Here is a 56,160-nt window from a genome sequence, read left to right as displayed (position 1 = left end):
GATGCGTCACTACCCCGTGTGGTGCGTGCCCTTCCGGCGGACGCGCGACTACGAATGGCTGACGCCCCGGTGGTGGTCCGGGATGAAGGACCCTCTGTTCCTGGACCTGGCCGTGTACGGCATGAAGCAGCCGCCGGGACGCAACGTCTACAAGGAGCTGGAGGACGAGCTCCAGCGCGTCAACGGCACCAAGACGCTCATCTCCTACAACTACTATGACGAGGAGACCTTCTGGAGCATCTGGAACCGCGAGACGTACCAGGCCGTGAAGCAGCGCACGGACCCGGACAACCTCTTCCGGGACCTGTATGTGAAGACGTGCAAGGCGGCGCTCGGCCTTTGAGTCATCGCGGGTTGGATGGCCTTCAGCCGATCTCCGTGCGCAGGTTCAGCGGACCGGCGGGGACGCCCACGTCGTGGAGCGCGGGGTCGTCCTTCTCCGTCTGCCAGGCGTTGGCCTCCGTCACCGTCTTGCCGGTCGCCTCGTTGGTGATGGACATCTTGCCGTTGTGGCCCGCGGGGGAAATCTGGCTGGTGTCGAAGCCGCTCCAGCCGGTGCCGGAGTTCGCGAACGTGGCCTCGCCCCAGGTCTGACCGGAGTTCGCGCCGGGCTTCGCCGTGCCGTCCTTGGACGCGCACCACGCCACGCTGGTGTTGCTGTCGAACGCCACCACCTGCGACTGGCCGGGCTGGAGCGTGAACGTCTTGGGCGTGCTCTTGTCGAAGTTCTGTCCGTCGTTCGGGTTGCCGTTCTCGCCCGTCTTGTTCCAGAGCGTGAGGGTCTGAGGCTCGTTCGTCTTGTTGGTGAAGGTGTTGGTGTACTTGAACTGGCCCTTCTGGCTCTCGTCGATGAGCTGCATGTTGCTGTTGTAGGGCGACCCGACGTTGTTCTTCGCGAGCCACGGCGCGTTCGCGGGCGCGGGCTCCGTGGATCCGGCGGACGGCGGGCCGAAGCCGGGGCCCGCGTCGCTGTTGTACGTGGGGTGCGCCGGAGCGTCCGCGCTGGAGGCCGGAGCCGCGCCCTCTGCCGTGGGAGCCGCCTGCTGCGCCGGGGCCGCACCGCCCACGCCGCCCACCGCGGACGCGGCACCCTCCGCGCCCTGGCCCAGCGCCGCGGGCGACTGCGTCTGGAGCATCTTCACCAACTGCGTGAGCTGGGCCACGACCTCCGACAGTTGCTTCTGGAAGTCCCCGGAGGCGCCACCCAGCCGGCTCGGGCCCGCCTCGAAGGAGTCGGCCATGAACATCCGGCGCAGGTCGTTCCGGGGCTGCTGCGCCGAGGCGCCCACCCCACCCTGAGCCGGAGCGGCCGCCGGCTTGAGCTGGGAGATGCTCGAGGAGGGCTGGAAGAAGGACGCGCGGTTCAGGGAGGAGATGGACATGCCGTGACGCAAAAGCAGGACACATGCCAACCCCCATCCGCCGTGAAATCAGTCACTTCGGCCGAGCGCTCCCCGCCCGGCGCGATGACGCCATTCACCATCTGATGACCCGAGTCACCAGGGGGCTTCAGCCGGCGTGGGCCGCGAAGACGTCCCGCAGGCCCGCGATGAGCGCGTCGCCGGGATACGGCTCGCCCAGCGGCCCCAGCGCGTCGCGCAGCGCTCCAAAGAGCGCGTGGACGTGCCGGGGCTTGTCGCCGTCCCAGTCCAGGTGCCGGGCGATCTCCTGGCTCCGCGCCCGGAACTTCTCCAGCGTCTCTTCGTAGGGCGCCGCCACGGGGATGGTGATGCGCAAGAGCAGCGCCAGCAGCGCGAGCACCTCCGCGAAGTCATGGCGGTCCGCCTTCGCGTCGTAGAAGGACTCCAGGCGCAGGGTCTCCGGGCGGAACCAGTAGCCGACATAGGCCGCCGCGCTCTCCCGGCTGCGCTCCACGTCCACCTGGAGCTGGGCGTGCAGCGCCGGATCCACCTGCGTCACCAGCGAACGGAGGACCGTGGCCTGGCTCAAGGTCGCGCTGTCGAAGCGGCGCGCCGGCAGCGTGCGCAGCGGCGTTCCCTCGAAGGTGAGCACCTCCAGCTTCGGCAGCCGCGTGAGGACCTCCGGGAAGTCGAACATGAGCTGGACCTGCCGCCAGCTCCCGAAGGCCCGCCGGACGGAGGCGTACGGGTTGTTGACCAGGTTCACCCGCCGCAGCTCGACGCATCCGGACAGCGACTCCGGCAGCCGCCAGAGACAGTTGGCCTCCAGGTCCAGGACCCGCAGCTTCGTCAGCGAGCCCACGGACTCCGGCAGCTCCAACAGGCCGTTGCCGCGCAGGTCCAGCTCGCGCAGCTCCGTGAGCTGTCCCAGCGCCTCCGGGAGCGCGCGGAGGTTGTTGCGGCGGAGGTTGAGCTTCTCCAGCTTGCGGAACAGGAAGAGCTCCTCCGGCAGGGACGTGAGCCCCTTGTCCTCCAGCGACAGGCTCTTGACCTTGTCGGGCTCCGCGAGCTTCTTCGCGACGAGCTGACGGAACGCCTCCCGGATGCTGGTGAACGCGTCGCGGGCGATGGGCTTGCCCGCCGCGAGCCGGGCGCGTGCCTTGTCCAGGTCGACGCGGCCGTCCGCCACCACCGCCGGCACGAAGACGCCCTTCGCGTCATAGGGGTCGCGCACGTCCTCCACCCCACCGGCCACCGCGAACACCTTCGAGTCCTGGCCCAGGTAGCGGTGCGCATCCACGGCACCCACCACCGTGAAGGCGTAATGCGAAGCCAGGGTGCGGGCCTTGAGGTTGCCGCCCACGAAGACGCTGCCGTGGTTGTAGACCGCCACCAGGTCCTCGGTCGTCACGTCGCCGGTGACGTGGAGCCGCGCGCCGCCCATGGCGATGCGCTTCGCGACGAGGTTGCCGTGCACCTGGAGGAACGGGCCGAAGTCGTTCTCCCAGTTGAGCACGCAGCCTTCGACGGTGAGGTCGCCTCGCACGATGAGGCCGGTGAACGGAGGCGCGTCCTCGTCATCCTGCGCGAAGAGGCCCTGGCGGAAGTCCAGCCCCAGGTCGTGGGGGATGACGACACTCCCGGTGAGGACGAGCACGCGGTCCGAGTCCTCCTCGCCATTGCCAGGGACCTTCACCTCGTCGCGAACCTGCGCCCAGGTGAACGTCTCGAAGGGCAGGTCGCTGGAGGGGGACGGCTTCTTCTTCATGGCCCACCCTCTACTCCATCCGGACGGAGGCTGGCAGGACCATCCGTGCGCGCTCCCGGACCCGCTGGAAAGCGGAATCCCCATCGCCCCTCTGTTCGCGGCCCCCCGCGTCCTGCGAATCTTCGCCGGCGCGACCGGGGTCGTGAAGCAGCTCGTCGCCCGGTCCCTGTAGCCCCCTCCCTTCTCACAAGGAGGCTCCCCGTGAGCCAGGAAGCATTCATCTTCGACGCCGTCCGTACCCCTCGCGGCAAGGGCAAGAAGGGCGCCCTGCACGGCACCAAGCCGGTGTCGCTGCTCGTCGGCCTGGTGGACGCGCTCAAGCAGCGCCACCCGACCCTGGACCCGAAGTACATCGACGACGTGGTGCTGGGCGTCGTGTCCCCCGTGGGCGACCAGGGCGCGGACATCGCGCGCACGCTGGTGCTGGCCGCGGGCCTGCCGGACACCACCGGCGGCGTGCAGCTCAACCGCTTCTGCGCCTCCGGCCTGACGGCGGTGAACCTGGCCGCGCAGCAGGTGCGCTCCGGCTGGGAGCACCTGGTCATCGCGGGCGGCGTGGAGAGCATGTCCCGCGTCCCCATGGGCTCCGACGGCGGCGCGTGGGCCATGGACCCCGCCACCAACTACGACACCTACTTCGTGCCGCAGGGCATCTCCGCGGACCTCATCGCGACCATGGAGGGCTTCACCCGCGAGGACGTGGACCGCTACGCCGTGCGCTCGCAGGAGCGCGCCGCCCACGCGTGGAAGCACGGCTACTTCCAGAAGTCCGTCGTCCCCGTGGTGGACCAGAACGGGCTCACCATCCTGGACCGCGACGAGCACATGCGCCCGGACTCCACCGTGGCCTCGCTGGGCCAGTTGAGCGCGTCCTTCACGACCATGGGGGAGATGGGCGGCTTCGACGCGGTGGCGCTCCAGAAGTACCACGCGGTGGAGCGCATCCACCACGTGCACACGCCGGGCAACTCCTCCGGCATCGTGGACGGCGCGGCGCTGGTGCTCGTGGGCTCGGAGAAGGTGGGCAAGACGCTGGGCCTCACGCCTCGCGCGCGCATCGCCGCCGTGGCCACGTCCGGCGCGGAGCCCACCATCATGCTCACCGGCCCGCTGCCGGCCACCCGCAAGCTGCTGGACATCGCCGGCCTGTCGGTGAAGGACATCGACCTCTTCGAGCTCAACGAGGCCTTCGCCTCCGTGGTCCTCAAGTACCAGAAGGACCTGGACATCCCGGACGACAAGCTCAACGTCAACGGCGGCGCCATCGCCATGGGGCACCCGCTGGGCGCCACCGGCGCCATGATCCTTGGAACCGTGGTGGATGAGCTGGAGCGGCGCAACGCGCGCCGCGCGGTCGTCACCCTGTGCGTCGGCGGCGGGATGGGTGTGGCCACCCTCGTCGAGCGCGTCTGAACCCTCCCTCCCCTCTCAAAGACCTTCGAGCGAACCCATGAGCGAACAGAACACCCTGCGCTGGGAACAGGACGCGGACGGCATCGTCGTCTTGACGATGGACGACCCCTCCCAGTCCGCCAACACCATGAACGCCGCCTACGTGAAGTCCATGCGCGCGGCGGTGGACCGGCTGGTGAAGGAGAAGGCCTCCATCACCGGCGTCGTCATCACCTCCGCGAAGAAGACCTTCTTCGCGGGCGGCGACCTGAACGACCTGCGCAACGTGAAGAAGAGCGAGGCGAAGCAGGTCTTCGACCTGGGCCAGGAGATCAAGGCGCAACTGCGCGCGCTGGAGACCCTGGGCAAGCCCGTGGTCGCGGCCATCAACGGCGCGGCGCTGGGCGGCGGGCTGGAGATTGCCCTCGCGTGCCACCGCCGCATCATCGCGGACGTGAAGGGCGCGCAGGTGGGCCTGCCGGAGGTGACGCTGGGCCTCTTGCCCGGCGGCGGCGGCGTGGTCCGCACGGTGCGCATGCTGGGCATCACGGACGCGCTGATGAAGGTGCTGCTCCAGGGCCAGCGCTACCGCCCGCAGGAGGCGAAGGAGCTGGGGCTGGTGCATGAGGTGGTGCCGTCCGTGGACGCGCTCCTGCCCGCGGCGAAGGCGTGGGTGAAGGCGAACCCGACGGCGCAGCAGCCGTGGGACCAGAAGGGCTACAAGATTCCCGGCGGCACGCCGTCCCACCCGGCGTTCGCGGCGAACCTGCCCGCCTTCCCCGCCAACCTGCGCAAGCAGCTCAAGGGCACCAACATGCCCGCGCCGCGCGCCATCATGGCCGTCGCGGTGGAGAGCACGCAGGTGGACGTGGACACCGCGTTCACCATCGAGTCGCGCTACTTCACGGAGCTCGTCGTCGGTCAGGTCGCGAAGAACATGATCCAGGCGTTCTTCTTCGACATGCAGCACATCAACTCCGGCGGCGGCCGTCCCAAGGGCTTCCCGCAGCACACCGCGAAGAAGGTGGGCGTGCTGGGCGCGGGCATGATGGGCGCGGGCATCGCCTACGTGTGCGCCAAGGCCGGCATCGACGTGGTGCTCAAGGACGTGACGCTCGCCGCGGCGGAGAAGGGCAAGGGCTACTCCGTCAAGCTGGTGGAGAAGGCCGTCTCCAAGGGCTCCGTCACGAAGGAGAAGGGCGACGCGCTCCTGGCGCGCATCACCCCGGCGGAGGACCCGGCCGCGCTCGCGGGCTGCGACCTGGTCATCGAAGCGGTGTTCGAGGACGTGAAGCTCAAGCACAAGGTCTTCCAGGAGATTCAAGGCGTGGTGGCCCCGGACGCGGTGCTGGCGTCCAACACCTCCACCCTGCCCATCACCCTGCTCGCGGAGGGCGTGGCGCGGCCGCCGGACTTCGTCGGCATGCACTTCTTCTCCCCCGTGGACAAGATGCCGCTGCTGGAGCTCATCGCCGGGAAGCAGACGAGCGACGCGACGCTGGCGAAGGCCATCGACATCGCGGTGCAGATTGGCAAGACGCCCATCGTCGTCAATGACAGCCGGGGCTTCTTCACCAGCCGCGTGATTGGCACGTTCCTCAACGAGGCCATCGCCATGGTGGGCGAGGGCATCGCGCCCGCGTCCATCGAGCAGGCGGGACTCCAGGCGGGCTACCCCGCCGCCCCGCTCCAGTTGGTGGACGAATTGACGCTGACGCTGCCCCGGAAGATCCGCCAGGAGACGAAGGCGGCCATGGAGGCCGCGGGCCAGCCGTGGGTGGACCACGGCAGCTACGCGGTGATGGACGCGATGGTCGACCAGCACGGGCGCAAGGGCCGCTCCACGGGCGGCGGGTTCTACGACTACGCGGACGGCAAGCGGACGAACCTCTGGCCGGGGCTGACGCAGCACTACACGAAGCCCGGCTACACCATCCCCTTCGAGGACATGAAGGAGCGGATGCTCTTCGCGGAGGCCATCGACACGGTGCGCTGCTTCGACGAGGGCGTGCTGCGCTCCACCGCGGACGCGAACGTGGGCTCCATCCTGGGCATCGGCTTCCCGCCGTGGACGGGCGGCGTGGTGCAGTACATCAACGGCTACGAAGGCCCGTCCGGCACGGGGCCGCGAGGCTTCGTCATCCGCGCGCGCCAGTTGGCGGAGCGCTACGGGAAGCACTTCCTGCCGCCCGCGTCGCTGGTCGCCAAGGCTGAGCGGGGAGAGCTGCTCGAGTAGCCCCGCCGCCCCACGCAGGGCGCGGAGGGTCCGGAACGTTTGGGTTCCGGGCCCTTGAGTGCTCGTTGACGTTGGCGTCTTGGGTCAGAGCATGCCCGGTGCCGCCTTGGCCTGCGTCTTGGCGAAGATTTCACGCAGGCGGGTGGCGACCTTGGGCATCACGTCCTCGAAGGCCATCTCGGTGGACTGCCGCAGGGCCTCCTGCCCCGCGGCGGCCCCACCCAGCCACGCCGAGGCCGCCTTGCTCTTCTGGGACTCGCCCTCGATGAGGTCACTCACCTGGACGGCGTCCTGGCTCCCCCGGGAGCGCACCGTCAGCTTCAACTGCGACACGAAGCCACCGCCGTTGACGTCGAAGTACTGGATCTCCGGGACGATGAGCACGTCCGCGTCACCCATGTCCTCGGGGCCGGAGGCCTCCTGGACGGACTGGAAGACGGTGCCCATCATCTGCGGGAAGCTGCGCGTGAGCCCTTCGCCAATGGCGATGTTCCAGGTGTGTCCGGCGCCCAGGACGAAGTAGCTGTCCGAGTCGATGCGTGCCTTCTGCTCGGGGGAGATGAAGTAGCGCGCGCGGAGCGCCAGGGGCGTCCCCGCGTTGGACATGGGCGCGGGGCTCGGCCGCACCTGATGGGTACAGCCGACGAACGCGAGCAGCGCGAACAAAGGCAGAACAAGATTTCTGGGCATGGCGGCTTCATAGCCCACTCCTCCCTTCCCTCCCAATCCCAGGCCGGAAACGGAAAGCCCGGGAGCGTTCACGTGTCTGGGATTTCATTGGGATGAGAATGAAAGCCCCCTCTTCGCGGAGCAGCGCGCGGGCGGCGTCCTCCGGCATCCGAGCCTGGGAGCGCTGGCGGGCCGGGATGGCGGTACGGCCGGGAGGCTGGAGCCGCACACGGCCCGTGCACATTCATTCCCCATGCTGGCACTTCGTCAATGTGGACTCGGGTGGCTGGCGTTGTCCGTGGCCTGGCCGGTGTACGCGGCGGAGCCCGTGGTCTGGGGCGAAGGGATGATGGTGAAGGTCCGCCCCGACGACACCGCGCCAGGAAATAGCACCGAGGTACGACTCACTGCCGCGCGCAATGAGTTCGTCTCCTTCCAGGTGGCGTTGCACGGCGGGGACACGGGCCTGAAGGGCGTGCGCGCCCGCCTGCCCGGGTTGGAGGGGCCCGCGACGCTGACGGGGCCGGACGTCACCCTGTACCGGCAGGCCTACCTCACCACGCGGCAGCCCTCCGAGCCCGGGCAGCCGGTGGGGCGGTGGCCGGACGGGCTGGTGCCGGACACGGACGAGATCGCCGGTGAGCCGCGCAACGCCTTCCCCTTCGACGTGCCCGCGCGCGAGGCGCGAGCCGTCTGGGTGGACGTGCACGTGCCGCCGGACGCGCCGCCCGGCGAATACACGGGCACGGTGACGGTGGAGGCGGAGGGCGGCTTCCAGCGGCAGGTGACCGCGAAGCTAACGGTGGTGGCGGCGATGATGCCGGGCACGTCGTCGCTGGCCTCCGCGTTTCCGCTGTCACCCGCGCAGGTGTGCCTCGCGCACCTGGGCCGGGCCGACTGCTCCTACGCGGAGCTGCAGCCGTTGCTCGTGCGCTACCAGCAACTGTCGCTGGAGCACCGCATCACGCAGCCCCGGCTCTTCCTGGGCGGGTCCGGGCCCCAGGCATGGAGCGGGTTCGACGCGACGTGGGGGCCCAGCCTGGATGGCACCGCGCCCACGCGGCTGTCCGGCGCGCGGATGACGAGCGTGGAATACACGGGCCCGCTCACCGCGGGCGGCCTGGCGGATTTCACCGCGCACATGCGCGAGCGCGGCTGGTTGGACCGGGCCTATGCGCTGATCGGCGATGAGCCGCCCGTCTGGATCACCTACGAGCAGGTGCAGGCCGCCGGGGCGCTGGTGCGGCAGGCCGCGCCCGGCCTGCGCACCATGCTCACGTCGAACGCCAACCAGTTGAAGCCCACCGGCCTGGAGTCCCTGGTGGACATCATGGTGCCGATGGTAAACCACCTGGAGGGCACGGACCCCGGCTTCGTGGGCGACCAGACCTCGACGTACGTGGAGTTCCTCTCGCGGCCCGGAACGGCGCTGTGGATGTATCAGAGCTGCGCGGTCCACGGCTGCGCGCCCGGCGTCACCGTGCCGCAGAACCAGCCGGGGTCGGGCTGGCCGTCGTACATGGTGGACCGCCCCTCGGCGAAGGCCCGCGCGATGGAGTGGCTGTCCTTCCTCTTCGGCTGCAAGGGCGAGCTGTACTACGAGACCGCGGGCATGCTCCCCACGGCGTGGACGGACCAGTACCACTTCGATGGCAACGGGGACGGGACGCTGTTCTACCCGGGCACGCCCACGGCCATTGGCGGGCTGACGCACGTGCCGGTGGCCTCCGTGCGCCTGAAGCTCATCCGCCAGGGCATGCAGGACTATGAATGGCTCAAGGCCGTGAGTGACGCGGGGGACCCGGCCTTCGCGCGCCAGGTGGCGCGAGAGCTGCTGCCCAACGCATGGCAGGTGCCGGACGACGGCGCCGCGTTCGATGCGGCGCGGCTGCGGCTCATCCAGCGCTACCAGGAGCTGACCCTGGGCAATCCCTCCGCGCCGCGCATGGGCGGGGAGCCGGTCACCATGCCGCTGGAGCCGCAGGACCCAGGCGGTCCGGGAGACTCGGGCGGGCAAGGCAACGCGGGCGGCTGCGGCGCGGCCCCAGGCGTCTCCGCGGCGGGAGCGCTGCTCTGGGCGGCCTGGGCGCTGGGCCGGAAACGCCGGCGGAGGGAGTGACACCCGCTCACGGGGTCCCGGTTAGACTCCGGGCATGAACCTCATCCGTGGCCTCTCCCTCTTCGCGGCCGCCCTGTCCCTGCTGTCCGGCTGCGCGACGCTCGATACATCCAACATGTCGCCGTACTGCCGCGACCAGTACGACGCCTGTCTCGACGGCTGCCAGCCGCGCGGCCGGCCCGCCTCGCGTCAGCCGCCGGACTCCGTGCAGGGACACGCGGAGCGGCTCACCCCCGATACCCAGACGCCGGCCTGCACCGACTCCTGCAAGCAGCAGGCGAAGACCTGCTCCTGAGCCCATGGCCCCGGAGCGCTACGAGACGCTGGACGGCTCCACGCCGGACGTCACCCCGCTGGCGGCGGAGGTCGGGCTCAAGCAACCGTTGAGCGCCTTCACCCTGCTGGAGGGAGGCGACGTCTTCGAGTCGCGCGCGGGCCGTCCCCCCGCGGAAGGCCCCGCGCGCGCCCGCGCCTATGTGAGCGCGAAGCTGGAGCTCAAGCCGTACGGCGCCCCGGCGGCGCAGGTGAAGCGGGTGCAGGAGGAGCTCATCCGGCAGCTCTCCGGGAACCTCCAGCTCATCGCCCGCATGGAGGCCGCGAGGCCCCTGACGCTGGAGCTGATTCCCCCCGGGCACACGCTGGCGAAGTACGGCTATCCCCGGGCCGTGTCGCCCCAGGCCGCGGGCCTGTTCTGGGACCATCCGGACTGGCCCCGGGCACGCATCGCGCTGCGGCAGGACCGGCTGGAGTCGGAGCAGTACCTCGTCTTCCACGAGATGGCGCACGCCATCCAGGGGCTGGCCTTCACCCAGAAGGAGAGCGAGCTCATCTACCGCACGATGCTCCGCACGTACCGCAGCCGCGCGGCGGTGGACGAGGTCTTCGCCATCTACAGCGAGCGCGAGTTCGTCACCGGAGTCTCCGCCCACGACCTGCGAGCCCCCGGCGTGTACGGCATGGCCCGCCAGCGGTGGAACGAGGAGCACCTGTTCACCCGCTTCGTGCGAAACCTCTACTTCCCCTACAAACCCCTCGCGGGCGGCACGGCGGGAATGACTCCGTCCAGCTTCGGTTGAGGCTGTCTCCCGGGTGCACGGCGCCGCCGGGCTCGCGAGGCATGCGCTCGGATTGAAGCCCGATTCCGGCGCATGGTAGGAGGGGGCGAGCCGGTCGCCTCGACGGAACTTCATGGACTCCCCCGGTGCTGAGCGGCCTCGTCCGCGGTTGACGCGAATCATCGCGGGCACGCTCCTGCTCCTCCTCGCGACGTCCGTCCTCCTGCTCATCGCGGTCGTGACCGCGCTCCACCACCTCGACCACCCCTGGCTGAAGCCGCACGTCGTCTCGCGGGTGGAAGCGGCCTCGGGCGTGCGGCTGGACTACCAGACGGCGCGGATCGACGTGCTCTCCGGGCTGCGGCTGGAAGGCCTGGTGGTGCGGACCCCGCCGCCGTTCCAGGACGTCGCGCCCGAGCTCCTGCGCGTCGGCACGCTGGAGGCCGCGTGGTCGTTCGGGGCCCTGGTGAAGGGACCGGTCCGGGTGGAGCGGGTCGCGGTGCGCGACGCGACCCTCGTCCTGGTGGCGGATGAAAAGGGGACCACGTCGCTCACGAACCTCACCGGACCGCCGGAGCCCGAACCGGTGGAGGAAGCGTCCCCCGGGACCTCCCGGCAGGTCGCGGACCTCTTCGCCTCCCCGTTCCCCGTCTCGAGCATCGGGCTGTCGAACGTGTCGCTGACGTATGTCCGCGTCCAGGGCGGCGCGGTGGTGGACCGCTGGTCGCTGCGAGGGCTCGAAGCCGGAGTCGAAGCGAAGCCGCGGGACAAGAGCTGGAAGCTCCTCGTGGACCTCGGCAAGCCCGGGAAGCCGCTGGCCCTGGCGCTGAACCGTGAAGCGCCCGCCGCCGAGGCCCTGCTGGAGCTGGCCCTGTCGGTGGATGCGAGCACGGACGCCGCGCACGTGAAGGTGGACCTGGACGTCGCGAGGCAGACCTTCGATCCGCGCTTCACGCTCCGCTCGCTGCTGCACGGCGCGGTGACGGCGAAGTTCGACACCGCGAAGCAACACACCACCGTCGAGCTGGAGCGCACGCGGCTGACCGACAGCGCCGAGGTGCAGGCCCAACTGGTGCTCCCGGATGCGGCGGAGGTCCCTCCCGTCCTGGTGCAGGCCCTGGCGGACGTGGACCTCGGGCGGCTGCTGCGATGGATTCCCGAGGACCTGCGCCCGTTCTCCCTGGAGCGAGGCAAGGTGCACCTGGAGGCCCGGGAGGTCACGCTCAGCGACATGCCCCAACTGGGGGCCCGGGGCCGGCTCGGGCTGGACGTCGACGTGGCGAAGCTCCTCCTCGTGCAGAAGGAGCTCAAGGTGGAGCTGGGCGATGGACGCCTCTCGCTGACGGCGACCCCGGACGCGCCCCAGGGACTGGCCGCCCGGCTCGCGTTCGCGCTCCAGGGACTCGACATTGGCGGTGCGACACCGGTCCGCGTTCCGAAGGCCTCCGGCGAGCTGACCGGGAAGCAGCTACGGCCCGACCTCGCCTCGCCCTTCCGGGTCGCGGGGGACGCGGCCTTGTCCGCCCGGGTGGAGGCCCTGGACGTCCGTGCCTCCGGATACCGGGCGCTGGCGGAGCGCCTGGGCTTCAACCTCCAGGTGCCCCTCACCGCGAAGCCCCCCTTCGCGCTGAAGGCGGACCTGCCCGTGGAGTCGCTGCGGATCACCACCGAGGGCCGCGAGGTGCTGAACGGTCCCGCGCGCGTGCGGCTCCACGTGACGGAAGCCTTCCCCACGATGGAGGAGCCACGGCTGAGCAGGGCCCGCGCGCGGCTGGAGCTGGACGTGGGCACGCTGCACGCGTCGCTGGACGCCACGAAGGGCACCGACGACGTGGCGTACACGCTGGACGCCCAACTGCCGGACCTCGTCATCGCGAGGCCCTTCATCCCGGAGGACGTCGCCGCGCGCTTCCCCTGGAAACAGCTCGCCGTGACGCTGGCATCCAAGGGCAGACTCAACGCCCTCTTCGAGCCCTCGCCGCGCGTGGATCATCAGACGGAGCTGCGCCTGCGGCGCGCGGGCTGGGACGACGTGTCGGCCGCCAGCACCACCCTCGCGCTGCGCTCCCAGGGAGACGCCTGGAAGCACCAGGGAGCCCTGGACCTGAAGGTCGAGGGGCTGCGCATCGGAGAGACCGACGCGGGCACCCAGCACCAGACGCTGACGTTCGACATCGACCGCCGCAGGCTCTGGCTCAAGCTGGGGCTCAACGGCCAGGAGGGCCTGAAAGTCGCGGCCGACGCGGCGCTCGCGTACGACCGGAAGGCCCGCGCGCTCCGCATGGACGTGAAGGGCGACTTCCCGCCGCTGGGCCCGCTGTCGCCGCTGCTGGCGAAGGCGCGGGTGCCCCCGGAGGTGGACCCCTCCAAGCTCGCGATGACCGGCGAGCTGCACGGCACGCTGACGGGCCTCATCACGCACCTGGGCTCCGACGGAAGCTTCCGCCTGGCCCCCATGCCTCCGCGCGCCGCCAGCTTCGAGGGCAAGGCGCACGTGGACCTGCGCGGCGTGCGCTGGAAGCAGGCGGACCAGACCCTCAACGTCCCCGCCCTGCGCTGGCAGGCCGAGTCGCGCGCCGAGGGCTCCCAGCGCACCGTCCGCACGACCCTGGCGGTGGAGAAGCTCACCGTCAGCCGGAACGACCGCCGGCTGACCTTCGCGGACCTGTCCAGCGACAGCACCGCCACCTTCACCGACCAATGGGAGCAGGGGGACCTCGAGCTGAAGCAGCTCGTGAAGGTCCGCTCGCTGGAGCAGAAGCCCGCGCTGCCCTACCCCGTCCAGGACGTGGAGGCGTCGTTCTCCGTCGTGCGCAAGCCCACCGGCGTCATCCGCGTCCCGGACCTGCGGCTGTCCAATGGAGGCACCCAGACGCTGCTGAAGGTCCGGGGGCGGCTCGACCTGAGCAATGAGCAGCAGCGCATGGGGCTCCGGGGCTCGCTGGAGCAGGACCTGGCCCACCTCGCGCGGCCCGGCCAGGTCGAAGGCAGCGGCAAGGTCACGGTGGACTTCCGGGTGGCGTCGCCGGACCTGGTGGTCTTCCGCACCTCCTCCAACCTCAAGCTCCAGGACGTGAACGTGCGGATGCCCGAGTCCGGCATCGAGGTGGAGGCGCTCAACGGCGACGTGCCGCTGACGGAGAACGTGGAGGTCTCCCAGGACGGCGTGCGGCTCTTGAACGACCTGGACGTGAACCCCTACTCGATGCTGCGCTTCGCGGATCAGCACCCGCTGCTCACGCGCAGCGGCTTCCTGTCCGCGGACCGCATCACCACGCCGTGGATGACCCTCGCGCCGCTGGCGGGCAACCTGGCCATCAACCAGAACGTGTTCTCCATGAGCCAACTGGAGATGGGCGTCCGCGGAGGCCGCGTCACCGGCCAGTGCATGCTGAACTGGCAGGGCAAGCACTCCACGCTGGAGGCCCACGTGAGGGCCACGGGCGTGAAGTCCTCCCGGGGCGAGCCCTTTGACGGCAACGCCGCCATGGTCATCTCCGCAAGGGACCGCAGCATCAACGGGCGCGCGGAGATCCTGCGCATCGGCAACCGCCACCTCCTGGACCTCCTGGACCTGGAGGACCCGCACCACACCGACCCCGCCACCAACCGCGTCCGCTACGCGCTGGGCCTGGGGTATCCGGAGCACGTGCGCGTGAGCTTCAAGCAGGGCTTCGGCAGCCTGCTCATCACCATGGGTGGCCTGGCCCAACTGGTCAGCATCGATGAAATCCGGGGCATCCCCCTGGGCCCCATCGTCGACCGCCTCATCACTTCCATGACCCCTCCGGAGGCCCTGCAATGAGACACCGTGGGTTGTTGCTCGTGGCCGCCCTCGCCGCCCCCGGGTGCATCCGCGCCCCGGAGATCGTCATGGTGGACCGGGCGACGGCGCTCGAGGAGCAGGCCGCGGGCTCGTACAAGGACGTGGAGCAGCGGCTGGCGCGCGCGGGCATGAACCCCACGCCGGTGCCGCTGACGCCCAACCAACTGGAGGACCTGGGCATCCAGCCCCCGCCGCTGGTGGAGAACCTGGGCAAGACGCAGGCGGATCGCGTGGACGACCTGGTGCGGCGCCACTGCGTGGGCGAGGGCAGGGACGGGCTGCTGGTGCTCACGCGGCGCCAGTGCACGGCGGGGCGCGTGTCCGCGGATGACGCCGCCCTGGTGGAGCGCGTGAACCGGGCCCGGCGCCAACTGTGGCAGTGGATGAAGACCGTGCGCCCCGGCGTGCCGGAAGCGACGCTGCGCCAGAACTGGCGCCTGGCGCACGCGGAGGGCGTCGTCTGCGGCGGCTGGGTGGAGGCCGAGGACGGCACCTGGGGAGAGAAGAAGTGCTGAAGCGCCCCGGCCCCTGGCTCCTGGCCCTGGTCTTCCTCGTCGCGAGCGGCGCCTGGGCCCAGGACGACGAGAACGACGGGGGCATGCGCCTGCCCGAGCGGCTCACCGTGGGCATGGGCGACCAGTTCCTGGGGCAGTTGGGGCCCGACGAGAACTCGCTGCTGTTCGTGTCCAACCGGGACATCGCGACGGAGGTCTTCGCCCAGGACCTGGAGAAGGGCCGCGAGCGCCGCCTCTTCGACGAAGGCGCGGACGTGACGTGGCCGCGCATCAGCCCCAATGGCAAGCAGTTGCTCTACATCTCGTTCCGCACCCAGGCCAGCGGCCAGCTCTGCGTGAGGGACCTGCCGGAGGCGAAGGAGCGCCGCTGTCTGGAAGAGGAGACGAGCGCGCTGCAGGCGGAGTGGATCGACGACACGCACATCGCCCTGGTGAGCCGCGCGACCATCCAGGGCGACCTGCGGCTGTCGAAGGTGGCGCTCGGGGCCGGGTGGCACGTGACGCCGCTGTTAGAGCGCAACCTGACCAGCCCCGCCTTCTCTCCGGATGGACGCTGGCTGGTGTACGTCCCGGTCCAACGCTCCGTGCAGGCGGTGGGGCCGGGCTTCGCGGCGAGAGCGGCGCCGCACCTGGAGGCCGTCCGCCTGGACGTCCCCGGCGCGGCCCCCGTCCCGCTGACGCTGGACATCCCGGGGCAGACGGGCCAGCCGGTGTTCGCGCGCGACGGGCGCTCGCTGTACGTGGTGCAGTTCTTCACCGACTCCAACGGGGACGGGGTGATTGACGCGAGCGACAGCGGGGTGCTGTTCCGCGTGCCCTTCGCCTCCGAGCGCGACGACGCGCCCGCCCGGGCCGCCGCCGCCAGCCCGGACCAGCTCACCAGTCAGGCGTGGAACTGCGAGTACCCGGCCCCCACCGCCGTGTCGCTCATCACCACCTGTTCCCGGGGCCAGTCGCTGGACGTGTATCGCCTGCCGCTGGACGGCCAGGTGCCCGGCGAATGGGACGTGCCCCGCCTCAACGAGGAGCTGGGCATGGTGGGCCGGCGCGCGGATCAGCTCCTCCTCTACCGCCAGCGCCTGCTGCTCGAGACGCGGCCCAAGCTCCGCCGGTTGTTGATGATGCGCCTGAGCCAACTGCACCTGGCCTCTGGCGACTTCGACGCCGCGGACTTCTACGCCCGTCAGATGTCGAAGGTGGACGACCCCGTCACCGCCGGGCTGTCGGAGCCGCTGCGCATCCTCATCGCCCACCGGAAGGCCCTGAAGGAGCGCGACCGGGGCCGCATGGTGGACGAGCTGCAGGAGGCGGAACGCCAACGCATGGCGGCCCTGGACCCCGCCGCGGCGCCCAGCCCGCCCTCCGCCGTCTACCGGCACGTGGTGCGCAGCGAGCTGGCGCAGGCGTCCGGCGACTTCACGCTCGCCCGGCAGGAGCTGGAGGCCGCCCTGCTGACGGACACCACGCCGCGCGCGGTGCTGGAGGGCTGGTACGAGCAGGCGGACGCGCTGTACCGCGAGCTCGATGACCGGGACGCGCTGGTCGCCGCCGGCCGAAAGCTCTCCCAGAACAAGGTCTTCAAGCAGGACGACCAGCTCGACTTCGCGCGAGGCGCCGTCCGCGCCCTGTACCGGGGTCGTCCCTACGCGGAGGCGGACGCCGCCATGGCCCAGGCGCTCGCGGCGGAGCCCCCCGGGACGCCGTATGCGTTCGCCCTGGAGCTGGGCCGCCACGTCAACGCGTTGAACGTGGAGCGCCCTCCCCGCCCCGTCCGGGACGCCCTGGTCGCGTTCTACCAACAGCAGACGGATCCGCTCCGGCGCCGCGTGGTGGTGCAGGACGCCGCCGAGCGCGCGGCGAGCCTGGGCGCGGACGGCGTGATGGAGGCCCTGGCGACGCTCTACGTCGACGACGCCCCGGCCGGCACCGAGGAGCGGCGCCGGGCGGAGCGGCTGTTCCGCCGCGCGCTGATGGGCCGCGCCTACCGCCGCATGGGGAGGGAGCGGATGGACGAGGCGCGCGCGGACTTCGACCTGGTGACGCGGCGGACGGGCTCGCTGGAGAGCGCCGTCGAGTCCATGAGCCTGCGCCTGCGCGCGGGCGTGGCCCCCGACGTGGTGATGAAGGAGGTCACCACGGAGGTGCCGGGCAAGGCCGTGCCGCTCGCGCACTTCGTGAAGGCCTACGTGACGACGCGCCGGCTGTCCAAGCTGGATGACGCCGCCCACGCCCAGGCGGTGAAGACCGGCCTCGCGGAGCTGCGCGCGGCGTGGCAGGAGCTCAAGAACCAGCGCGAGGTGCAGGCGCTCATGGGGGCCATCCACCACGAGGACTTCCTGCGCGGCCGGAACCCCGCCGCCGCCGAGCGCGCCAACCGCCACTACCTGGTCGCCCTGGACCTGGTGCGCAACAACGCGCGCTACAAGGCCATGATCCTCGGCGCGCTGGGGCTGCTGCACACGCAGGTGGGCAACCACCACATCGCCCTGGGCTACCTGGACGAGCGAGACAAGCTGCCCTACGCGGACAGCGCGGCGGGGCTGTCGGTGGCCCTGGCCCGGGCGCGGGCGCTCCTGCACGTCAACCGCGAGGCGGAGGCCGCGCAGGCGGCGGACAAGGCCCTGGCGACGGTGGAGGCCGCGCCGAAGCTGGCCCGGTTCATCCCCCTGGTGACGGACCGCGCGGCGCTCTACAACCTGGCCGCGGGCCGGTTCGAGCGGGCCCTGGCGATCTACGACCGCGCGCTGCCCGGCATCGAAGCCGGCCCCCGCGACGAGGAGGGCCTGCGCAACCGGATGGTGCTGCGGCTGGCCCGCTGCGGCGCGGCGCTGGGCGCGGACAAGCCCCAGCGGGCGCTGGAGGACCTGGACCAGGTGGACCGGGACCTGGCGACGCCCGCCGTGCAAGCCACGCTGAAGCAGGCGCACGCCACGCCCGGATTCGTCCAGCGCGCGTATCGCATCATCGCCGCGGGGCTGCGCGCCAACGCGGAGACGCGGCTGGGGCGCATGGACGCCGCGGCCCGCGCGCTGGAGCAGCGGCGCGCGCTGTTCCTGGAGCAGTTCGACGAGCTGGAGCGCGACGAGGACCTCCGCGCGGTGACGCTGGCGGAGCTGCGGCTGGCGGAGAACGCCGTGGACCGCCGCGACCCCGCGCGGGCGGCTCGGTGGCTGGGCAAGGCGCTGGAGCACGCCGACTCGATGATGGCGCGCACGCACGCGCCAGTCGATGCGGGCCAGTTGGACGTGCTCTGGTTCGCGGCGCAGTTGCAATCCGAGGACGGGACGCGGATGCCGTTCGACGTGCCCCAGCGGATGGAGCAGGCCCGGCGGACGCTCCTCGAGCAGCGGGACCCGGCCTGGCGCGCCTATCTGGCGTGGTTCAACATCTACCGGGCGCTCGGCGGCACCGCCCCGGCCCCGGCGCGGGAAATCCGGACCGCGGCCGAATAGCGGCCACGAACACATTCGGTAACGCGCGGGACATTTTCGCGGCACATGGCGGGAGCACCTTGCACCGTGTCAGCCCGGAGCCCCGGGCCTGAGCGGCACGGGACGCCGTGGGGGACAAACCCCTCCCATGAGTCCCTCACGGTGTCCTCGTGCCCTCAGTCCATGGGCCTTCCGGGTGCGGTCATCCTGTGCAATCGGAGGTACCCATCACCATGAAGCGCCACCTGTTCATGCTGGGCCTGCTGTTCGCCGTCCCCACCTTCGCCAGCTCCACCCCCACGTCCCAGGGCTCGTCCCAGGACGCGCGCCGTCCGCCCCCGTTCGAGCGCAAGTCGCCCGTCCAGGTGCTCATCGACCACCGCCAGGACCTGGCCCTCACCGACGCCCAGGCCGCGAGCCTGGAGCGGATCCAAACGGCGCTCGACGCGAAGAACGCGCCCGTGAAGCAGTCCCTGGAGGCCCTGCGCCCGCCCGCGCCGCCGGACCGCACCCAGGGCACGCCGTCCGCGGAGGACAAGGCCGCCCATGAGCAGGCCCGGGGCCTCTTCGAGCAGCTCCGCGCCAACGACCTGGCCGCGTACCAGGAGGCCGAGCAGGTCCTGACGGACGCCCAGAAGTCCCAGGCCCGCACGCTCCTGGAGACAGAGCGCCGCTCACACGGTCCCGGCCACGGCGGGCGCGGCGGTCCTCCCCGAGGCGAATAGCCCCCTACCGCGGGTCCGGCCCCCTGCTCGCCAGGACGGCCGGAAACCCGGCGGCTTGGAGTGTCGTTTCCTGAAAGTCACGAACTCCCCGTCAGGATGTCAGACGGCCTCCGTATGGTGTCGCGCATGGAGGCGATGATGCAGACGATGTTGGTGTTCGTGCCGGTGGCCCTGCTGGTGGGCGCCGTGTTGATGATTCCCCGTTCCCGCCGCCGCGTGCGGCGGTGGAAGGTGCGGGCCGGGTAGCAGGCGGATCCGCGCCCGTCGGATCCGCTCCCCACCGAGGGAGCGGAGCGAGCAGCAGGGGCCCCGAAAACAGATGCTTGACGTGAGCGGAGGGGGACGGTACAAGCCGCCTCACTGAGTCACGGCGGGGCCGCGCAGGGCGGATAGCTCAGCGGTAGAGCGGCGCCCTTACAAGGCGATGGTCACAGGTTCAATCCCTGTTCCGCCCATATAGGTTTGTGGGGAGTTAGTTCAGTTGGTTAGAACGCCGGCCTGTCACGCCGGAGGCCACGGGTTCAAGTCCCGTACTCCTCGCCATTCATCCCCTGTAACCTTCCGAGGTTGCAGGGGATTTTTTTTGTCCTGAGTGCCTGTCACGCCGCTGTCACAGTTCGCCATGGGGACTCCCTCCTTCGGGTGCTCCAGGTTGAGCTTCGAGACTTCGCGGCACAGGGCCTCCCAGGGCGGCGTCGTGTAGGCCGCCATGACGCCCTCGGGGCGCCCGTGCGTCACCCAGAGCAGCAGGTCCTTGTTCGCCCCGTCCGCCCGCGCCAGCGAGATGAAGGTGCGCCTGGCGTCGTGGGCCCGGCGGCGGCGCAGATCCAGCGTCCGCAGGTCGCGGTGCAGCCGACGCAGCGTGTGCTGCGGGCGCTGGTGCAGGCCGGTGGGGCTGGGCACCAACAGGTCCTCCGCGCGCGGCGTCCGGCCGTAGGTGCGCGCCCAGCCATCCGCCTTCCACCGCGCGAGCATGGCGCCCAGCAGCGGGTGCACCGGCACCTGTCGCGTCACCCCGGACTTCGTTTCCTTCACCACGTCGTCCCGGTGGTCGTAGCTCTTGCTGATCCAGAGGCGACCCAAGGGGCGGTGCAGGGGCTCCCAGTCGGCCAGCGTCAGCGCGCTCGCCTCGCCGAAGCGGAGGCCGCCCACGAGCATCAGGGCGTACGTGAGGCGCCTCTCTTCCGGCAGTCGGGGGTCCGTCACCAACGCGCGCACCTCCTCGCGGTCGAAGACGGCGGAGTCCCGCCACATCGGGTCCGCGTCGCGGGCGGCGGGAATCTCCCCGCGGTGCTCGCGCAGTTTGCACGGCGAGTCGTTGATGAGTTCGTCGGCCACGGCATCGCTGAAGAGGGTGCGCAACAGCGAGTAGGCGTGCCGTGCGGTGCGGGGAGCGATGTCTCCCGCCCTGACGGTCAGCATCACCTTCTCCATGGCATCGCGCACGTGCCGGTAGCGAACCTGGGTCAGCAGCATGGGCGCGCCGTCTGACGTCCGAAGGTGCGGAAGGACGTGCTCCAGCCGCGCCTTGTCATCGCGCGCGCTCGGCAGGCCGCGACGCTGGCGCCGCTCCATCCACTTCGCCGCGTAACTCTCGACTGTGACGGGTCCTTCACTGTCGACGCTGCGCGCGGCCTCCACCTGGCGCTCAAGCGCGGCGAGCCAACTCCGCGCCTTCACTTCGTCCTCGGTCTCACACGAGACGAACTGCCGTTCGCCAGCGGCGTCCAGATACCAGCACCACCAGAACCGCGTGCCCGGCCTGCGGTAGAGGTTGCCCATTACCCGCCCCTCCGCATGCGAGCCGCGGCCCACGCGTCGGCGTCCGCCGCCGGAGCCTTGGCGTCCGGCTCCGCGGACGACGCCTTCAGCGCGAGCAGCTCCGCGCGTGAGACGCGCACCACCTTGCCGCTGCCGTACTTCGTCAGCTTCCGGTCGCGCAGCCAGTTCCGGATGGTGGATACGGAGACGCCGAGGAGCGCAGCCGCATCCGCCTGCGTCAGCAGTTCCGGCCTCGACGCCGCCGGCGTCTCACGGAGCGCCTTGAGTGCGCGCTCCACTTCGCGCCGCACCAGCGCCACCAGTTCAACACCGCCCTCGATGTTCTCGCTCACCGCTCCCTCCTGTCGGGCGTCTGAATGCATGTGCAGTATCGATGCCAAAAGGAAATACGACGCGCTGCGCACTGCGGATGACGTCGTTGGGGAGCACAGCCTCGGATACTCACCCCCGGAGGCTGCTTGAAACATCAGTATCGCACGACGATTTTGCTTGCAAGTGATTGCCTGCACTTTTTGCTTGCATCCTCGCTGCGCCACCGGGCGCACGTCGGATTCCGAGCAACCACGGCCGGAGTTGCTCGGCCTTCCATCTTCGGAAGTCAGCGGGAGCGCGCGACCATCGAACCTGTCTTGGATTGCGCGACACTCGACGCGGCGCGCGGCCACACCGCGAGCGCTAGCCCGTACCACTCGGCGGCCGGTGCGAGGGATTGCTGAAACATCGGTGGCCCCATGCGCGCACGCGGTGCCTGCATCGACTGCTTCGCGGCTCGTCTTCGTGCGCTGCATGGGCCACCCCGAAAGACGGCACCCTCGCCCGACGAGGTAAGACGCCGGGCGCGGTGCCGGAGCCGCCTCCCGGGCTGCACCCCGTCGCACGGGTATGCCTCGCGGGCTGCGGCTCTAATGGGTTCCGGTCGAACCGGAGGTGGTGGAGTCCCGCTGCTTACCTGGGCCGAAGCCCCAGCGAGTACGGCGAACTACGGAATGCAAGGTGCGCTGGTTCTACGAGACTGTCAAGAGGCTCTCCATTCCTCGCGCTGCAGTAGCACCTGGCGCACGCGGGCGCGGAGTTGATCCGCCGGCACCTCTTCGACGAGGCGCGCGTAGAGGACGGCACGCGACCTCCCGCGCACGCCCCGCGCCGCGCCCAGTTCCTCGAGGAACGCGAGCGCCTCGTCACGCCACAGCAGGCGGCAGGTGGCCAGCGGATCCGGCTCCGGGTTCGCCGTCGCCTCGCGCAGTTGCTCGAAGCGCAGGCCGAAGAGGTCCACCTCGATGCGGAGGACGCCCCACCAGGACGGCACCACCTGCAGCGCCTCCTGGAGGTGAGCGACACCGGTGACCAGGGTGCACCGGCCCATCGCCGCGCCGTAGTGCTCCACCTGCGTCGGCAGCCGGGAGAGCGTGTCCCGGTCCGCCTTGAGCTCGTACCCGTGGAGGCAGTCCGCGGAGATGGACGCCACGTCCACGCGGACGAACCCATGGCACAGGCCGAGCTCATCGACGACGCGCGCGCCCGGGGTCCGCAACCCCACCTCCTGGCGCAGGACCGGGCGGATGTCGCGGTCCCGGGCGGTGCAGGCCACGCGTCTGTCCTCCGGATGGGGCCGGTGTGTCTCGCCGTGGTGCGCACAGGCCCAGGCGGTGCCGCAGGCGCACGCGACGGCCTCCGCCTGAGTGCAGCACGGCGCATCCCCGCGCACGAGGCTGCGCGGGCGGGAACGGTGCCGGGCCGACTTCAGCGAGCGCGGCGCGCTCACGGAGTTTCCTTCGTCTCGGCAGGCGGGGCGGAGAGGGCGGCGTGGACTGCGTTGGCGACCTGCTGGGCCCGCTGACTGTCACCGTAGATGGTGAACACCGCGTCGTAGGCCGCGCCCTCGGCGGCGAGAACCTGCGCGCGGAGGGCGTCGCGCTCCGCCTCGAACGCGTCGCGCTCGCTGACCATGCGCTTCGTGGCGTCCACGATGTCCTTCGCGGTGCCGAGCACGCCCTGGGGCGCGTTGAATCCGAGCTCCCCAGCCACGTGGTTCAGCGCCAGCTCCAGGTCGGCCTCGCGTGAGCGCGCGCCGTCCCGCTCGGCCGTGAGCGTGGCCACCTTCGCGAGCAGGTCCGGCTCGCGCTGCATGGCCGCATCCCCGTCCGCGATGATGCCGCGCACGCGCTCCGCTGCCATGGAGGGGGTCGGGGTGTAATCCAGCCCGGCGGCGATGGCGCCCACCATCATGTCCACCTGGGCCTGGAGGGCGGACACCTGCGCCTCGTGCTCAGCGAGCAGGGCCGCGCCGGGGTGCTCGACCGCCAGCGCCGCCCGCAGTGCGCCGGACGCCTGGGCGTGCTCGCTGTACCGGATGACGCCCGCGTCCAAGTGCGGCAGGTGAGGCTCGACCCGACGCGCTGCATGCAGCAGCGCTGCGTTGTCTGCCACCAGCCCCGGCACCTTCGCGCCCTCCAGCGCGGCGTCGCGGAGGCGATAGAGCCGCCGTTGGGCAAGGGCCTGGTGCTGACAATACGCCCCAGGAAGCAGCGTCAGCGTCTCCTCAATCCGCTTCGCCTCCTGCTCCACCTCCTCTGGCTTGCACGCGCTCATCCCCGGCCGCCCTTCTTCGCGGGCTTGAGGAGCCCCTCCGCTTCCAGCCCGCGCACCATCAGTCGGGCCAGCGCCTCGTGGAGGCCCGCCGTGTCGCCCTCATAGCGCGGCATGAGCCCCTCGCGCTGGCGGTACGCCTCAATGGCATCGGCGTGGTTGTCGAGGGCGGAGTCCAGGCGCAGGTGCAGCGCCAACACCTCCGTGAGGATGGCCGTCTGGCTCCAGCCCGCATCCAGCTTCGCGGAGAGCCAGGCGTCCTGGTCGTCCGGGGGCCGGAAGGCATACGTGGGCGACTTCCTCTTACGGGTTGGCGGCTTCGGGGTCAGGGTCATGGCTCCGGACTGTCGCACATCGCCTCCTGCAAGGCAGCGGGTGATGAGGTCAAAGTAGTCTGCGAACTCCATGTTTGCAAACTCCAGTTTGCGCCTTGCAAACACAAGAGCCTTAACATACTGTTCCTTTCGTTGAGGCGGACGGACGGGGCCCCTGGCGGGGAGAGGTGGAGGGCGGGCGCGAGCTGGGTGGCCAGCGAGGACGCCGGCAGGTGCAGCACCGCAGGGCACACGCAGCACAGGGGGTGGCTCTATGGACGAAACGACGAAGGCGAAGTTGATGGAGACGGGGAAGCGGGCACGGCGGCTTCTGAAGACGGTGGAGGAGCCGTCGACGCCGGGGGAATGGCGCAGCAGGTCGACTTCACGTTGGACCTCGCGCTTGAGCAGGTGGCGCGGATGTCGCGCGACATGAAGGCGGCGGCGAAGCGGGAAGCCGACGCGAAGGCCTAGGCCCCTTTCGAGGCGGGGCGCCAGTTCCGGCCCCGCCTACCGAGCAAACCATGTTCTCCATCAACCCCAGCGTCTTGATGGCCGAGGCTGCGGACCTCGACGCCCGCGCTCGTCGCAAACTGCGACAGGCCGACGCCCCGTGGTGCTCCCCGGACTCCGCCGCCAACCTCCGGAAGGACGCCGCCATCCTCTCCGGGGAGGCGACGTCGAAGCGCGCGAAGGCGACCCGGTTGGAGAGCGCACCGTGAAGCCCCTGCACGAGGTGCTCGCCGTGCTGGAGAGTCACCACCGCGCGGGCTACTCCCGCCCGGAGGCAGACGTGCCGCACCTGCGCTTCGAGTTGGAGCGCATCGAGCGCGCGCAGGCGACGGAGGCGGATGTGATGCGCGCGGCCGAGGACGCCATCGAGCAGTTGGCGCCGGACGGCAGCGCTGCGACGGACCGCCGGTGGCGCGAGGAGCAGACGACGTACACGGCGGCGCGGACGCGGCTCGCGGCGCTGGACCTGGAAGAGGTGCTGCTGCGCAGCACCGTCGAGTGCGAGTTGTGGTGGGCACGAACGCGCGCGCTGGTCGCGGCCTGAAAGTCAGACGCGACCGCTAGCGTTCAATCGAACGCCAAACACCTGAGAGGTCCACAATGGCATACTGCCGTCCGCGCAAACCATCGCCCGACATCATCCGGCACCGTGCCAACCGCGCCGAGTATTTCCGCGAGTTGGATGTGCTGCGCGGTCGCGTTCCGCCGATTCCTCCGGCCGTGCCGGCGGCGCCATCCGTCGCGGTGTCGGGGCGCGTCGAGTTCTCGCCTCCATCGCCTGCGCAGAACGCGGCCAACGGCACGTGCTACTGCGGCGCTCCGCTCATTCACGGCGCAGACGGGCTCATCTGCGGATGGGGACTCCACGACGGCTGAGTTCTCGGTTTACGCAACACCGTGCGTTCCGGACTGCTGCATACGGGCCCGGGCCGATCTCTTGGCGCGCGAGGTTGCAACCCGGTCCCATTGTGGGGCCGGGCCTTTCGAGGCGCGGACGTCGCGCGCCCGCTCGGGGCGGACTGGCACACCCCCACCTGTCCGCCCCGGGCTCTTTCACCGCAGCACTCACCCAGCAGCAGGAGGCAGCATGGCGACGGCGAAGAAGGCAGCGAAGGCGAAGCAGGTGGTGGTCATCTCCAGGACCCCTGGCAGCAACTGGGCCCGCGTGCTCCAGGGCGCGCTCATCGAGTATGACCGCAAGGGCGGGCACGCGGTGCTGGAGGGCGCTCGCCAGGCGCTCTACTACGGCAAGGACTCCTGCGGAGAGTTGGGCCTCGCGGTCAACGGGCCGAAGAGCGGGAGCCGCGTGGGCCCGAAGGTGCCGGGCCGCTGCGAGGTCCCGGGCGTGTCGCTCGTCGTCGACTGCACCGCGGAGGCCGTGAAGGCCTGGGAGTCGGCGCAGTGAGCGGGACGCGCGGCTCCGGCGACGGCTCCGGCTACGGCTACGGCTACGGCTACGGCGACGGCTACGGCGACGGCTCCGGCTACGGCGACGGCTACGGCTCCGGCGACGGCTCCGGCGACGGCTCCGGCGACGGCTCCGGCTCCGGCGACGGCTCCGGCTCCGGCGACGGCTCCGGCTCCGGCGACGGCTACGGCTCCGGCGACGAGTAGAACACGCAGCATCCGGGGAGCGGCTGTCCCTGGCTGAAGTGCAGCACCCGGCAGAAAGCTGACGTGGGCGTGGGCCCGGCAGTGGCGACTCGAGGTCGCCCGCCAGCGCAGCAGCACGTAGCACCCTCACACTCATAGGAGTCGTATGTCTCTCCATCAGCGTCTCACCGCGCTGGCACTCGTGTGCCTCGCGTCCTCCCCCGCGCTCGCCGAGCGCATCCCCGTCCCGTCCACTCCGTGCGCCGACAAGGTGAGCATCAACGGCCTCGTCTTCACCGCCTCGAAGGACCCGGCCAAGCGGTACGCCCAGGCTCTCGCGGAGAAGGACGGCAAGGTCATCGCCGTGGGCAGCAACCTGCGGGCGCTGTCGTTCGCGTGCGACAGCACGCAGGTGGTGAACCTGGCCGGCGCCACCGTGACGCCCGGCTTCGTTGACCCGCACGAGCACGAGCGCACCCCGGCGGCCCTGGAGCAGCAACTCTGCCCCATCTACAGCGCACCCGGGCAACTCAACATCAACCCCACCTACTCCGAGGCGCTGGACGCGGTGACCTTCTGCGCCACGTACTACTACCCGGCGGGCGCGCCGATGGTGCTGCTCCTCGGGCCCTCGTTCAACGCCGCGAGCCATGGCCAGAACGTGCGCGCCGCGCTGACGATGGCGGCCCCGCTCAACCCCGTCATCGGTTTCGACGCGGGCGAGGGGCATGGCATGGTGGCCAACGACGCCGCCTTCGCCGCGGTCTGCACGCCCACGACGCCCGACGCACAGGACGTCTACGGCGGCTACCTGGGTCGGCTCGATGACGGCTCGCCAGACGGCTTCGTGCAGGAACTGCAGCAGGTCCCTTTCTTCCGCTACCTCTCCAGCTTCAAGGCGCTGGCCGACAAGCGCGACGAGTACCGGGTGTGGCGAAACAAGGCCCTGGCCCAGGGCATCGTCTACGCCCTGGACATCCCCTTCGACGGCACGCCGGAGGAAACCATCAGCATCGGTGACGGCCTGGTGCACCCGGTGGAGCAGGACATCGCATGCCTCCCGCTGTCCGGCACCGCAACCTGCCCCGCGCCCAGCACGCCGGGTCGCGTCCGCTGGGTGAAGGTGTTCCTGGACGGCGCCGTCTCCGCGTGTGGCGGCAACTCCGACTACCCCTACCTCGACCCCACCCTCTGCCCGTCTGCGGGCCCGGGCTGGAGTGGCCGCGCCGACATCAGCCGCCAGCAACTGGAGGCCAGGATGCGCAGCGTGATGGCCAACCCGGAGCAGTGCCTCATGGTGCACGCCTTCGGCCGCGAGGCGACGCGCGTGGTGGCGGAGGTGGCCACCGCGCTGTGGCTGGAGACGGGCCGCGTCCCGTGCCTCACGGTGGAGCACGCCGACATGACGGACGAGGTGACGCGCCAGTTGATTGCCGCACTCGGCATCTACATCGTCCAGAACGCCCCGCACCTGGACCTGCTGCCCCTCATGACCACGCGGTACGACTCGCGCGAGTTGAACGACTCCCAGCGCTTCCGCTCGCTCTTGGAGGCAGGCATCCCCCTGGCCCTCGGAGGTGACACGTTCGGCGCGCCCGAGGCCCCGCTGAAGCAGATTCACCGCCTCGTCACCCAGGCCCGGCCGGAGGAGCGGCTCACCGTCGAGCAGGCGGTGACGGCCTTCACCCGCGGCAGCGCCGAGGCGCGGCGCCTCAGCAACCTGGGCACGCTGGAGCCGGGCAAGGACGCCAGCTACGTCGTCCTCTCGCACAACATCTTCAGCGGCAACCTGGCGGACCTCGAAGCGGCCACCGTCACGAAGACGGTCATCCGCGGCGAGCTGGGCGTCCCCGTCCCGCCGCCGGCCCAGTAGCCCCTCCCCTCTCCTGACGTATCCAGCGGGCGGCGCAGCGCGGGCCGCCCGCCCTCTTCCCGCGCGTCGTCACGACGGCGCGCTCCTCGACGGCAGAGGTGCCAGATGACGACGTGCACGGACAACACGAAGTACACGACCGACGATGTTGAGACCGATGTGGCCGGGCTGGAAGGCACCATCAACAACAGCGGCTACGTGGAGGAGTTGCAGGACCTCGACCGCGAAGCCCTCGCCCGCCTCAAGGCCGCCGCCCTGATGGGCGCCCAGGTGCCGGGGCTGGAGGAGCAAGTGCGGACGCTCACCAACCGCGCGACTCTGGCGGAGGAGCAGCGGACGCAGACGCACCAGCAGGTGGCGGAGATCGCCAAGGTGCTGGACCCGGAGGTGACGCCGGACGCCTGGGGGTGCCTCGAAGCCGCGCAGAAGCGCATGCGCGAACTGTCCGCCCTCCATGGGCGGGTGGACGCGCTGGAGGGCCAGGTGGACTCGACGCTGGGCGTGCTCAAGGAGCGGCTGCTGGACGCGTTCCCCGAAGCGGAGGTCCCGGCCATCGGGGAGCGCTTCCGTGGCAAGGACTCCACGTGGAGCCTGGACAGTGTGCGCGCGCTGGCGGAGCACGTGGCCTCCCTCGCCGCCCAGGTGCCCACGCTCCGGGCCCAGGTGGCCACGCTCACGGCCGATCGGGACGAGGCAGTGGCGCTGCACAGCGCCGACGCGAAAGCGTGGGTGACGCTCCACAACGATGCGAAGAGGGAGAAGGAGCGCGCCGAGTCCGAGCGCGACGCCCTCCGCGCGCAGGTGAAGAGGGTGCTGGAGGCCCACGACGACTACCTGACCAGTTTGGCTGGCGAGGAAGCCGAGGCCATGGCTGAGCGCGACGTGGCGTTGGAGGACCTGCGCAACGCCCTCTCCGCCCTGCCCGCCGAGACGACGCCGGAGGAGTGGGAGAACACGTGCGAGCACGGCGACCATGCGGCGCCCGCCGGACAGCGGTTCTGTTCGCTCGCGTGCCAGCGCTGCGAAGCTGAGTCCATCAACCCGGACGACGAGGGATGCTCCGGCGTGTGCGGTCGCGGCGAGGAAGCGGCGAACTCTCCGGCCGTTTCGGATGGTTCAACTCCGACTGCCGAACCTGAAAGCGCGGCTTACATGTTGGCGGCCCGGCGCTGGCATGCTGCCGTTGAGCGCGCGGCCTCGAATGCTGCCGTCGTGTCGCGCTACCGGGCCCACGCCAACGGCGCGTCCGTCCACCCCGGTGCGCTGCGCGAGGCGGTGCGCTGGGTGCTCCACGGCGACGTGCCGGTTTGTGGCGAGCCCTCCACCGTGCAGGGCAACTGCAAACCGGCCGCAAACCGGATGCTGTCCGCGCTCGACGTGCGCCCGACGGTGCCGCCGCTGCTGGAGCGCCCGCCGGAGGCCGACCCGTACGTGGCCCGGGTGACGGAGTTCCACGAGTCCATGGGTCTGCCGGTGCGCCACGTGCCGGACGTTGGCACCTTGGAGGAGCGCGTTCTCGGCGGCGGCCTCATCCTGGAGGAGTCGCTGGAGTTCTTGGGCGCCTCGGGACTGCGCGTGCGCGTGGGCTCGGCCGTGCTGAGGATGGCGGACCTCGTGGTGGAGGTGGACCCCGACAGCCCGGGGCCGGACCTCGCCGCCATGCTCCACGAGCTCGGGGACTGCCAGGTGGTGGTGGCGGGCCGCGCGGTGCAGTTCGGGCTGCCGCTGCTCGCCGCGGTGAGCGAGGAGATCCACCCGGCGAACATGCGCAAGCTGGGGCCGGACGGGCGCCCGGTGAGGCGCGCCGACGGGAAGGTCATCAAGCCCGCGGGCTGGGTGCCGGCGGACGTGTCCCGGGTGCTCCGCCGCGCGCAGGAGGGCCGCCCCACCCTGCCCCAGCGCATCGACTCCAGCCTCGCGAAGTTGGGCCACGAACTGACGCCCATGGGGCGCCTCATGGCCTCCGAGGTGGACGCGATGCTGCACCCCTCCGGACGCTGCACCTGCGCGGGCGAGGGCCAGTGCGAGTGGTGCCGCGCGCGGTGCGACGCGTGCGGCGGCCCGAGCGTGCCGGAGTCCGTGCGCCGCGCCGTGGTGCGCGTGTGGAGCGCGCTCCGCGTCACCACGCCGGAGCAGGGCGCGGCCGTGGCCGTCCTCCGCGCCGTCTTCCAGGAGTTGCCCGTGCCCGACGGCGACGAGGGGCGAGAGGCGGTGAAGCTCCTCACGCGACGGATGGCCTCGCGCGTCCAGGGCTCCATCGGCATGCGCAAGCCTCCGGACGCCCTCAGTTACCAGGACGTCGTGCTGATGGCTCAGGCGTGCAAAGCGGCGCTGTCGGACATGCTGGACCGGCACGACCTGCCGGAGCCCGTCAAGGAACTCATCGCCCTCGTCCACAACAACCTCGTCGACGTGTGGCAGGGCGTGGCCCACCTGCAGGACCTGGCCGGGTCGGCGATGGTGAAGGCCGTGCAGGACGCCGCGCGCCTCGGTGCGGAGGACATGCGCGAGCGGGCGGCGCTGAGGCTGGAGTCTTCGGCCAGCGAGGAGAGCGCGACGACGGGGCGTGCTACGCCGGAGACGTACTCCCTCAGCCACCAGATGGCGCTGAAGCTGGAGTTGGAGGCGCTCGCCATCCGCGACCTGCCGCTGCCCGGGGATGAGGTGCCCCGTGGCTGACCTTGTGGCGTGGGTGGTGAAACTGGACGACGATCACCACGAGGTGGTGTTCGAGCGCTCCGAGGCACGTGCGCGGGTGCGTGGCGCTCGGAAGGAGGGGCTGGACGCGCGCGACACGGAGGCCCGGCGCGAGCCCCGCCTGGACGCGCATGCCCCAGGGCCGGTGCCCGCCCAGGCGCTGCTCGCCATCAACTGGTGGCTCGAATGCAGCCACTGCGCCCACCGCGTGGAAGAGGAAGGCTGCTGGCGCTGCGCGGACAACGCCGATGAGGAGGCCAGCCACGAGATGGAGTGGGCGCCCCCGGTGACGCGCGGGCAAGACGTCTGGTGCTCGGAGGCGTGCCGGGAGGCTGAGGCGCGTGAGCGCACCGAGCGGCGGCTCGCCCGGGAAGCGGTACTCGCGGAGGTGCGTCAGACGCTGCCAAGCGCGGAGGTTGCGAGCACGGTCGTCACCTCCGGCACGGGCACGGTGTGGCTGCGCGTCCCGGGCTGCAAGGGGACGGTCAAGTACGAGTGGCCCACCGGCACCCTCTGGGCGGAAGTGCGCGACCACGCCATCCTGCTCGCCGCCCTTCGTCGCCCGGCCCTTGAGACGTGGAAGTCGGAAGGCGGTGCCGTCCATGGCTGACGACCTGCTGAAGCCCCAGCCGCCGCCGGTGGCCAACGACAAGCCCGCCGTCTGGGACCTCGTGGTGCAGGACCTGGACCTCGACGAGGCTCGGCTCCCACCCATCTCGGCCGACAGACCCTGGGCTGAGCAGCGCGTGGTGGCGCTGGTGCGCGCGGACGCGAAGGCCCGGGACGCCCAGGGCCGCGAGCGCTACGGCGTTCCGCTCCAGGCGGGCAACGGCCGCGACGCGCTCGTGGACGCGTACCAGGAGCAGCTCGACTTCGTCGTCTACCTCCGGCAGGCCATCGAGGAGCGCCTCCTGGTCACGCCGCCGGACGACGAGGTGTTCGTCCTTGAGCACCTCAACCTGCTCTACGGCAACGTGCGCGGCACCGTCCGGCACCTGCGCTGGCTGCTGCTCGCGCACGACGGCCGGTAGCCCCTTTCCCACCCCTTTCACGCACCACCCCCGCGGCGCCCGGCGGTGGTCGCCCGCATGTGCGCCACCGGAGGAAGTCCATGTCCTGTCAGCCCAGCAGCATCCAGGTCGCCGGAGTCGTCATCACGCAGGACGCCCACGGCAGGTTCAGCCTCAATGACCTGCACCTCGCGGCGGGCGGCGAGGCACGACACCAGCCGTCCAACTTCCTTCGCCTGGGCTCGACGAGGGCGCTGGCGGCCGAGCTGGGAAACTCCTCAGAAGTGAGGAGTTCGCCGGTGGAGGTCGTGACCGGTCGCAACGGCGGGACGTTCGCCTGCCACGAACTCGTCATCGCCTACGCGGCCTGGGTGTCCCCGCCCTTCCACGTCGCCGTCATCCAGACGTTCATCGCGGTGGCCACGGGCAATGCGCCCCAGCCGCCCGCCCCTGCCTTCGCGGTGCCGAAGTCACTCCCGGAGGCGCTGCGCCTCGCGGCGGACCTGGCCGAGAAGGTGGAGTCCCAGCAGGCGCAACTACTCGCCCAGCAGCCCGCGGTGGACTTCGTCGACCGGTACGCGAAGGCGGACTCGCTGCTCTCGCTGCGCGACGCCGCGAAGCGCCTGTGCATCCCACCGCTGACGCTCAACGCGCGGCTGGTGGAGGACGGCATCCTCTTCCGGCGGCGCGACAAGAAGCTGGAGCCCTACGCCGAGTACGTCGCGCGGGGGCTGTTCGCCTTCCCGCCCAACCTCGTCACCCTGCACACAGCGGCCGGCAGCGTGGAGAAGGACTTCTCCCAGACGCGCGTGACACCTGCCGGTGTCGTCTGGCTGGGCGAGCGCTACGCCGAGTTGGCCGCGTCCCTGGCCCACTGAAGCGCTTGGCGCGGTCCGGCTTGCCGTTGCGGCACCGCGTGCGCATGGCCACCTTCCGCCGAGGAGGTGGCCATGCCCGTGTCCAGGATGCCCGTCGTGAAGCTGCACCTCACAGCCGCCGCGGCGAGCCTGCACGCGCAGGCCCTGGAGGCTGGCGGCGTCCTCCCGGCGAACGTGGAGCGCGTGGCCCACCTGGTGGACGACGCGCTCCGGGAGGCCAGCCGCGAGGCCCAGACGGACGTGCGCGGGCCGCCGCCGGAGGACTGGGCGGCGCCGCTGTAACCCGGCACGCCTCCTGCTCTCCGCGCCCGGCATGACGACAACGGAGCGGGTGGTGCTGGCTCAGCGCTTGGGCGAAGCGGAGGCGGAGCTGCAGGCGGCGATGCGCGGGCTGGACGGGAGTCACGGGGCCCGGACGCGGCTCGCAGTTGCCCGTGAGGAACACCGGGCGGCGGAGGCTCAGGCCCTGGCGGTGCTCGCGGGCCAGCACGTGCTGGGAGACGCGGCGAACGTCGATCAGTACAGGCCGCCGGGGCCGCTCACGTTGTCCGGCTTCGAGCCGCTCACGGGGATGTAGCATCCGCCCTTCCACTCCCCGGCCTGCTTCGGGCAGGGCACCTGAGCGTCGAGCTTCAGCCAGCATCCACCGTTGATGGCGACTTCCTGCCCGGAGCAGGGCGCCTCCTTCTGGCCCTTGAACGGCGCGTCCGGCACGCGGTAGCGCTCCGGGAGCCGGTTCCCTGCGCCAGACGCGAAGCCGGCGGTGAACACGGCCTGCTCGCGCGGCAACTCCGGTAGCGCCATCTCGTCGAAAGGCTCGGGCTCCGGCGTCGGAGCGCTCACCTGGACGGCGAGAAGGACGCCGGCAGCCGCCAGGGACAGGGCCGTCACGAGGCGAAGGGCACGGGCCGGGCGGATCGCGCGCGGCGCCGACACCGGGGAGGGCGGCGCTCGGCGCGGCACCGGGGCGCGGCCCGTCAGCAGGTGGACCAGCCGCTGTTTTGTCGCTCCCGCCGCCATCAGCATGTCCATCACGTCCTCGCTCGTGTCCAACATCTCCGCCTCCACCGCGGAGGCGTCGGCACCAGAAGGGACGGAGACGAGCTCGCAGGCGATGAAGGCCGGGCGGACGGAGGTCGTCACGAGGTACTGGAGCGCCACATCCGGCGCTAGGTCCACCCTTGCCCCCGTGGGCGTCACCACGTAGGCCGGGTTGCCCGTCTCCTCGTTACGCGCCTCGTAGACGCGCCCCAGCCCTTCGCCCACCCGCAGCCGCCGGCCGAACCGGTACGGCCCTACCCCGCCCTGGTGCTGCTCCATCAACGGCTGCTCGTGTCGCGTATTCATTCGGCCCGGCCTTTCCAGCTTTGAGCGTAGATCATGGTCCCAACCGAGCGAGCAGGGGCTCGGCCACAGCCATCAGGTGTCGTCTGGAGGGACCCATCCGCGCGCGAGAGCAGCCTCCTCGAGCCCCATCCTCGCGACCCCCGCCTCGGAGGCCTCTGCCCCCTCTTCCGGGTGTTCCTTGAGGCGCTTCACCAGGAATACCTGGGCGCTTCGCGAGCGTGCGGTGTGCGGGAGCAACTGCTTGAACACCACGCTGCCCCGGTGCGCCCTCTGCCGCAGGCCCGAATCCGATTTCTTCACATCGTCTGGCACCCTCGTCCCCCTGGGGTATGACGCGGCGGCACGCCGCTGCCGGCGATGGCGGGTATAGGTATATATCTACGCGCAGTCAATAGATATATACCTATCCAACCGACGGACGTCGGGGGTGCCGGAGCGTGGCCGCCCCTTCTGTCCAAACATGGGCAGTCGCTGGACGACGCCCTGTGCGGATGCTGTTGATGCCGGGTCGGGCGGCGGGTGCGGGTGAGCAGGGCGGTAGGCAGAAAGACGACGGGCCCGACCGGGGAAGACGGTCGAGCCCGCACAGGCCAGGAGCGCCGGGGAAGCACCGCTGGGGACGCCAGTATAGCGCCCCTGCGCGCGTGCGCACGGGCAGGAGTTCCTGATGCCCGCCTGTGCCCGTCCTAGCGCCACGACCTCTCATGCTGCCCGGCCCGGCACGGCACGGTTGCCGCCGGCCCCCACCCCGGACGACGAGATGGAGGCGCTGCTGCATCTCCTGCGTGAACTCCCGGACGGATGCCCGGAGCAGCGCCGCGCGGAAGGTCGCCTCGTGCAACTGATCCAGCCGCACATCGCACGGGCGGCCGGCAGCATCGCGCGCGCCTGGAAGGTGAGCGCGCAGGACCTGGAGCAGGAGGGCCAGTTGGCGACGCACAAGGCGTGGCGCCGATTCACGCCCGGCCGCGCCCCGGGGCGATGCCTGTACCCGGCCTACGTGCTCCGCCTGGCTCGGCAGGCGATGGAGCGGGCTGCCGCGGCGGAGCGCAGCGCCGTCCACGTGACGCGACATGCGCGCCGGAAGGTGGCGCGGGCGAAGCGCGCGGCGCGGTCCACGGGCGTGGCGGTGTCCACCGCGCTCCGCGCCCAGGGACTGGACGAGGCCTCCATCCTGTCGCTGGGGGAGGGCTCCATCTCCACCGTCTCGCTGAACCACCTGCTCGAAGGTGAGGACGGCCGAGATTCAGCAGCGAACGCAGAGGCGCGCCTGGGGCTGGTGGACACGACGACCGCGCAGCAGGCGCACGTGGCTGAGCGCGATGCCGCCCTCGCCGCGCTGTACCGGCTGCCCCGCCTGCAGCGCGAGGTGGTGCAGGCGCTGGCCGGCTTCAGTCGGGGTGATGGCCTACCGGCCACGGAGCGGACGCTCGCGCAGGAGCTGCGCCTGCCGGTGGCCCAGGTGCATGACCTGCATGTCCGGGGACTGGCGCGGCTCCGCAAGGAACTCGACGCCCTGGGACACGGGCCCGCGCTGCCCAATGACACGGCAGGGAAACTGCGGCGCCACCGCGAAGCCGCCCCCCGCGACGTGCGTCGGCGCCCCGCGGGTCCGACGGCGCAGCTCGGCCTGGAACTCCTGCGCGTGGAGTCCCGGCTTCCGTCGCTCATGGGAGCGTAGCCGTGCCCACCATCGTCGCGAAGAAGGCGGGCATCTGCACCGCGGCCGGGTGCGGCGGGCGCATCCTCAAGGGCGAGTACGTGGAGTACTCCGCCGCCACCGGCACGCGACACCTGGAGTGCGCGAGCGCCGAGCAGGGCCGGCGCCCCAACCTCCGCGCCGGGCGCTGCCGGTGCGGCGCCCAGGTAGCCCCGCGTGAGGGCTCCGTCCGGCTGGAGGAAACGCGGCTAAACGGACGACACCGCAAGTTGTGGCGCGTGGACTGCGCTGGGTGCAGCCGGCCCCTACCCCCTTTGGGGTAGCGGAAAGCTGAACGCCTGTCAGGTGCCGACGCACACGGCTCCATGCTACGGAGGTCCTGTCCAACACGGATGGGGGTGACATGCTTCGTGTGCTGGTTGCTGCTCTGGTGCTGGCGAGTGCCGCCGGCTGCTCATCGTTTCGCAAGCAGTACTTGCAGCGCGCCGATGTTTCGGACGAAGAGCGGGACGCTGTCCGCCGCCGCAAGATCATTCTCGGGATGCCCGAGGAGGGGGTGCAAGCTTCCTGGGGGAAGCCGTGCGGACGGAAAGCCGAGACAGGCCAGAACGGCCAAACATCCGTCTGGATGTATTGTCGAGGCTGCCCTTCCGCCGCTGCAAGAATAGACATTGCCACCGCGCGGTATGAACGCGCCCGGTGCGCTCAGGAAAAGTCGGTCACGTTCACGAACGGACGTGTCAGCAGGTTCGCTGAGTAGCGCACTCACGTCGCCGCGCGGAACCTCACGCCGTCGAGGCTGAACTCCGTCGTGCTGCCGGTCATGGGGGTGACGCTCCCATCAGCGGCAATGCGAAGCCTTCCGAATCCGGTGTTGCTCACCACGGCCAGTTGCAGTTCGAAGGGTGGGCGGTAGCCAGCAGGCAGAGTGAAGGCGGCACTGCCGAGGGAGCCGCTCTTGATTGAGCCTGCGAGGACGACGTCGCCGACGTTGTCCTTGTAGTACGCCGGGTTGCTCCGCGGTGAGCCCGTGGCCACCCAGCCGGAGGTCAGCGTCACGCTCTGGTAGTCCTGAGGACGAGACTGAATCACCACCCTCGCCGAGTCCACGTAGAGGGTGTAAGCGAGGGCATTCGCCTTCCCGACGTAGAGCTGGCAATAGCGCGCGCCAAAGGGAGCGACGGCGCTGTTGCCGCTCCCCATCTCCTGCCAAACGGTGGACTGCGCCCGCCTGTCCACCTCGGTGATGTCGATGAGGTTGAAGGTGTCACTCAGCCACGCCAGCCACAGCACGGACTGGTAGTTGAAGTTGAACGGCACCGGGTCGTTGCACACCAACACGCTGGGGAAGAGCAGGTCACCCGGGCGGACGGCGAAGCGCTGGCTGCCCAGCTTCGTGGCCACCAGCGTGGACGCGAGGCGCACCGCGCGAACGCCGCTGAATACGGTGGTGGCTTCATCAAAGGCATCCACGTTCCAGGTGCCCGGGGAGACGCCCCATCCATCCGGGGGCTGGAGCGGGTCGCTCAGCGCCTCGAAGTCCGCGTTGAGCGGCAGCGCCGCGTAGGTAACGGTCGGCAGGAGCATCGACGGCGCGACGTACCTGGGCGCGAGCGTCACCTCCGCGCTGGCAGGACCTGCGTTGCCCTTCACATCGCGGGGGATGACGCGCGCGTAGTAGGAGCGGCCCGCCACCAGGTTCGACACGCTGAAGCTCGTGGTTCGGCTGTTCTCGCGGTACGTAGCCTGCGAGGGGGTGAAAGCGGGAGAGCTGCTGATGTGAAGCTCGTACGAGTCCCACGCGGGCCCGGTGGTCGCCGGCGTCCATGTGAGACTGAAGCCGTTGACGGTGTTCGTGACCGCGAGCCCTGCCGGGGCAGACGGCCCCGTGAAGGGGACGCTCGGCGCGACGCCGGGACGGGACTCCTTTGAAGCCCAGACGGCCAGGCTCGTGGACGGCCTCCCGCGGAGCTCAAGCTTCGTGCGCGCCTCGCCGCTGGACGCCGCCTCGAAGTCGACGGACTGGATGGCCAGGGTCTGCGCAGAGTCGAACCGCACGCCGTCGGGCTGGACCTCGATGAGGTCCGACGCCTCCAAGTACCAGTGAATCCCGGGGAGCGTCAGCGTCATGCTCACCGCCGACTCGGAGAGGTCCGCGAGCGCCGCGTTCGCCAGGCGCGAGGCCTCCGCCGCGGTATCGATGAGCGAGGACGCCGCCTCCGCCACCCGCATCCACCGGCGCCCGTAGAGGGCGATGCTGGCGGAGTTGCTGACCTCCACCGTCTTGCGCTTCCGCGCGCCGGTGGCGTCCACGTCCGCCTTGTCGGAGTACACCACCTGCACGACGTTCCGGACGTGCTCCAGGCTCTGCCGCACGGGCGACGCGTCCAGATAGTAGTCCGGCCCGTAGCTGGCGACGGGAGTGCTCGTCAGCCGGTCCGGGCTCCAGAGGGTGAGTGCGAAGGCGCCCGCGTCCGTCCGCCAGCGCATGCGGACATCCCAGCCAATCTGCTCAGCGAGGAAGCGGAGCGCGTCCAGGATGGGCTCCTGCTTCTGGGTGTACGGCCCGCGCACGCTGCTTGGGTTCACCGGGGTGTAGAGCCCGTAGCTGCCCATGCCATTGTCGTTGAGGATGGACTGGATGACGGACTGCACCGGGACGCCGACCGCGCTGCCATAGTTCCGGTCCGTCTCGATGTGCGTGTCCTGCAGCACGCCGCCGAGGTCCCGGCCGCTGAAGGTCATCTCCTCCGGCCCCGGGTCCACCTCGTCGATGCGACCGCGCCAGGCCTCGGTCCACGAAAACTCCGGCACCGACGCGCGAGGCGTCCCGAGCGGAGCCGCTGCGGTCTCAATGCGGAAGTACGCGCCCGCGCGGATGAGGGGCACGTAGGCCCCCTCGCTCGTGTTGAAGAAGCTCGCCACCACCAGCGGCGCCAGGGACAGCCGCGTCCCGCCGGGGCCGTTCCGCACGACGGACACGCTGGCAGTTGAGACCGGTGCCTCAATGCTGTCTGACCAGGACGCGCCGAGCAGGTAGTCCCCACCCAGCAACGTCGAGAGGTCCACCCACGTGGCGTCGCGCTGCACCAGGACACGAACATGCGACGCGAAGCCAGCGCGGCATGCGACCAGCGCTGAGGAACTACTGGAGAGAGAACGCATCAGGCAGCCTCCGGCTGTTGCCACAATTCGAAGTCCATGTACTGGCCCTGCACCCTTACGCCCCCCTCGTCGTACTCCACGGCCTGCGCGTCGAGCGCCTGGCCCAGCACGCGGAACGGGCCCGGGATGCCCTCCCCGTCCGCTGCGTGGTACGGCAGCGGGCCGAAGGGCGCAGTCGCCGCCGCCCACTGCGATACCCAGGACTCCGGCACCGTGTAGGGCAGGTAGACGAGGTCGCTGACCGTGACGTTGGCCACAGCATTCACGCCCAGCACGCCCTCGGTGAGCGAGACGAAGAGCCCTGTCTCGCCCTCCATGTCATCCACGATGCCCAGTTCGCTGCCGTTGACGTAGAGGACGTCCGGCTGGAAGCGCGCCACGACGTGCGTCCAGGAGCCGCTACCGTCGGCGCGAAACCAGAAGCCCACGGTGCTTTCCAGGCGCGCTCCGACCGACCACTCGGCCTGGTCGCCCGGCGCCATCTGCATGGCACCGAACCCCCAGCGCCCGGTGAAGGCCGTGCCGGCCTGGGGCGCCCCGGTGAGGTTGGCCGTCGCGCCCTTGCTGGACGTGAAGGCGTTGGACGTCGCGGAGGCGAAGTCCCAACTATGCCCGTCGCCGTCAATGAGGCGGCGCAGCGCCTGCGCTTCCACGAGCGGCACCGGGGGGGTGCCGCCGGACCAGACGAATTCGCGCGACCGGGTGCCGCTCTGGGCCCATCCACTGAAGGTCCGCACGCGCGGGCCCCGCAGCGTGGGCTTCTGGGCGAGCCCCTTCGCTGCCGAGCACCGCACCTCGATGCCGCTGAGGGTGAGATAGGCCATGCCCCACCAGAAGGGGCGGACCGGGCGCTATGCGTAGCGCGGACCGACGGCAGCGCTCGTGCCGAAGAGACGGACGCCTGCCTTCCGCTGCCGGTTCTCGTAGTCCTGACGGGCCTGCGCCATCGCGTCCGAGAGGTCGAAGCCGGTGATGTTGTACTGGACGGGCGGCATCGCCGAGGCGGTGGCGGCTCCAGTGGCGTTGGAGCCGCCCAGGATGAGGTCGAGCAACTCCTGCAACGTGCCGCCCATGCCGAGCAGCCCCCCACCTCCGCGGCTGATGGGAGGCAGCACTTCGGGGGTGGGTGGCGCCGGAGTCGAGGGCGCGCCCGACGTGGGCGCGGGCTGCGTGCCGGGCGTGGTGTTCGGCCCGTCCTGCGCGTCCTGCGCCTCGAAGCGACGGAGGGCCACCTTCCAGAGGTCGGGCACGTTGGAGAGCGCCTCGTTGACGTCCTCCAGCGCGTCCCGGTTCTTCAACACCTCCGCCGTCTCCCGGGCCTTGGCCATGGCCGCGTCCCACGTCAGGCCCTCGAGTTCCTGGATGCTTCGCGCGAGCGACTCGATGTCCACCTTCGCTCCCTCCATCGAGTTGGCCCAGCCCTTGAGGAAGCCGAGCGGGTGCGCGCCCAGGATGCTGATGTCGCCCAGCTTGCGGAACACCCACTGGATGGCGGAGACGATGCCGTTCCACGCGCTGCCCAGGCCCTTGATGACGTAGAGGATGACGATGGCCACGTAGCGCAGCACCTGGAACAGGCCCTTCAGGACGTTGTCGAGCAGCCACGCGGTGGCCTTGCCGATGGCATCGAGGGCGGGGGCGAGCATCTTCAGCACCATACCCACCAGGACGATGATGGGCGCGATGCTTTCCATGGCCTCCCCCATCGCCTCCATCGACGGCTGCACGACCTCAACGATTACGGACACGAGGTAGCCGACGCCGCCCATGATGGTGTCGAGCCCGGTAGCCGCCGCGCCGAACAGGTCCTTCAGCATCCCGATGACGCCGTTGAGCACCTCCATGGCCTCCGCCATCTGGTCGGACCCCATGACGAGTTCGCCAATGGTCGCAAGCAGCGCCCCCCACCAACCGCCAGCGCTGAATCCCTGCTTCGCGGCGTCGATGAGTCCGCCAAGTTCGCCCATCCGACCCAGGAATCCGCTGATGAGGTCGGCCCGGGCCGCATCCATCGCGGCCTTCGCCTCGTCAGCAAACCGTTGGGTCTCCTGCCAGATGGAGAGATTGGCCTCATGAGCGGCCTCCATCTCTGCATGCACTGAGGCAGCATACTCCTCGCGGGCCTCCAGCGATGCGTCGCGGTTCCCCTCCAATTCCTCCGCCGCCCGGTCCGCCTCGTTTGCCAGCGCCTCCAGCGACGTCGCCGCGTTCTCCTCGTCGGCCGCCGCAGCGCGATCCGCCTCGCGCTTCGCCGCCTCGTTTTCGTACGCCTGAAGCTGGTCGTAGCTCTTCTGGCGGAGGTCCCCATTCAGGTCCCCCGGTTGGCGGATGCGCGCTTCGCTCTTGCCGTTCATCCACGACATGAGCTGCTCCAGCCGACCCTTCATTTCGTCCATGCCGGTGGCGCTGGAGATGTCCGCGAGCATCATCTTGACGCCCTTCATCGCATCGCTGAGACCGACCCCTGCGACATCCTTGGCGACGCTGACGCCCTTGCCCACCGCCGTCGCGGCGTCCTGCACGGTGGCCACCACGCTCTTGCCCAGTTCATCCTTCGCCGCCTTCAACTGCTGCGTCATCGCCGCCATCGAGGTGGCGCCACCCTCAAGCGCCTTGGCGATGCCCGCTGCGAGGCTCTCCCCTGTGGTCCCCTCCAGCACGGTGAGTGCCTTCTCCGTCTCCTTCATGCGCGCGGCCTGCACGAGCGGCTTGACGAGCTTCGCGCTGCCGCGCACCAGGAAGGCCACGAAACTGAGGGCGCGTTCCGCGAGGCTCTTGACGAAGTTCCCGAAGCCGTCGAAGGCCTCGACGAAGAAGCCAGCGAGGTTGTCTGCGAGCTCTCCCAGTCCGCCCATCATCTCAGATATGGATTCGCTCATCGCCCCCCATGCTTCGCTGGCAATGAGCTTGATGTCGCCCCAGTTCTTGTAGAGGACGCCGGCCAGGAGGACGATGGCTGTGATTGCAGCAGCCACCGCGAGGATGGGGATGGCGGCGGCGCCGAAGCTCATCAGCATCTTCCCGACGCTGGAGAGCATTGAGGGCGTGGACTTCGCGAAGTCCACCATGGCCTTGCCCAGCCCGCCGAGGCCCGCCTTCATGCCCTCCATCGTGGGCGCCATTCCCTTGAGCGCCATCCACAGCTTGGACATGGTCGCGCCCACGTCCACCGTCTTCATCGCCTGGAGCGCCTGCCACGCCTTCGTCGCTGCCGGGCCGACGCCGTTCAATACCGGGCCCAGCTTGCCGATGACAGGCAGCGTGGCCTTCACGCCCTGAAGGACGATGCCGAAGCCCTTGGCCAGGCCCTCGACGCTGGCGGCCAGCTTGCCCACCACGCCCACGCCGAGGGCCCCCATCGCCGCCCACGCCGCGAAGCTGGCTGCGGCCTGCTTCACGCGCGGGTCCATGCGCTGGAAGTGCGCGACGAGGTTGGACAGGAAGTCACCAACGCGTCGAGCGAGCGGAAGGAAGAGGTCCCCCACCTCCGCCGCAAAGGTGTAGAGCACCTCCTGGATGTGCTGCACCTCCGCGGCCAGGCGCTGGTTGGACTGCGCGGCCACCACCACGGCCCCGCCGATGCCGGCGGCCACCACCGCGCCGATATTGCCGATGGGCTCGGCCGCCTCCTTCACCTTCTTCGCCGTGTCCTCCACCTTCTTGGCGAGCTTGGCCAGCGACGTCACCGCCTCGCCGATGGAGGCGGTGACGGCGACGTAGAGGTCTCCGACTTTCAATGCCACGGCAGGACTCCAGGAGGCTGCCGGCTACCGCTTCGGCGGAGGAGTCCGCGGCTTGAAGCGGTAGACGGTGGTGGTGGGCCCGCCCGCTGGCGCACGCTGGTGCGTGCGAGAGGGCGCGCCCGTCTGCGCGCGAATCTGCGCAAGGCGCTCGTCATGCTCCTCGTTCTCCAGCTCGCAGTAGGCGAGGAGCCCCAGCAGGTCCTCGTAGTCCCAGGACCGCACCTCGTCCGGTGACTGCCCTGTGAGCTTCACGACCCCGTAGAGGAGCCTCAGCTCGGGGTCGCGGCGGACTTTCCCCGGACGTCCTTCATGCTCGGGGCGAACGCGGCCTGGAGGTCCTCCTGGATGTCCTCCAGCCAGACGGCCTCGACCAGCGCGTCGAGGTCCGCGACGGTGTAGATGGGCGTCCCGTTCGTGGGGTCGTAGAGCAGGCAGGCCGCGAGGCGGGCCACCGTGCGCAGGGCGTTGCGCGGCGTCGTCGGCTTGTCGTCTTCGCCCATCTCCCCGGCCGCCTTGGCGGCCTCCAGCACCTTCACGCGGTCGCCCTGGGTGGGCTTGATCAGGTGCACCTTGTCGCCCTCGATGTCGAGCGTCTTGAGCACCTTGCGGTTCTTCGCCAGCAGCCGGTGCTTGAGCGAGCCGGGGACGGTCATGGGCGGCCCGAAGTCCTCGTTGTCGTCGGGGTCGATGGCGGTGGGGTCGGTCATGTCTGCCTTCTCCAATGAGGGCGGTGTGGAATGAGGAAGGGGCGACTACACGTTGACGGGGGCGCCCTGGCCGGTGAGCGAGACGGTCAGCTTGTCCACGTCGGAGGACGGGCCGCCGGAGTCGAAGGACATGACCTTCACCGCGTACCGCTTCCCGCGCTGGCCCGCCGTCGCGTCCTCATCCTTGATGACGTGCAGGTAGCCCACCTGGCCGGACTGCATGTGCGTCTCCAGCAGGTCCTGCGCGGCGTTGCCCTTGATGCGGTGGCCGCTGACGTTGAGGGTGAGCCCGCGGAGCGTGGCGGCGTTGCGCTTGTAGCCGTCGCTGCCGAAGTAGTTCGTGTCCACGCTGTCGACGGCCGTGGCGACGCTGCACTCGCTGATGCCGTCGAGTTCGGTGGACGGCGCCTCGACCGTGCCATCCTCCAGGTTCACGAGCGTGGTCGCGGCCAAGGCGGTGAAGTGGATGCGCTGCGCGTAGAGGACTTCGGGTTCTCCGGCCATGTCTCAATTCCTTTCACTTCGGGGGGAACATCTCTTTCAACGCCTGCTCAAGGGCAGCCTTCACACCCTTGCGACCGATGGAGCGGGAGCGGCGGAAGGCCTTCTTCAGGAAGTGCGGCTCCGGGTTGACGATGTCCCTGTCCCAGTGCACGCCCTCGTGGATGGCGCCGGCCGCGTGGTGCGCGTAGCCCGCCACCCAGGTGACGGAGAGGCGCCGGTCCATGTGGTACTCGGGCCCGTCCAGGAAGCCGGTCTCCGCCAGGGGGCGCTCCGACGGCTTCACGTTCCCGTTCTCGTCGTAGTCCGGGGTCCTGTCGCCGCGGGGCACGTCGAACAGCGAGAGGTCCAGCGCGTGGCGCACGGTCGCGTAGCAGGCTTTCTCCAGCCGCCCCAGCACGCGCTCAGGCTGCTGGCGCAACTTGAGGAGCGGCTGAAGGTCGAGCTTCACGCGGACGGGCATGTCCGAAGAGAAGGGGCGACCGCTCGCCGTCAGGCCGCGTACGCGAGCGTGACGGTGAAGACGAAGCGATGCCGGTGGTTGTCGCCCTCGCCCAGGTAGGACGGCAGGCCCTGCGCGCGGCAGGAGACGTAGCCGGAGACGGCCACCAGGTGCAGCGTGCGCCAGCACTCGCGAGCCAGCGCCTGGGCCTCCAGGTAGTCCCGTCCGCGCACCAGCACCTGGACGTCCCGCTGCAGGTAACTGCGCCCCGTGCCCATGTAGTCCTCGGGCGCGTCGCCCGGCACCTCACGCACGGCCACAGCGAGGGGCGGCGCAGACAGGGGCATGGGGCCCATGTAGAGGCTGGGGGGCGTCGCCGTCCGGGAGACGCCCAGCGCGGCCGCGTCCAGCACCTGGGCGACGTGGAGTTCCACGTCCGTCAGCGCGGAGGCCATCAGACGTACACCTCGAAGTGGTCCGTCTCCCCGCGGATGTTGGGGCACGGGTTGACGCGCAGCGGGCGGCGCCGCGTGTTGAGGTCGCCCGGCGTGGCGCCGGGCAGCCAGAGGGCGTCCCCAGGCCCCACCTCCACCGTGGTGTAGAGGACGGCCTCGGAGGTGGCGTCGGTTCCGTCCGTGGTGACGAGTCGCTTCACGCTGCCCTCGCATCGGCAGGAGTGCACGGTGGGCACGGAGAAGTCCTCCTGCCCGCGGTCGTTGACGCCCAGGAGGCGCGCGAGCCAGAAGCGCTGCTTGAGTCGGTGGCCCAGCAGCATCACACGCCCCCCTGGCGCGGGCGGCGGTAGCGGGCCACCAGGCGCCGCGCGCGAGCGGGCACCGCAGGCAACTGCCCGTCCTCGTCCGTGGCTCGCGTCAGGGACGTGCCGCCGATGGACTCGGATACGGCCTCCTCCGCACCGTCCCCGTGCACCAGGGCGCCCACCACCATCTGCGCCGCCAACTGCAGGTCCCCCGGCAGGTCCACCACGAGGGCCGCGTCCAGGTCTTTCTGCCCGGGCGTCACCCAACCCGCGTCGTAGGTGACGAGCAGTTCACCCGTGTCCTCCACCACCTGCGGTGTCGGGGAGACTCCGCGCGAGTAGCGCCCCGTGAAAGGCCATGCCTCGCCGCGCGAGAGGACACGTCCCATGAGGGCGGACTCCAGCGCGTAGCCGCTGGTGGGCACCTCCACGCCGCACACCTGCACGCGCGTCACCTCGCGCACGCCTCCAGATCTCAGCCAGAAGTAGCGCCCGCCTGGCGAGGCCACGGACTCCACGACGCCCGCGCGGCGGTGCAGCGGGTAGCCCACGTATCCCGCCAAAGCCAAGGACGCGGCGGTGATGAGCAGCGGCAGCCGGGCCGGGTCCGCCGCGTCGCGGACGTTCCCCGGGAGCAGGTCGGCGGTGAGGAGATCTTCCTGGGCCATGGCCATGAAAAAGGGCCGGGGTGGCAGACAGCCACCCCGGCCCGGCGGGCACGTGGAGGAGGGGGTGAGACGTGCCCGCGCTAGACGGACAGGCGCTGGCCGCCCCCGAGCACCAGCGAGACGCCGGTGACGACGGTGGGCGTGGAGCCGCCGGTGAAGGCCACCACCTCCTTGACGCGGAGGTACGGGTGGTCGGCCTTCAGCAACTGGAGGTTGAAGTCCAACTCCACCGCCCTGCTCCCGGCGGCGGTCGCCACCTGGAGGGCGTTGCCGTCCAGGTCCACCACGGCGGTCCAGTCGTCCGTCCCGTTGGCACTCGACTCCAGCGAGTAGGTGACGCTCGTCGTGGTGGGGGTGCCGCTGGTGGCGCCGAGGTTGGCCACCAGCACGCCGGACTGGAAGGCCGACACGTCGATGGCGCTGCCGCTGCGGGTGCCGGCGGCCTGGGCGGCGGGCGCGAGGCCCTGGTTGGCGCACGAGATGTAGGCGCCGATGTGAACGTTCTGGGGAATCATCGGTTGCGGTCCTCTTTCTGCGGCGCGTGGCCGCTCAGTACGCGACGCCAGTCTTCTCGGCGAACGCCTTGCTGTAGCGCAGCAGGAAGTCCACCTCGGTGATGCCGCGCATCGTCACCATGTCCGCGGAGAAGTCGGTGCCGTTCTCCCCCATGGTCGTCTCCAGCGGGAGGGCCTCGCCCAGGATGAGTTGGTTGGCCAGACCGAAGCCCAGCACCCCATCGTCCGCGAGCGTCTCCGAGTAGAAGTAGGGGAAGCCGTTGAGCGTCGGGCTCTCCCCAACACGCAGGTCCGGGAAGAGCCAGCCCGCGTTGTCGCGGGCCTGCCGTAGCGACAGGAACGTGTCGGTCGACGAGTAGTAGAAGCCCTTGTTCGCCTTGAGCCCACCGGGGATGCAGGCCTTGGCGACCGCGCCCATGACCCCGTCGGTGTCGGCGACCTTGTTGGTCGCCGTGGTCCCGGCCGAGGCGGTGCGCGCGGCCTGGTCCATCTGGTTCCGGATGCCGTTCGGACGCTTCGGCCCCTTGCCCTTGAAGCCGGTGGTGTCGATTTCCAGGCCGATGGCAGCGGCCATGTCCGCGCCGATGATGGCCGCCGCGTCGATGGCGGACAGCCGCAGCAGGTCGTTGGAGATGCGCGCGAGCGCCATCAGCTTGTGGGCGGTGAGCACGAGCGTCCCGTCCTTCACGGTGGAGGGGGTGCCCGGCTCGCCCTCGGCCACCCAGTACACCTTCACGCCCTCGTTGATGGTGCCCATCGTCAGGCGCGCGCCGTAGCCGGAGATGGTCCGGATGCCGGCGGCCAGGAGGATGGAGTTCGGCCGCGCCAGTTCCACGAGCTCGGAGGTGACCGTCTCACGCGTGAAGGCCCCGCCCGATTCGAAGACTCCGGCGAACTGGCCGGACGCCTTGACGCGGACGAGGAAGGCGTCGAGCGCCTTGAACTGCTCGTCGTTGCCGCGTCCGAAGTGCTGGGCCTGCTTGAGGTACGCCTGCTTCATCTTCAGACCCAGCGCGGCGTTGAGGCGCGCCCGCCGGTCGTCCTTCGTGAGGTCGATCTGCAGGTCACGCGCGCCGCTGGTGAAGGGCCCCTGGGCGGGGTTGGGGCGCGACGCGAGCGCCTCCTCGACGCCCTTGACGACGGCCGCGTTGACGGCGCGCTGCATCGGCTCGGGCAGGGGAGGAGGCGTGGCCGGGGTGGTGGCGGGCTTCGGGGTCGGGCTCGTGGTCCGCATCGTCAGGACTCCAGGAACAGCGAAAGGGGTTGGGGTAGAGAAGGGCCGGCACTACGCGGCGGGCTTCGCGAACGCGGCGAACTCGCGAAGCTGACGGGGCGAGAGGTCGCGGACGTACGCAACGCTGAAGCCGTACGCCTTGCGCACGAGTTGGCGCATCGCCTTCGCCTCCTCCTCCGGGAGCGGCTCGTCCTGCTTGTCCTCGGGCTCGGCAGCCTCCGGCTCCTCGGTCTCAGCGGCGCGCGCGAGCCAGCCCTTCGCGGCCTCGATGTCCGTGGGCAGCCCGTCACGCAGGCCCTCGGCCATGGCGACGAGTTCCTCGTCCTCGGGTTCCGTCTCCAGGAACGCAGCCGCCAGCGCCTGGCCGGCTTCGGCGTGGGCGACGAGTGCCGCGACGAAGTCCTTCGGGGTCATCGCCTCGGACTCCTCGTCGTCGGTCGGCTCGCCCTCGGCCCCCTCCCCTTCGGCAGGGGCCGGCTCCTCGTTCGGCGCTTCCTCGCTGGCGTCCTTGGCGGCGGCCATCTTCATGACCGCCGCGGCCAGCGTCGCCTGCGTCGTCGCCACGGCGTTGAGCGCCACCACCATCAGAGGGTCGGTGGCGCCAGCCTGGCCCGGCATGGAGCGGAGGCGGACGGCATCCTCGTTCGCCCCCACGTTGACGATGGAGACCTCCACCAGGTGCACGAGCGGATAGTCAAAGCCCCCCTCGGTATTCGGGACCGGGTCGTGCCCCTCCACGGGGATGAAGCCGATGGAGCACGCGTCGAGCGTGTCCGCCTTGATTTTGGCCTCGACCTCCTGGGAGCGCTGCCCGATGCCGTCGCACTGCGGCTCCATCACCCAGACGCCGCCCTCCTGGTAGCACCGCGCCTTGCCGAGAGCGGGCTCCCAGGAGGCATGCGCCCACAGGAGCGGCCGCTTGAACTCGGGGGCTTCGGCCTTGACGCCGAGGATTCGGTCCCTGTGCCGGTCGAGCTTCGTGGACGTGATCTGGAACACCGGCGCCTGCATCCCCGTGGCGGTGGGGGCAGAGCCGTCGAGCAGCTTCCTGCGGATGGAGAGAGTGCGCATGTCCGGAGAGAAGGGCCGGCCAGCCGCCGCTACACGCGCCCCTCCTCACCCCGCCGGTCGCGCGGTGCGTCCGGCGTCGCGTTCGCGCCCGCGCTCGCCACGTTGTTCCCTCCGCCCGCGCCCGGGAGTGGCGCGCCCCGGACGCCCTCCAACGCAGGGTCCGGCTGGAAGCCGGCCATCACGCGCACCTCGTTCCAGAAGAAGCCCTCAGTGATGGGCGTCGTCATGAGGCGGAAGACGCGCTCCCACTGCTGGGGGCGCGGGTCCTCGTAGTCAAGGATGGCGTCCCGGTCGACGAGCGGCACCAGGAGGAGTTGGAAGTAGGCCAGGAGGAACTCCAGGCGCGGCACCACGGCGTGCTCCGCCAGGTGGTACTTGGCATCCTCAGAGGTGGAGCGGTTGCTACTGGAGAGGTCGCCCACCAACTCCGGCGGCACGTTGTACGTCTGGCGGACGTAGGCACGCTGGCCCTTCGCGAGCTCCTCCGCCTGCAACTCGCGGTAGTTCACGCTCACCTGGGCGAGCGTCACTCCGGCGGGGGCGAACCAGATTTTCCCGGCGTTGTCCGGGCCGCGGTGCGCTTCGTTGAAGCGCTTCTCCAGGTCCTCCGCATTCTCCTCCTGGTCGACGTCGCCGCTCTTGGTGTCCAAGCCGACGATGGCCTGCGGCACGCCGCCGCGCTCGAAGACGGACTTCGCGCTCCGGTCGATGGCCTCCATCGTGTCCAACTGGTCCCCGACTGCGAGCCCCCGGCCGGCGCCGCGACCGTGGGGGTTCTCGGGATCCAGGTGCTTGAGCCAGATGATGTGTGCGGCCGGAACTGCCACGTGGGCCTGGTTGTACGAGAGGACGAACTCCTGCCGGCCCGGTTGAGGCGTCTGGTAGACGCAGTGGGGCGGCACCACTTCCCAGCCCACCGGCCGCCCGTCCATCCCCAGGCGAAGCCAGAGGAAGGTCTCGCCCACCAGGTCCAGGTGAAGCTGCATCAGCTTGAGCAGCTCGCGCCCGGGGTGCTCGGGGTGCGGCGCCTCCAGGATGTTGAGCAGTTCGTGCGCGGGCAACTCCACCAGCGCGCCGGACTGCACCCCGTCAGCCAGGGACTTCCGACGCTCGGCCGCGAGGTGACTGCGCCAGCGCGGGTCCGCGCCGGACTTGCCCAGCCCGCCGCCGACGCGCTTGTAGACCTTCCACCGGGGCGTAGCCACAGCGTCCGCCACGGTGTCGACGACGACGCGCAGCCAGCCATTCTCCCGGTACGCGGCGAGCACCTCCCGGCTGCCGCGCCGCGGGGCGAACGTGAAGATGGGCAGGCCGTGGACAAGAGGTCCCTGGCGGGTGGGCAGGAAGCCCAGGGCCGTGAGCGCGCGGCGGAAGAGGGAGGCCATGCCCCACCAGAAGGGGCGGGACGCTACTCGTCGTTGTCCGACACATCCTCAAACACCGCGTCCTCCGTGCCCCGCACGCGGCCCGCCGCGCCCACGTTCCGGCGCTTCGGGATGACGTACTTGTAGATGGGCCACGCGAAGGCGTCCGCCCGGTCATCTCGCGCGTGCCCACCCTCCTGACCGGTGAACTTCGCGAGCTGCGCCTCCAACTTGTCGTGCTTGCCCACCATGTGGACGAGGCCCGCCTTCGCGTAGGAGGAGACGGGGGATGCGCGCTCGGCCTTCGATTGCATGGCACGCTCGGTGAGCACCTTCACCTTTTCCACGGTGCGGATGGTGCTCTTCACCATGGAGCCGCCCGTGTTGCTCTCCGCGAACACCCACGCGTTGGGCTTCCCGTTGGTGCGCTTCTTCGCGGCGGGCGCCCAGGCGTTGAAGCACTTCACCGCCTCGCGGGCCCAGGCCTCCGGCTCCGGCGTGCGCAGCGACGCGTCCTGCAGGACGTAGACGTGGTCCAGCCCGTCCTTCTCCAGGCGGATGCCAATCACGATGATGCCGTGCATGTCCGCGCCCTTCTTCTCGCCGGTGGCCGGGTCCACCGAGACGATGATGGCGTCGTACTCCTTCGGCGCGTCCTTCGGCTTCACGCGCGAGTCGTTCCACCTGACGCCCCGGTACAGCGCCGGGTCGAGGTCGAAGGACAGCTCGCCCATGAACTCGCGCCGTCCCTCAGGCAGATGCATCACGCGCCGGACGTAGCGCTCGTAGGCTGGGTCCAGGTTCGCGATGTTCTCCAGCGTGGAGCTCCGCGCGAGCACCAGTCCATCCCGGTCGCTGAGCATCTCCCGGAAGAGCACCGTCGGCGCGGGCGTGGTGGTGATGACCATGCGCGCCGACAGGCCCCGCGTGCGCATGCGCGAGCTGACGAGGCGGTTGACGGCGCGGCATTCCTTGTAGACGGCGACAGCGTCACCCTTCCACGCCACCGGCTCGTCCGCCCAGATGAACGTGTACTGGTGCCCGCGGAACTTGTCCGCGTTCTTCGCCGGCAGCCACGTGGCCTGCGCGCCGTTGGGCCAGACGAGGCGGCGGCGCGACTTCTCAAGGCGCGGGTAGAACCAGGGTGGGGAGATGGTGAGGACGCCGCTCGTCCCCTCCAACTGGTTCTTCACGATCTCGCTGTACGTCGGCCCGACGATGAGGATGCGCGCCTCGGGGTCCGCGCGGGCCTCGTCGATGACCGCGGCAGCGCCCGCGTACGTCTTCCCGGTGCCACGCCCGCCCATGAAGAACCAGGTGCGGAAGACTTCGGGCGGACGCTGGACCGGGCGCAGCCAGTAGCAGTGCTCGTAGTAGAGCAGCAGCAGGTCCTGGGCGGTGAGCCCCAGCGCGCCCGAGAAGCCCGTGGCGATGCCCGTCGAAGCCGACACCGCGAGCGCCGCCTGCTGGATGACGGAGTGGTGGCCGTGGGTGTCCGCTGTGATGACGGGGATGCCGTCGAGCAGTGACTCTCCGGCCTGTGCAACGCCCGCGTCAGTCCCCATCGCCGTCCTCGGACGGGGGCTCTGGCGGCGCATCCTTCAGCGACTCGGCCTTCAGGTGCTGCGCGATGAAGGTGGCGAGCTTCTCGTCCAGCTTCGCGCGCGCCTCGTCCGGGGTGACGAACTCGAAGACGGGCCCGAACCCGGCGCTCGTGGGCGCCGTGGCTTCGCGCGGGATGGTGAAGTCCTTGGGCGCGGTCACCGCCAGGAACCAGCGGGCGCCGCGGCCGTCCATCGTCTTGTCGCTGATGGCGTCCAGCGCGTCCTTCACCCGGCTCTTCTGGAACTCGGCCTGGGCGCGCTCCACCTCCACAACGAACTCGGTGTAGCGACTGCGCTTGCCGCCCTCGATGGCCTCGCGCCCACGGCGCAGCCAGTTCTGGATCCGCGCCTCGGTGGTGCCCGCGAGCGCGGCCGCCATGCGCTTCGTAGCGCCCTGGCGCAGTTCCGCGATGATGGCCGTCTGAATCTTGTACGTGAGGGTGCTGGCGGGCCCGGAGTACTTCTGCGCGCGCTTCCCTCCGGCCGGACTGCCGGAGGGGGGCTTCGGGCTGTAGCCGCGCGGGGGGGACACCCCCACCAGAAGGGGCGGCTACTCGCGGCAGGCGATGGCGCGCGCGTAGGCCACCATGGCGGCGACGTCGTCGGCCACCTGGTTCATCACATTCTCGTCCACGTAACGGCCCGAGTTGTCCCGGACCAACAATGCACGGAAGGCAGCCGCCGACGCGTTGATGAGTCCCGTGAGGTCGGACGGGGCGACGGGGCCGGACGAGACCTTGGCCATGGCGTCCGCCGTCTCCTGGATCTGGGCATCGAGCGCCTTGATCTCGGCGGCGGCGTTGGAGATGTCAGCGCTCACCTCGATGTGGAAGCCGCCCACCTTGCGGTCCACGTCGGACGGCTCGGCCTGGTCGGCGCTGGCGGGAAGACCGAGGGCGGCGCGCGCGGCCATCACGAGTCCCCGCGGGCTCGGTCCGAGCCGCGCCCGGAGGGCGTCGTCGAAGCTCAGAGTCGCAGTGCGGCCTGAACCGTCGCGCGCCGCCAGCGCCAGGCCGGCGAAGCCGGGGCCGGTCACCGGGTAGACGACGAGGTCGCATCCGCGAAGGTCGTCGGCAAGCTGCTGGAGGCGTCGCTGCTGGTCGAGAGTGGTCATGCTCGCCAGAAGGGGCGCCAGCGGGCCACCAGCGCACGCGGACTTCGGGCCGGACGCGGCCACGTGCGAAGGCGCCGAACACGCCTGCGGGCCGCCAGGAACGCGCAGGGCCCCAAAAAATGGGGGGTCGTCTGTCAGTTCCCCTCGGAAAAACCGCGAGGAATTCGCATCGCAAGATTGCAGCGCGCCGAGCAATCCAATTTTTAGGCGCACATGTGGGTTTCCCACCCCAGGGGGCGGCTCGCCCTGTTCAATGGGACTGTAATCACCCCTTATCCTACATGGTCCCGTGGCACGGCCGTTGCCCGCCACGACGCGTGCCAACGCCACCCCTTCTCGCGGGCATGACCAGCGGGACGAGACGGAAGCCTGGCCCGGCCAGCGCGCTCATCATCGGCGGACTGAAGCGCGGCCTTCCGCGCGTGCGCTTCGTGCGGCATCGCACGCCGCAGTGCTTGGGCCGGGCCTTCTTCGGCCCCATGGGCGCGAAGCCGGACGACATCGCGGAGTGGCCGGCGATGCTCGCCAGCATCCGCGAGATGGGCGGCTGGGCCTTCGTGGAGACGGAGAAGAAGACGCCGGTCGTGCATTGGTGGGCGAGCGCTCGGGCGGACCGTCTGCGCGTCGCCTACGTCCTGGGCCACGAAGTGGGGCACATCTCCGGTCGCCCGCTGCGCTCCCTCCGCAACGACTGGCGCGAGGAGTTGCGCGCGGACGAGTACGGAGCTGCCGCCTTCCTGGCCATGCAGCAGGCCCTTGGGGGACGGCGATGAGCGAGCGCCACTTCCCCCCCCCACCTGAGTCCGGCGCCCCTTCTCCCGGGCATGATCGACCAGTTCGCGACCTACTACGCCAGCGTGGGCACCCCGCTTCCGTGCGGCTGCTCTTGCATCCTTGCCCGGGTCCTTGATGCCGAGGGCCGGGAGATTGACCGGGTCGCCGTCGCCCATCCCCGCGACGGCATCCTCCTCCGCCATGTCCTGGTCGATGGCGCCCTGACCGAGCGAGACGAGCACCGCGCCTTCGAACTGCACTGCACGCGGCACCCTGACGTGGTCGTGCGCAGCGCCCAGCCTCGCGGGCGGATGACACTGACGGACCAGGAGGGGCGTGAGGTGGGCGCGCTGTACCCCGTGGCCTCCTTCCTGGATGGGCTGCTGTTCAACGACCACGTGGAGCCGGAGCGCAAACAGGAAGGCATCGGCCGCCTCCACCTCGGTTGGTACGGATGGGATGCGGACGGCCGCGAGGCGGAGGCCGCGCGATGAACGAGCGCCGCTTCCCGCTGCTCGTGATTCAGAAGGACCTCGACAACGGGATACCCAGGACCATCGCGTGGAATCTGGCCGAGCGCGCCTACGCCAACTACTCGCGGCGTTACGGCACCAGCCAGTCTCTGGAGCGGCTCGCCGAGCGCGGTGGCTTCGGACCGACGGAGTTGGACGTGCACGTGCCCGGATGGCGCAAGGAACTGGGGCTGTGATGGGCATCCTTGACGCATTCCGGATCCGCCTGTCTCTCGTGCGCGCACGCAGGTGCGAGGACGCCGCGTCGAAGAAGTCCGGCCAGCTCTGCCAATGACAGAAGACGAACGCGTGCAGATCCGCCTTCAGCGCGGGGCCGGCCGCGGTGAGCGCCTGGCGGAAGACGCGCATGCCCTGGCGGGAGCCGTCCGCGCGGATAGCGGCGCCGCTCCGGCCCTTGGCCTCGTAGGCCATGCCGTAGGGCGGGTCGGTGAGCAGGACGTCCACGGATTCGGACGGGAGTCCGGGCAGCAGGTCTCGGCAGTCGCCGTGGACCAGGGTGATGGTGTCGGACTGGAAGTAGGGCTTCACTCGGGAGGGCCTCGCGTGGAACGTGGCGCGGGGTGCACCACACGCGCGCGTGGTGCACGGCTGATGCCGCCCCGCCCCTTCCCCTTCAGCATGGTGACTCACTCGACGTTGGCGGACGCACTCCGTCCGAAGGTCCTCGTGGTGGTGCGACTCCTGGATGTCGCCGCGCTGGGCCTCCTGTGCTGGGGCAGCGTGCTGCTTTCGGATGGGCACATGGACGCGGCCATGCGCGCCGACGTCGCCGGGCTCCTGCTCTACGCCGCGCTGGCGCGGGTTGAACGCCGCCTGGAGCGCGCTCCGTGACGCGCTGCCCGTGCGCACGCGCCGGTCCGCTGTACCTGCCATGTCCGGTCCCTGGGTGTCCCTCCGGCGCCGACATCCCGCGCGGCTTCCATCACGGCGCAGACGGGAAGCGCTGGCGGCGCGAGCTCGTCCCGGGCCTGCCGGACGCTGTGTCGCGCTGGGCCTGGACGCCGTGGGCGCCAGCGGAGCCGCGCAATCCACGTGCTCCCGGATGACGCCGCCCCTTCTGTCCGGGCATGCCCCCCATGAGCCCTGAGTTCGGCGCCGTCCTCGTCCTGGCTGTGGGCCAGCTCCTGGTGCCGTTGCTGAACGGGATGCTGTCCCGCCGGCAGACGAAGCACGAGGCGGCGGCCGACCAGGTGCCCCTACTGGTGCAGTCCGTGACCGCGGTGGCGCAGGACGTCCGCGACATCAAGGCCGAGTTGCGCGTGGTGAGCGAGCACGGCGCGATGCTGAAGCTGCTGGACCTGCGCCTCCGCGCCCTCGAGGACTGGATGGGCGGGGCGCGCCCCCAGCTCAACAGCATGGCCAACCACGTCACCCTGCTCCTGGGTGAGCGCGACGCTGGGCGCCAGCTCCAGCGCGCGGCTCAGGCCGTCAGCCCCAAGGACGTCGGGTCCGCCCCTTGAGCCTTCTGTGCTTCGCCGCGCACGTCACCTCGGCGTGCGTCCTCCTGGTTCTGGCCGCGTGGCGCGCCGCCGGCACCAGCCCATCCCGCGCGCCCTCGGAGTCTTCATGACGACCACTTCACAGCGCTCCGCCTTCCTCTCCCTGGCGCTGGAGCAGATGGGCGCGCCGTACCGCTGGGGCGCGAAGGGCTTCCGCGCGCCCGGCGTCGAGCAGCGACTCTTCGACTGCTCCGGCCTCGTCACCTGGTGCCTGCACGAGGTGGGTGGCCCGGATTGGCGGGCGACGCACAACACGGACCGCCTCTGGGACGTCTGCGCGCCGGTGGCGAGCGAAGCGGAGCTGCTGCCCGGCGACCTGGTGCTGTACGGGCGCGCGGGTGCGAAGACGGGCGACGGCCGCGAGGTGACGCGGCCCGACCCGGACCACGTCATGGTGTACGTGGGCGCGGGCGTGGTGGTGGGCGCGTCCGGGGGCGGCAGCAAGACGCTCACCCTGGCCGACGCCCAGGCCGCGGGCGCGCGCGTGAAGACGCAGCCGCGCGTCGCGTACAGGAGCGACGTTCTGGGCTTCCGCCGGCTGCCCTTCACGTCGTGACGGCCCGCTACCCCCACTGCCGCCTGTGCGGCAAGCGCCTGGGCCAGTGCGACCATCCGCGCTGGCTGCCACGCCGCTGAGCCGCCCCTTCCTCCTGGTGCCGTGCAGTCCACCCGCCGCACCAGGAGAAGCTCCCATGTCCACGCCCCCCCCCGCGCCGTACACGCCGCCGCCCGAACTCGTCGCCGCCGCCGAGAAGGCCCTGGCCCAGGCCAGCCCCGGGAAGCTCGCCACCGCCCTCACGCTCTACACCTGCTATGGCAGCGTCACCGGCGGGCGCTCCGCGGTGACGGGCGCCGAGCTGCCGCCGTTCGAGAAGTGCTCCGTGCTGGTGCGCGCCGGCTGGCTCGCGGCCGCCGAGGTTATCAACACGCCGGTCGCGTCCGTGTCCGCGGTGCCGCCCAGCTAGAAGCCGTCCATCGGCCGAATCGTCCACTACTGCCTCGGTGACGAGGCTGGCCCCCGGAAGGGCGAGGTGCGCCCAGCCCTCGTCGTGGCCACGCGCGCGCCGGACCCGATGATGCCGAACCTCCAGATCCTCGGCGACGGGCCGAACGATG

At 70.6% G+C, this 56,160-nt stretch carries 58 protein-coding genes and 2 tRNA genes (2 of these 60 cut by a window edge); 35 read left to right on the top strand and 25 right to left on the bottom strand.

Annotated elements, in window-relative coordinates:
• On the top strand, nt 1-343 hold the 3' portion of the coding sequence (locus K8612_RS07760) for an FAD-binding oxidoreductase (protein ID WP_223761819.1). 986 nt of this gene lie to the left of the window's left edge; 343 of the gene's 1,329 nt are visible here — the last part of the coding sequence; the start codon falls outside the window, past its left edge; its stop codon occupies nt 341-343.
• Between the two features lie 22 nt (nt 344-365).
• On the opposite strand, the gene K8612_RS07755 is transcribed toward K8612_RS07760, so the two are convergent.
• Together K8612_RS07755 and K8612_RS07750 are read right to left on the bottom strand one after the other, a co-directional pair.
• Nucleotides 366-1,382 carry a hypothetical protein gene (locus K8612_RS07755; RefSeq protein ID WP_223761818.1) on the bottom strand — a complete coding sequence of 339 codons (1,017 nt, stop codon included), beginning with the start codon at nt 1,380-1,382 and terminating at the stop codon, nt 366-368.
• 127 nt (nt 1,383-1,509) lie between these two features.
• Nucleotides 1,510-3,129, bottom strand: a complete 1,620-nt coding sequence (locus K8612_RS07750) for a leucine-rich repeat domain-containing protein (protein ID WP_223761817.1) — start codon at nt 3,127-3,129, stop codon at nt 1,510-1,512.
• 201 nt (nt 3,130-3,330) lie between these two features.
• Here K8612_RS07750 and K8612_RS07745 point away from each other — a divergent pair, with 201 nt between their 5' ends.
• Complete coding sequence (locus tag K8612_RS07745) at nt 3,331-4,542, top strand: acetyl-CoA C-acetyltransferase (RefSeq protein WP_223738642.1); 1,212 nt, start codon at nt 3,331-3,333, stop codon at nt 4,540-4,542.
• 37 nt (nt 4,543-4,579) lie between these two features.
• Nucleotides 4,580-6,757 carry a 3-hydroxyacyl-CoA dehydrogenase NAD-binding domain-containing protein gene (locus K8612_RS07740; protein ID WP_223761816.1) on the top strand — a complete coding sequence of 726 codons (2,178 nt, stop codon included), beginning with the start codon at nt 4,580-4,582 and terminating at the stop codon, nt 6,755-6,757.
• Between the two features lie 84 nt (nt 6,758-6,841).
• Here the strand turns inward: K8612_RS07740 and K8612_RS07735 are convergent, their stop codons facing one another.
• The gene (locus tag K8612_RS07735; RefSeq protein ID WP_223761815.1) at nt 6,842-7,447 is read right to left on the bottom strand and encodes a hypothetical protein; all 606 of its coding nucleotides are present in this window, start codon (nt 7,445-7,447) and stop codon (nt 6,842-6,844) included.
• A gap of 277 nt (nt 7,448-7,724) precedes the next feature.
• On the opposite strand from K8612_RS07735, the gene K8612_RS07730 reads away from it, so the two are divergent.
• From K8612_RS07730 to K8612_RS07685, 10 genes are all read left to right on the top strand, one after another.
• A complete protein-coding gene (locus K8612_RS07730; RefSeq protein WP_223761814.1) occupies nt 7,725-9,545 on the top strand; it encodes a DUF4091 domain-containing protein in 1,821 nt (606 codons plus the stop codon).
• A gap of 34 nt (nt 9,546-9,579) precedes the next feature.
• Nucleotides 9,580-9,840 carry a hypothetical protein gene (locus tag K8612_RS07725; RefSeq protein ID WP_223761813.1) on the top strand — a complete coding sequence of 87 codons (261 nt, stop codon included), beginning with the start codon at nt 9,580-9,582 and terminating at the stop codon, nt 9,838-9,840.
• A gap of 4 nt (nt 9,841-9,844) precedes the next feature.
• Nucleotides 9,845-10,621 carry a hypothetical protein gene (locus tag K8612_RS07720; protein WP_223738637.1) on the top strand — a complete coding sequence of 259 codons (777 nt, stop codon included), beginning with the start codon at nt 9,845-9,847 and terminating at the stop codon, nt 10,619-10,621.
• Between the two features lie 112 nt (nt 10,622-10,733).
• Nucleotides 10,734-14,405 carry a hypothetical protein gene (locus K8612_RS07715; RefSeq protein WP_223761812.1) on the top strand — a complete coding sequence of 1,224 codons (3,672 nt, stop codon included), beginning with the start codon at nt 10,734-10,736 and terminating at the stop codon, nt 14,403-14,405.
• A complete protein-coding gene (locus K8612_RS07710; protein ID WP_223738635.1) occupies nt 14,402-14,941 on the top strand; it encodes a DUF1318 domain-containing protein in 540 nt (179 codons plus the stop codon). The genes K8612_RS07715 and K8612_RS07710 overlap by 4 nt, the downstream gene beginning before the upstream one ends.
• Nucleotides 14,935-18,393, top strand: a complete 3,459-nt coding sequence (locus tag K8612_RS07705) for a hypothetical protein (RefSeq protein WP_223761811.1) — start codon at nt 14,935-14,937, stop codon at nt 18,391-18,393. Before K8612_RS07710 ends, K8612_RS07705 begins: the two co-directional genes overlap by 7 nt.
• 212 nt (nt 18,394-18,605) lie before the next feature.
• Nucleotides 18,606-19,097, top strand: a complete 492-nt coding sequence (locus tag K8612_RS07700; RefSeq protein ID WP_223761810.1) for a Spy/CpxP family protein refolding chaperone — start codon at nt 18,606-18,608, stop codon at nt 19,095-19,097.
• 96 nt (nt 19,098-19,193) lie between these two features.
• Nucleotides 19,194-19,343: a hypothetical protein gene (locus tag K8612_RS07695; protein WP_223761809.1), complete on the top strand. Its 150-nt coding sequence runs from the start codon at nt 19,194-19,196 to the stop codon at nt 19,341-19,343.
• A 137-nt stretch (nt 19,344-19,480) separates the two neighbouring features.
• Nucleotides 19,481-19,552 (top strand) — tRNA-Val (locus tag K8612_RS07690).
• An 11-nt stretch (nt 19,553-19,563) separates the two neighbouring features.
• A tRNA-Asp gene (locus tag K8612_RS07685) sits at nt 19,564-19,640 on the top strand.
• Between the two features lie 1,238 nt (nt 19,641-20,878).
• Here the strand turns inward: K8612_RS07685 and K8612_RS07680 are convergent.
• The 4 genes from K8612_RS07680 to K8612_RS07665 form a co-directional block, all read right to left on the bottom strand.
• The gene (locus tag K8612_RS07680; RefSeq protein WP_223761808.1) at nt 20,879-21,211 is read right to left on the bottom strand and encodes a helix-turn-helix domain-containing protein; all 333 of its coding nucleotides are present in this window, start codon (nt 21,209-21,211) and stop codon (nt 20,879-20,881) included.
• A 683-nt stretch (nt 21,212-21,894) separates the two neighbouring features.
• Complete coding sequence (locus K8612_RS07675; protein ID WP_223761807.1) at nt 21,895-22,467, bottom strand: sce7726 family protein; 573 nt, start codon at nt 22,465-22,467, stop codon at nt 21,895-21,897.
• A gap of 170 nt (nt 22,468-22,637) precedes the next feature.
• On the bottom strand, nt 22,638-23,468 hold the full coding sequence (locus K8612_RS07670; RefSeq protein WP_223761806.1) for a hypothetical protein: 831 nt from the start codon (nt 23,466-23,468) through the stop codon (nt 22,638-22,640).
• Complete coding sequence (locus K8612_RS07665; RefSeq protein ID WP_223761805.1) at nt 23,465-23,800, bottom strand: hypothetical protein; 336 nt, start codon at nt 23,798-23,800, stop codon at nt 23,465-23,467. Before K8612_RS07665 ends, K8612_RS07670 begins: the two co-directional genes overlap by 4 nt.
• 503 nt (nt 23,801-24,303) lie before the next feature.
• Between K8612_RS07665 and K8612_RS07660 the strand changes: the two genes are divergently transcribed.
• The 11 genes from K8612_RS07660 (at nt 24,304) to K8612_RS07610 (ending at nt 32,920) form a co-directional block, all read left to right on the top strand.
• Nucleotides 24,304-24,501: a hypothetical protein gene (locus K8612_RS07660; protein ID WP_223761804.1), complete on the top strand. Its 198-nt coding sequence runs from the start codon at nt 24,304-24,306 to the stop codon at nt 24,499-24,501.
• Entirely contained in the window at nt 24,498-24,836 is a 339-nt protein-coding gene (locus tag K8612_RS07655; RefSeq protein ID WP_223761803.1) for a hypothetical protein, read from the top strand. The genes K8612_RS07660 and K8612_RS07655 overlap by 4 nt, the downstream gene beginning before the upstream one ends.
• A gap of 543 nt (nt 24,837-25,379) precedes the next feature.
• Nucleotides 25,380-25,697, top strand: coding sequence for a hypothetical protein (locus tag K8612_RS07650; protein ID WP_223761802.1), 318 nt, complete (start codon nt 25,380-25,382; stop codon nt 25,695-25,697).
• Complete coding sequence (locus K8612_RS07645; RefSeq protein WP_223761801.1) at nt 25,694-25,906, top strand: hypothetical protein; 213 nt, start codon at nt 25,694-25,696, stop codon at nt 25,904-25,906. The genes K8612_RS07650 and K8612_RS07645 overlap by 4 nt, the downstream gene beginning before the upstream one ends.
• Before the next feature lie 145 nt (nt 25,907-26,051).
• Complete coding sequence (locus tag K8612_RS07640; RefSeq protein ID WP_223761800.1) at nt 26,052-27,758, top strand: amidohydrolase family protein; 1,707 nt, start codon at nt 26,052-26,054, stop codon at nt 27,756-27,758.
• Nucleotides 27,759-27,863: 105 nt separating this feature from the next.
• Entirely contained in the window at nt 27,864-30,437 is a 2,574-nt protein-coding gene (locus tag K8612_RS07635) for a hypothetical protein (RefSeq protein WP_223761799.1), read from the top strand.
• A complete protein-coding gene (locus tag K8612_RS07630; protein WP_223761798.1) occupies nt 30,430-31,065 on the top strand; it encodes a hypothetical protein in 636 nt (211 codons plus the stop codon). The genes K8612_RS07635 and K8612_RS07630 overlap by 8 nt, the downstream gene beginning before the upstream one ends.
• Entirely contained in the window at nt 31,058-31,486 is a 429-nt protein-coding gene (locus K8612_RS07625) for a hypothetical protein (protein WP_223761797.1), read from the top strand. Before K8612_RS07630 ends, K8612_RS07625 begins: the two co-directional genes overlap by 8 nt.
• Nucleotides 31,487-31,566: 80 nt before the next feature.
• On the top strand, nt 31,567-32,343 hold the full coding sequence (locus K8612_RS07620) for a phage antirepressor KilAC domain-containing protein (protein WP_223761796.1): 777 nt from the start codon (nt 31,567-31,569) through the stop codon (nt 32,341-32,343).
• 72 nt (nt 32,344-32,415) lie between these two features.
• Nucleotides 32,416-32,625 (top strand): hypothetical protein, encoded by a 210-nt coding sequence (locus K8612_RS07615; RefSeq protein WP_223761795.1) that lies wholly within the window; start codon nt 32,416-32,418, stop codon nt 32,623-32,625.
• Nucleotides 32,626-32,656: 31 nt separating this feature from the next.
• The gene (locus K8612_RS07610) at nt 32,657-32,920 is read left to right on the top strand and encodes a hypothetical protein (protein ID WP_223761794.1); all 264 of its coding nucleotides are present in this window, start codon (nt 32,657-32,659) and stop codon (nt 32,918-32,920) included.
• On the opposite strand, the gene K8612_RS07605 is transcribed toward K8612_RS07610, so the two are convergent.
• A complete protein-coding gene (locus K8612_RS07605; protein ID WP_223761793.1) occupies nt 32,860-33,690 on the bottom strand; it encodes a hypothetical protein in 831 nt (276 codons plus the stop codon). The two genes, K8612_RS07610 and K8612_RS07605, sit on opposite strands and share 61 nt — an antisense overlap.
• Before the next feature lie 835 nt (nt 33,691-34,525).
• On the opposite strand from K8612_RS07605, the gene K8612_RS07600 reads away from it, so the two are divergent.
• From K8612_RS07600 to K8612_RS07590, 3 genes are all read left to right on the top strand, one after another.
• Nucleotides 34,526-35,371: a hypothetical protein gene (locus K8612_RS07600; protein ID WP_223761792.1), complete on the top strand. Its 846-nt coding sequence runs from the start codon at nt 34,526-34,528 to the stop codon at nt 35,369-35,371.
• Nucleotides 35,372-35,373: 2 nt separating this feature from the next.
• On the top strand, nt 35,374-35,673 hold the full coding sequence (locus tag K8612_RS07595) for a hypothetical protein (protein WP_223761791.1): 300 nt from the start codon (nt 35,374-35,376) through the stop codon (nt 35,671-35,673).
• 80 nt (nt 35,674-35,753) lie between these two features.
• A complete protein-coding gene (locus tag K8612_RS07590) occupies nt 35,754-36,110 on the top strand; it encodes a hypothetical protein (protein WP_223761790.1) in 357 nt (118 codons plus the stop codon).
• Nucleotides 36,111-36,115: 5 nt separating this feature from the next.
• Here K8612_RS07590 and K8612_RS39500 read toward each other — a convergent pair whose 3' ends face one another.
• The 17 genes from K8612_RS39500 to K8612_RS07505 form a co-directional block, all read right to left on the bottom strand.
• Nucleotides 36,116-38,332, bottom strand: coding sequence for a fibronectin type III domain-containing protein (locus K8612_RS39500; protein ID WP_223761789.1), 2,217 nt, complete (start codon nt 38,330-38,332; stop codon nt 36,116-36,118).
• Between the two features lie 182 nt (nt 38,333-38,514).
• Nucleotides 38,515-39,339: a hypothetical protein gene (locus tag K8612_RS07580; protein WP_223761788.1), complete on the bottom strand. Its 825-nt coding sequence runs from the start codon at nt 39,337-39,339 to the stop codon at nt 38,515-38,517.
• Nucleotides 39,340-39,366: 27 nt separating this feature from the next.
• Nucleotides 39,367-42,258 carry a hypothetical protein gene (locus tag K8612_RS07575; RefSeq protein ID WP_223761787.1) on the bottom strand — a complete coding sequence of 964 codons (2,892 nt, stop codon included), beginning with the start codon at nt 42,256-42,258 and terminating at the stop codon, nt 39,367-39,369.
• 24 nt (nt 42,259-42,282) lie between these two features.
• Nucleotides 42,283-42,510, bottom strand: coding sequence for a hypothetical protein (locus K8612_RS07570; RefSeq protein ID WP_223761786.1), 228 nt, complete (start codon nt 42,508-42,510; stop codon nt 42,283-42,285).
• 17 nt (nt 42,511-42,527) lie between these two features.
• Nucleotides 42,528-42,965, bottom strand: a complete 438-nt coding sequence (locus K8612_RS07565; protein WP_223761785.1) for a phage tail protein — start codon at nt 42,963-42,965, stop codon at nt 42,528-42,530.
• Between the two features lie 45 nt (nt 42,966-43,010).
• Complete coding sequence (locus K8612_RS07560) at nt 43,011-43,469, bottom strand: phage tail tube protein (RefSeq protein WP_223761784.1); 459 nt, start codon at nt 43,467-43,469, stop codon at nt 43,011-43,013.
• 13 nt (nt 43,470-43,482) lie between these two features.
• Entirely contained in the window at nt 43,483-43,917 is a 435-nt protein-coding gene (locus K8612_RS07555) for a hypothetical protein (protein WP_223761783.1), read from the bottom strand.
• Nucleotides 43,918-43,958: 41 nt separating this feature from the next.
• Entirely contained in the window at nt 43,959-44,363 is a 405-nt protein-coding gene (locus K8612_RS07550; protein ID WP_223761782.1) for a minor capsid protein, read from the bottom strand.
• A complete protein-coding gene (locus tag K8612_RS07545; protein ID WP_223761781.1) occupies nt 44,363-44,683 on the bottom strand; it encodes a hypothetical protein in 321 nt (106 codons plus the stop codon). The genes K8612_RS07550 and K8612_RS07545 overlap by 1 nt, the downstream gene beginning before the upstream one ends.
• On the bottom strand, nt 44,683-45,336 hold the full coding sequence (locus K8612_RS07540; RefSeq protein ID WP_223761780.1) for a hypothetical protein: 654 nt from the start codon (nt 45,334-45,336) through the stop codon (nt 44,683-44,685). Before K8612_RS07540 ends, K8612_RS07545 begins: the two co-directional genes overlap by 1 nt.
• 80 nt (nt 45,337-45,416) lie before the next feature.
• On the bottom strand, nt 45,417-45,851 hold the full coding sequence (locus K8612_RS07535) for a hypothetical protein (RefSeq protein ID WP_223761779.1): 435 nt from the start codon (nt 45,849-45,851) through the stop codon (nt 45,417-45,419).
• Between the two features lie 34 nt (nt 45,852-45,885).
• Complete coding sequence (locus K8612_RS07530) at nt 45,886-47,085, bottom strand: phage major capsid protein (protein ID WP_223761778.1); 1,200 nt, start codon at nt 47,083-47,085, stop codon at nt 45,886-45,888.
• Nucleotides 47,086-47,136: 51 nt separating this feature from the next.
• Complete coding sequence (locus tag K8612_RS07525) at nt 47,137-48,156, bottom strand: HK97 family phage prohead protease (RefSeq protein ID WP_223761777.1); 1,020 nt, start codon at nt 48,154-48,156, stop codon at nt 47,137-47,139.
• A gap of 29 nt (nt 48,157-48,185) precedes the next feature.
• On the bottom strand, nt 48,186-49,541 hold the full coding sequence (locus tag K8612_RS07520; RefSeq protein ID WP_223761776.1) for a phage portal protein: 1,356 nt from the start codon (nt 49,539-49,541) through the stop codon (nt 48,186-48,188).
• Between the two features lie 23 nt (nt 49,542-49,564).
• Nucleotides 49,565-51,085 carry a terminase large subunit domain-containing protein gene (locus K8612_RS07515; protein ID WP_223761775.1) on the bottom strand — a complete coding sequence of 507 codons (1,521 nt, stop codon included), beginning with the start codon at nt 51,083-51,085 and terminating at the stop codon, nt 49,565-49,567.
• On the bottom strand, nt 51,075-51,656 hold the full coding sequence (locus K8612_RS07510; RefSeq protein WP_223761774.1) for a hypothetical protein: 582 nt from the start codon (nt 51,654-51,656) through the stop codon (nt 51,075-51,077). The genes K8612_RS07515 and K8612_RS07510 overlap by 11 nt, the downstream gene beginning before the upstream one ends.
• Before the next feature lie 18 nt (nt 51,657-51,674).
• Complete coding sequence (locus tag K8612_RS07505) at nt 51,675-52,238, bottom strand: hypothetical protein (protein ID WP_223761773.1); 564 nt, start codon at nt 52,236-52,238, stop codon at nt 51,675-51,677.
• A 422-nt stretch (nt 52,239-52,660) separates the two neighbouring features.
• Between K8612_RS07505 and K8612_RS07500 the strand changes: the two genes are divergently transcribed.
• The 8 genes from K8612_RS07500 to K8612_RS07465 all read left to right on the top strand — a co-directional run.
• The gene (locus tag K8612_RS07500; RefSeq protein WP_223761772.1) at nt 52,661-53,011 is read left to right on the top strand and encodes a hypothetical protein; all 351 of its coding nucleotides are present in this window, start codon (nt 52,661-52,663) and stop codon (nt 53,009-53,011) included.
• Nucleotides 53,012-53,062: 51 nt separating this feature from the next.
• A complete protein-coding gene (locus K8612_RS07495; RefSeq protein WP_223761771.1) occupies nt 53,063-53,506 on the top strand; it encodes a hypothetical protein in 444 nt (147 codons plus the stop codon).
• Nucleotides 53,503-53,721 (top strand): hypothetical protein, encoded by a 219-nt coding sequence (locus K8612_RS07490; RefSeq protein ID WP_223761770.1) that lies wholly within the window; start codon nt 53,503-53,505, stop codon nt 53,719-53,721. Before K8612_RS07495 ends, K8612_RS07490 begins: the two co-directional genes overlap by 4 nt.
• 415 nt (nt 53,722-54,136) lie before the next feature.
• A complete protein-coding gene (locus tag K8612_RS07485) occupies nt 54,137-54,376 on the top strand; it encodes a hypothetical protein (RefSeq protein ID WP_223761769.1) in 240 nt (79 codons plus the stop codon).
• 245 nt (nt 54,377-54,621) lie between these two features.
• The gene (locus K8612_RS07480; RefSeq protein WP_223761768.1) at nt 54,622-55,005 is read left to right on the top strand and encodes a hypothetical protein; all 384 of its coding nucleotides are present in this window, start codon (nt 54,622-54,624) and stop codon (nt 55,003-55,005) included.
• A gap of 106 nt (nt 55,006-55,111) precedes the next feature.
• Nucleotides 55,112-55,600 (top strand): C40 family peptidase, encoded by a 489-nt coding sequence (locus K8612_RS07475; protein WP_223761767.1) that lies wholly within the window; start codon nt 55,112-55,114, stop codon nt 55,598-55,600.
• 136 nt (nt 55,601-55,736) lie between these two features.
• Nucleotides 55,737-56,009: a hypothetical protein gene (locus tag K8612_RS07470; RefSeq protein ID WP_223761766.1), complete on the top strand. Its 273-nt coding sequence runs from the start codon at nt 55,737-55,739 to the stop codon at nt 56,007-56,009.
• Nucleotides 56,010-56,075: 66 nt separating this feature from the next.
• On the top strand, nt 56,076-56,160 hold the 5' portion of the coding sequence (locus K8612_RS07465) for a hypothetical protein (protein ID WP_223761765.1). 107 nt of this gene lie beyond the right edge of the window; only the first 85 of its 192 coding nucleotides appear in the window; it begins with the start codon at nt 56,076-56,078; its stop codon lies beyond the right edge, outside the window.

The organism is Corallococcus sp. AS-1-6, assembly GCF_020037015.1.
GTDB lineage: Bacteria > Myxococcota > Myxococcia > Myxococcales > Myxococcaceae > Corallococcus.
Note: the sequence above shows the minus strand (reverse complement) of the source record. Positions and strands in the feature narration are given on the sequence as shown.

Coding starts and splice junctions, on each gene's coding strand:
- K8612_RS07650 (WP_223761802.1), top strand. CDS start 25,380: ATGGCGACGGCGAAGAAGGCAGCGAAGGCGAAGCAGGTGGTGGTCATC.
- K8612_RS07525 (WP_223761777.1), bottom strand. CDS start 48,156: ATGCGCACTCTCTCCATCCGCAGGAAGCTGCTCGACGGCTCTGCCCCC.
- K8612_RS07665 (WP_223761805.1), bottom strand. CDS start 23,800: ATGACCCTGACCCCGAAGCCGCCAACCCGTAAGAGGAAGTCGCCCACG.
- K8612_RS07670 (WP_223761806.1), bottom strand. CDS start 23,468: ATGAGCGCGTGCAAGCCAGAGGAGGTGGAGCAGGAGGCGAAGCGGATT.
- K8612_RS07480 (WP_223761768.1), top strand. CDS start 54,622: ATGAGCCCTGAGTTCGGCGCCGTCCTCGTCCTGGCTGTGGGCCAGCTC.
- K8612_RS07610 (WP_223761794.1), top strand. CDS start 32,657: ATGACGACAACGGAGCGGGTGGTGCTGGCTCAGCGCTTGGGCGAAGCG.
- K8612_RS07620 (WP_223761796.1), top strand. CDS start 31,567: ATGTCCTGTCAGCCCAGCAGCATCCAGGTCGCCGGAGTCGTCATCACG.
- K8612_RS07520 (WP_223761776.1), bottom strand. CDS start 49,541: ATGGCCTCCCTCTTCCGCCGCGCGCTCACGGCCCTGGGCTTCCTGCCC.
- K8612_RS07625 (WP_223761797.1), top strand. CDS start 31,058: ATGGCTGACGACCTGCTGAAGCCCCAGCCGCCGCCGGTGGCCAACGAC.
- K8612_RS07565 (WP_223761785.1), bottom strand. CDS start 42,965: ATGACCGACCCCACCGCCATCGACCCCGACGACAACGAGGACTTCGGG.
- K8612_RS07605 (WP_223761793.1), bottom strand. CDS start 33,690: ATGAATACGCGACACGAGCAGCCGTTGATGGAGCAGCACCAGGGCGGG.
- K8612_RS07640 (WP_223761800.1), top strand. CDS start 26,052: ATGTCTCTCCATCAGCGTCTCACCGCGCTGGCACTCGTGTGCCTCGCG.
- K8612_RS07545 (WP_223761781.1), bottom strand. CDS start 44,683: ATGCTGCTGGGCCACCGACTCAAGCAGCGCTTCTGGCTCGCGCGCCTC.
- K8612_RS07615 (WP_223761795.1), top strand. CDS start 32,416: ATGCCCGTGTCCAGGATGCCCGTCGTGAAGCTGCACCTCACAGCCGCC.
- K8612_RS07755 (WP_223761818.1), bottom strand. CDS start 1,382: ATGTCCATCTCCTCCCTGAACCGCGCGTCCTTCTTCCAGCCCTCCTCG.
- K8612_RS07515 (WP_223761775.1), bottom strand. CDS start 51,085: ATGGGGACTGACGCGGGCGTTGCACAGGCCGGAGAGTCACTGCTCGAC.
- K8612_RS07540 (WP_223761780.1), bottom strand. CDS start 45,336: ATGGCCCAGGAAGATCTCCTCACCGCCGACCTGCTCCCGGGGAACGTC.
- K8612_RS07660 (WP_223761804.1), top strand. CDS start 24,304: ATGTTCTCCATCAACCCCAGCGTCTTGATGGCCGAGGCTGCGGACCTC.
- K8612_RS07495 (WP_223761771.1), top strand. CDS start 53,063: ATGATCGACCAGTTCGCGACCTACTACGCCAGCGTGGGCACCCCGCTT.
- K8612_RS07735 (WP_223761815.1), bottom strand. CDS start 7,447: ATGCCCAGAAATCTTGTTCTGCCTTTGTTCGCGCTGCTCGCGTTCGTC.
- K8612_RS07485 (WP_223761769.1), top strand. CDS start 54,137: ATGCCGCCCCGCCCCTTCCCCTTCAGCATGGTGACTCACTCGACGTTG.
- K8612_RS07710 (WP_223738635.1), top strand. CDS start 14,402: ATGAGACACCGTGGGTTGTTGCTCGTGGCCGCCCTCGCCGCCCCCGGG.
- K8612_RS07535 (WP_223761779.1), bottom strand. CDS start 45,851: ATGATTCCCCAGAACGTTCACATCGGCGCCTACATCTCGTGCGCCAAC.
- K8612_RS07700 (WP_223761810.1), top strand. CDS start 18,606: ATGAAGCGCCACCTGTTCATGCTGGGCCTGCTGTTCGCCGTCCCCACC.
- K8612_RS07725 (WP_223761813.1), top strand. CDS start 9,580: ATGAACCTCATCCGTGGCCTCTCCCTCTTCGCGGCCGCCCTGTCCCTG.
- K8612_RS07475 (WP_223761767.1), top strand. CDS start 55,112: ATGACGACCACTTCACAGCGCTCCGCCTTCCTCTCCCTGGCGCTGGAG.
- K8612_RS07715 (WP_223761812.1), top strand. CDS start 10,734: ATGGACTCCCCCGGTGCTGAGCGGCCTCGTCCGCGGTTGACGCGAATC.
- K8612_RS07590 (WP_223761790.1), top strand. CDS start 35,754: ATGCTTCGTGTGCTGGTTGCTGCTCTGGTGCTGGCGAGTGCCGCCGGC.
- K8612_RS07505 (WP_223761773.1), bottom strand. CDS start 52,238: ATGACCACTCTCGACCAGCAGCGACGCCTCCAGCAGCTTGCCGACGAC.
- K8612_RS07635 (WP_223761799.1), top strand. CDS start 27,864: ATGACGACGTGCACGGACAACACGAAGTACACGACCGACGATGTTGAG.
- K8612_RS07720 (WP_223738637.1), top strand. CDS start 9,845: ATGGCCCCGGAGCGCTACGAGACGCTGGACGGCTCCACGCCGGACGTC.
- K8612_RS07550 (WP_223761782.1), bottom strand. CDS start 44,363: ATGGCCTCCGCGCTGACGGACGTGGAACTCCACGTCGCCCAGGTGCTG.
- K8612_RS07560 (WP_223761784.1), bottom strand. CDS start 43,469: ATGGCCGGAGAACCCGAAGTCCTCTACGCGCAGCGCATCCACTTCACC.
- K8612_RS07490 (WP_223761770.1), top strand. CDS start 53,503: ATGAACGAGCGCCGCTTCCCGCTGCTCGTGATTCAGAAGGACCTCGAC.
- K8612_RS07740 (WP_223761816.1), top strand. CDS start 4,580: ATGAGCGAACAGAACACCCTGCGCTGGGAACAGGACGCGGACGGCATC.
- K8612_RS07470 (WP_223761766.1), top strand. CDS start 55,737: ATGTCCACGCCCCCCCCCGCGCCGTACACGCCGCCGCCCGAACTCGTC.
- K8612_RS07580 (WP_223761788.1), bottom strand. CDS start 39,339: ATGGCCTATCTCACCCTCAGCGGCATCGAGGTGCGGTGCTCGGCAGCG.
- K8612_RS07750 (WP_223761817.1), bottom strand. CDS start 3,129: ATGAAGAAGAAGCCGTCCCCCTCCAGCGACCTGCCCTTCGAGACGTTC.
- K8612_RS07530 (WP_223761778.1), bottom strand. CDS start 47,085: ATGCGGACCACGAGCCCGACCCCGAAGCCCGCCACCACCCCGGCCACG.
- K8612_RS07695 (WP_223761809.1), top strand. CDS start 19,194: ATGTCAGACGGCCTCCGTATGGTGTCGCGCATGGAGGCGATGATGCAG.